The organism is Sphingorhabdus sp. (genome assembly GCF_050921905.1).
GTDB lineage: Bacteria > Pseudomonadota > Alphaproteobacteria > Sphingomonadales > Sphingomonadaceae > Sphingorhabdus_B.
Window position 1 is genome coordinate 1,325,105 of the sequence record NZ_CP050888.1, and the last position, 57,671, is coordinate 1,382,775.

General features: G+C 55.3%; 46 protein-coding genes and 1 tRNA gene (2 of these 47 running past the window's edge). 22 read left to right on the top strand and 25 right to left on the bottom strand.

The window, feature by feature from the left end; genetic code table 11:
• The 3 genes from HEQ18_RS06275 to HEQ18_RS06285 all read right to left on the bottom strand — a co-directional run.
• Window positions 1-168, bottom strand: partial view of a M56 family metallopeptidase gene (locus tag HEQ18_RS06275; protein WP_432815937.1) — the beginning only. The gene continues 1,461 nt to the left of window position 1, outside the view; 168 of the gene's 1,629 nt are visible here — the first part of the coding sequence; it begins with the start codon at window positions 166-168; its stop codon lies off the left edge, out of view.
• A complete protein-coding gene (locus HEQ18_RS06280) occupies window positions 165-536 on the bottom strand; it encodes a BlaI/MecI/CopY family transcriptional regulator (RefSeq protein ID WP_432815938.1) in 372 nt (123 codons plus the stop codon). Before HEQ18_RS06280 ends, HEQ18_RS06275 begins: the two co-directional genes overlap by 4 nt.
• A 242-nt stretch (window positions 537-778) precedes the next feature.
• Window positions 779-3,172 (bottom strand): TonB-dependent receptor, encoded by a 2,394-nt coding sequence (locus tag HEQ18_RS06285; RefSeq protein WP_432815939.1) that lies wholly within the window; start codon window positions 3,170-3,172, stop codon window positions 779-781.
• Between the two features lie 212 nt (window positions 3,173-3,384).
• Between HEQ18_RS06285 and HEQ18_RS06290 the strand changes: the two genes are divergently transcribed.
• The 4 genes from HEQ18_RS06290 to HEQ18_RS06305 are packed head-to-tail and all read left to right on the top strand — an operon-like array spanning window position 3,385 to window position 8,388.
• Window positions 3,385-5,397: an alpha-glucosidase gene (locus HEQ18_RS06290; protein WP_432815940.1), complete on the top strand. Its 2,013-nt coding sequence runs from the start codon at window positions 3,385-3,387 to the stop codon at window positions 5,395-5,397.
• Window positions 5,394-6,425, top strand: coding sequence for a LacI family DNA-binding transcriptional regulator (locus HEQ18_RS06295; protein ID WP_296199940.1), 1,032 nt, complete (start codon window positions 5,394-5,396; stop codon window positions 6,423-6,425). Before HEQ18_RS06290 ends, HEQ18_RS06295 begins: the two co-directional genes overlap by 4 nt.
• Complete coding sequence (locus HEQ18_RS06300; RefSeq protein WP_432815967.1) at window positions 6,419-7,324, top strand: aldo/keto reductase; 906 nt, start codon at window positions 6,419-6,421, stop codon at window positions 7,322-7,324. Before HEQ18_RS06295 ends, HEQ18_RS06300 begins: the two co-directional genes overlap by 7 nt.
• A complete protein-coding gene (locus HEQ18_RS06305; protein WP_432814066.1) occupies window positions 7,321-8,388 on the top strand; it encodes an LLM class flavin-dependent oxidoreductase in 1,068 nt (355 codons plus the stop codon). Before HEQ18_RS06300 ends, HEQ18_RS06305 begins: the two co-directional genes overlap by 4 nt.
• A 235-nt stretch (window positions 8,389-8,623) precedes the next feature.
• Here the strand turns inward: HEQ18_RS06305 and prfA are convergent, their stop codons facing one another.
• Window positions 8,624-9,700, bottom strand: a complete 1,077-nt coding sequence (prfA, locus tag HEQ18_RS06310; protein WP_432814067.1) for a peptide chain release factor 1 — start codon at window positions 9,698-9,700, stop codon at window positions 8,624-8,626.
• Between the two features lie 357 nt (window positions 9,701-10,057).
• Window positions 10,058-11,371: a histidine--tRNA ligase gene (gene hisS / locus HEQ18_RS06315; RefSeq protein ID WP_432814068.1), complete on the bottom strand. Its 1,314-nt coding sequence runs from the start codon at window positions 11,369-11,371 to the stop codon at window positions 10,058-10,060.
• Between the two features lie 79 nt (window positions 11,372-11,450).
• Between hisS and HEQ18_RS06320 the strand changes: the two genes are divergently transcribed.
• Genes HEQ18_RS06320 through HEQ18_RS06330 form a run of 3 tightly spaced genes read left to right on the top strand, consistent with a single transcriptional unit; the run spans window position 11,451 to window position 14,253 of the window.
• Complete coding sequence (locus HEQ18_RS06320) at window positions 11,451-13,385, top strand: M61 family metallopeptidase (protein WP_432814069.1); 1,935 nt, start codon at window positions 11,451-11,453, stop codon at window positions 13,383-13,385.
• 23 nt (window positions 13,386-13,408) lie between these two features.
• Window positions 13,409-13,945 carry an inorganic diphosphatase gene (gene ppa, locus HEQ18_RS06325; RefSeq protein ID WP_397605583.1) on the top strand — a complete coding sequence of 179 codons (537 nt, stop codon included), beginning with the start codon at window positions 13,409-13,411 and terminating at the stop codon, window positions 13,943-13,945.
• Window positions 13,942-14,253 (top strand): hypothetical protein, encoded by a 312-nt coding sequence (locus tag HEQ18_RS06330; protein ID WP_432814070.1) that lies wholly within the window; start codon window positions 13,942-13,944, stop codon window positions 14,251-14,253. Before ppa ends, HEQ18_RS06330 begins: the two co-directional genes overlap by 4 nt.
• A gap of 27 nt (window positions 14,254-14,280) precedes the next feature.
• Here HEQ18_RS06330 and sppA read toward each other — a convergent pair whose 3' ends face one another.
• Together sppA and HEQ18_RS06340 are read right to left on the bottom strand one after the other, a co-directional pair.
• A complete protein-coding gene (sppA, locus tag HEQ18_RS06335) occupies window positions 14,281-16,155 on the bottom strand; it encodes a signal peptide peptidase SppA (RefSeq protein WP_432814071.1) in 1,875 nt (624 codons plus the stop codon).
• A gap of 478 nt (window positions 16,156-16,633) precedes the next feature.
• Complete coding sequence (locus HEQ18_RS06340) at window positions 16,634-17,164, bottom strand: hypothetical protein (protein ID WP_432814072.1); 531 nt, start codon at window positions 17,162-17,164, stop codon at window positions 16,634-16,636.
• A 46-nt stretch (window positions 17,165-17,210) separates the two neighbouring features.
• Between HEQ18_RS06340 and HEQ18_RS06345 the strand changes: the two genes are divergently transcribed.
• Window positions 17,211-17,951: a TlyA family RNA methyltransferase gene (locus HEQ18_RS06345; RefSeq protein WP_397605587.1), complete on the top strand. Its 741-nt coding sequence runs from the start codon at window positions 17,211-17,213 to the stop codon at window positions 17,949-17,951.
• A gap of 235 nt (window positions 17,952-18,186) precedes the next feature.
• On the opposite strand, the gene HEQ18_RS06350 is transcribed toward HEQ18_RS06345, so the two are convergent.
• The 4 genes from HEQ18_RS06350 to HEQ18_RS06365 form a co-directional block, all read right to left on the bottom strand.
• On the bottom strand, window positions 18,187-19,947 hold the full coding sequence (locus tag HEQ18_RS06350) for an AMP-dependent synthetase/ligase (protein WP_432815968.1): 1,761 nt from the start codon (window positions 19,945-19,947) through the stop codon (window positions 18,187-18,189).
• Between the two features lie 144 nt (window positions 19,948-20,091).
• Window positions 20,092-21,837, bottom strand: a complete 1,746-nt coding sequence (gene ggt, locus HEQ18_RS06355; RefSeq protein WP_432814073.1) for a gamma-glutamyltransferase — start codon at window positions 21,835-21,837, stop codon at window positions 20,092-20,094.
• Between the two features lie 44 nt (window positions 21,838-21,881).
• Complete coding sequence (locus tag HEQ18_RS06360) at window positions 21,882-22,919, bottom strand: quinone-dependent dihydroorotate dehydrogenase (RefSeq protein ID WP_432814074.1); 1,038 nt, start codon at window positions 22,917-22,919, stop codon at window positions 21,882-21,884.
• Window positions 22,920-23,194: 275 nt separating this feature from the next.
• Complete coding sequence (locus HEQ18_RS06365; protein WP_397605590.1) at window positions 23,195-23,350, bottom strand: hypothetical protein; 156 nt, start codon at window positions 23,348-23,350, stop codon at window positions 23,195-23,197.
• 110 nt (window positions 23,351-23,460) lie between these two features.
• Between HEQ18_RS06365 and HEQ18_RS06370 the strand changes: the two genes are divergently transcribed.
• A tRNA-Thr gene (locus HEQ18_RS06370) sits at window positions 23,461-23,535 on the top strand.
• A gap of 399 nt (window positions 23,536-23,934) precedes the next feature.
• On the opposite strand, the gene HEQ18_RS06375 is transcribed toward HEQ18_RS06370, so the two are convergent.
• From HEQ18_RS06375 to HEQ18_RS06385, 3 genes are all read right to left on the bottom strand, one after another.
• Entirely contained in the window at window positions 23,935-26,946 is a 3,012-nt protein-coding gene (locus HEQ18_RS06375; protein ID WP_432814075.1) for a DNA methyltransferase, read from the bottom strand.
• Window positions 26,947-27,115: 169 nt separating this feature from the next.
• The gene (locus HEQ18_RS06380) at window positions 27,116-27,685 is read right to left on the bottom strand and encodes a DUF1826 domain-containing protein (protein ID WP_432814076.1); all 570 of its coding nucleotides are present in this window, start codon (window positions 27,683-27,685) and stop codon (window positions 27,116-27,118) included.
• A complete protein-coding gene (locus HEQ18_RS06385; protein WP_397605593.1) occupies window positions 27,682-28,914 on the bottom strand; it encodes a GTP-binding protein in 1,233 nt (410 codons plus the stop codon). The genes HEQ18_RS06380 and HEQ18_RS06385 overlap by 4 nt, the downstream gene beginning before the upstream one ends.
• Window positions 28,915-29,002: 88 nt before the next feature.
• Between HEQ18_RS06385 and HEQ18_RS06390 the strand changes: the two genes are divergently transcribed.
• Window positions 29,003-29,383, top strand: coding sequence for a MerC domain-containing protein (locus HEQ18_RS06390; RefSeq protein ID WP_397605600.1), 381 nt, complete (start codon window positions 29,003-29,005; stop codon window positions 29,381-29,383).
• Between the two features lie 93 nt (window positions 29,384-29,476).
• On the opposite strand, the gene HEQ18_RS06395 is transcribed toward HEQ18_RS06390, so the two are convergent.
• Both HEQ18_RS06395 and HEQ18_RS06400 read right to left on the bottom strand, forming a co-directional pair.
• Window positions 29,477-30,052 carry a hypothetical protein gene (locus HEQ18_RS06395; protein WP_432814077.1) on the bottom strand — a complete coding sequence of 192 codons (576 nt, stop codon included), beginning with the start codon at window positions 30,050-30,052 and terminating at the stop codon, window positions 29,477-29,479.
• The gene (locus tag HEQ18_RS06400) at window positions 30,052-30,987 is read right to left on the bottom strand and encodes a sterol desaturase family protein (protein WP_432814078.1); all 936 of its coding nucleotides are present in this window, start codon (window positions 30,985-30,987) and stop codon (window positions 30,052-30,054) included. The genes HEQ18_RS06395 and HEQ18_RS06400 overlap by 1 nt, the downstream gene beginning before the upstream one ends.
• A 90-nt stretch (window positions 30,988-31,077) precedes the next feature.
• Here HEQ18_RS06400 and HEQ18_RS06405 point away from each other — a divergent pair, with 90 nt between their 5' ends.
• Together HEQ18_RS06405 and HEQ18_RS06410 are read left to right on the top strand one after the other, a co-directional pair.
• Window positions 31,078-31,980: a LysR family transcriptional regulator gene (locus HEQ18_RS06405; protein WP_432814079.1), complete on the top strand. Its 903-nt coding sequence runs from the start codon at window positions 31,078-31,080 to the stop codon at window positions 31,978-31,980.
• A gap of 116 nt (window positions 31,981-32,096) precedes the next feature.
• A complete protein-coding gene (locus tag HEQ18_RS06410) occupies window positions 32,097-33,548 on the top strand; it encodes a sensor histidine kinase (RefSeq protein ID WP_432814080.1) in 1,452 nt (483 codons plus the stop codon).
• 320 nt (window positions 33,549-33,868) lie between these two features.
• Here HEQ18_RS06410 and crtI read toward each other — a convergent pair whose 3' ends face one another.
• Both crtI and HEQ18_RS06420 read right to left on the bottom strand, forming a co-directional pair.
• Window positions 33,869-35,473, bottom strand: coding sequence for a phytoene desaturase family protein (crtI, locus tag HEQ18_RS06415; RefSeq protein WP_432814081.1), 1,605 nt, complete (start codon window positions 35,471-35,473; stop codon window positions 33,869-33,871).
• A 98-nt stretch (window positions 35,474-35,571) separates the two neighbouring features.
• A complete protein-coding gene (locus HEQ18_RS06420; RefSeq protein WP_432814082.1) occupies window positions 35,572-39,081 on the bottom strand; it encodes a type ISP restriction/modification enzyme in 3,510 nt (1,169 codons plus the stop codon).
• Between the two features lie 702 nt (window positions 39,082-39,783).
• On the opposite strand from HEQ18_RS06420, the gene HEQ18_RS06425 reads away from it, so the two are divergent.
• Window positions 39,784-40,800, top strand: coding sequence for a threonine aldolase family protein (locus tag HEQ18_RS06425; protein WP_432814083.1), 1,017 nt, complete (start codon window positions 39,784-39,786; stop codon window positions 40,798-40,800).
• Complete coding sequence (locus HEQ18_RS06430) at window positions 40,797-41,729, top strand: DMT family transporter (protein ID WP_432814084.1); 933 nt, start codon at window positions 40,797-40,799, stop codon at window positions 41,727-41,729. Before HEQ18_RS06425 ends, HEQ18_RS06430 begins: the two co-directional genes overlap by 4 nt.
• Here the strand turns inward: HEQ18_RS06430 and HEQ18_RS06435 are convergent.
• Window positions 41,639-42,487, bottom strand: coding sequence for an SDR family oxidoreductase (locus tag HEQ18_RS06435; RefSeq protein WP_432814085.1), 849 nt, complete (start codon window positions 42,485-42,487; stop codon window positions 41,639-41,641). The two genes, HEQ18_RS06430 and HEQ18_RS06435, sit on opposite strands and share 91 nt — an antisense overlap.
• An 89-nt stretch (window positions 42,488-42,576) precedes the next feature.
• On the opposite strand from HEQ18_RS06435, the gene pgeF reads away from it, so the two are divergent.
• Both pgeF and HEQ18_RS06445 read left to right on the top strand, forming a co-directional pair.
• Entirely contained in the window at window positions 42,577-43,341 is a 765-nt protein-coding gene (gene pgeF, locus HEQ18_RS06440) for a peptidoglycan editing factor PgeF (protein WP_432814086.1), read from the top strand.
• On the top strand, window positions 43,338-44,747 hold the full coding sequence (locus HEQ18_RS06445) for an SLC13 family permease (RefSeq protein ID WP_432814087.1): 1,410 nt from the start codon (window positions 43,338-43,340) through the stop codon (window positions 44,745-44,747). Before pgeF ends, HEQ18_RS06445 begins: the two co-directional genes overlap by 4 nt.
• A gap of 8 nt (window positions 44,748-44,755) precedes the next feature.
• Here HEQ18_RS06445 and HEQ18_RS06450 read toward each other — a convergent pair whose 3' ends face one another.
• A complete protein-coding gene (locus HEQ18_RS06450) occupies window positions 44,756-45,457 on the bottom strand; it encodes an HAD family hydrolase (RefSeq protein ID WP_432814088.1) in 702 nt (233 codons plus the stop codon).
• A 75-nt stretch (window positions 45,458-45,532) separates the two neighbouring features.
• Here HEQ18_RS06450 and HEQ18_RS06455 point away from each other — a divergent pair, with 75 nt between their 5' ends.
• Genes HEQ18_RS06455 through HEQ18_RS06470 form a run of 4 tightly spaced genes read left to right on the top strand, consistent with a single transcriptional unit; the run spans window position 45,533 to window position 49,050 of the window.
• Window positions 45,533-46,642, top strand: coding sequence for an MlaE family lipid ABC transporter permease subunit (locus HEQ18_RS06455; protein ID WP_432814089.1), 1,110 nt, complete (start codon window positions 45,533-45,535; stop codon window positions 46,640-46,642).
• Window positions 46,643-46,645: 3 nt separating this feature from the next.
• Complete coding sequence (locus HEQ18_RS06460; protein ID WP_432814090.1) at window positions 46,646-47,467, top strand: ABC transporter ATP-binding protein; 822 nt, start codon at window positions 46,646-46,648, stop codon at window positions 47,465-47,467.
• A gap of 9 nt (window positions 47,468-47,476) precedes the next feature.
• Complete coding sequence (locus tag HEQ18_RS06465; RefSeq protein ID WP_432814091.1) at window positions 47,477-48,457, top strand: MlaD family protein; 981 nt, start codon at window positions 47,477-47,479, stop codon at window positions 48,455-48,457.
• On the top strand, window positions 48,454-49,050 hold the full coding sequence (locus HEQ18_RS06470; protein WP_397605807.1) for an ABC-type transport auxiliary lipoprotein family protein: 597 nt from the start codon (window positions 48,454-48,456) through the stop codon (window positions 49,048-49,050). The genes HEQ18_RS06465 and HEQ18_RS06470 overlap by 4 nt, the downstream gene beginning before the upstream one ends.
• Here the strand turns inward: HEQ18_RS06470 and HEQ18_RS06475 are convergent.
• Both HEQ18_RS06475 and lgt read right to left on the bottom strand, forming a co-directional pair.
• Window positions 49,026-50,105, bottom strand: a complete 1,080-nt coding sequence (locus tag HEQ18_RS06475) for a class I SAM-dependent methyltransferase (RefSeq protein ID WP_432814092.1) — start codon at window positions 50,103-50,105, stop codon at window positions 49,026-49,028. The two genes, HEQ18_RS06470 and HEQ18_RS06475, sit on opposite strands and share 25 nt — an antisense overlap.
• Complete coding sequence (gene lgt, locus HEQ18_RS06480) at window positions 50,095-50,961, bottom strand: prolipoprotein diacylglyceryl transferase (RefSeq protein WP_432814093.1); 867 nt, start codon at window positions 50,959-50,961, stop codon at window positions 50,095-50,097. The genes HEQ18_RS06475 and lgt overlap by 11 nt, the downstream gene beginning before the upstream one ends.
• Before the next feature lie 75 nt (window positions 50,962-51,036).
• Here lgt and HEQ18_RS06485 point away from each other — a divergent pair, with 75 nt between their 5' ends.
• Together HEQ18_RS06485 and HEQ18_RS06490 are read left to right on the top strand one after the other, a co-directional pair.
• Window positions 51,037-52,734 carry a class I adenylate-forming enzyme family protein gene (locus tag HEQ18_RS06485; protein WP_296201197.1) on the top strand — a complete coding sequence of 566 codons (1,698 nt, stop codon included), beginning with the start codon at window positions 51,037-51,039 and terminating at the stop codon, window positions 52,732-52,734.
• 37 nt (window positions 52,735-52,771) lie between these two features.
• Entirely contained in the window at window positions 52,772-55,531 is a 2,760-nt protein-coding gene (locus HEQ18_RS06490) for a [protein-PII] uridylyltransferase (RefSeq protein WP_432814094.1), read from the top strand.
• Window positions 55,532-55,623: 92 nt separating this feature from the next.
• Here the strand turns inward: HEQ18_RS06490 and HEQ18_RS06495 are convergent, their stop codons facing one another.
• From HEQ18_RS06495 to HEQ18_RS06505, 3 genes are all read right to left on the bottom strand, one after another.
• Window positions 55,624-56,745, bottom strand: a complete 1,122-nt coding sequence (locus HEQ18_RS06495; protein WP_432814095.1) for an OmpA family protein — start codon at window positions 56,743-56,745, stop codon at window positions 55,624-55,626.
• A 160-nt stretch (window positions 56,746-56,905) separates the two neighbouring features.
• Window positions 56,906-57,355, bottom strand: coding sequence for a DUF2793 domain-containing protein (locus HEQ18_RS06500; RefSeq protein ID WP_432814096.1), 450 nt, complete (start codon window positions 57,353-57,355; stop codon window positions 56,906-56,908).
• A gap of 39 nt (window positions 57,356-57,394) precedes the next feature.
• A protein-coding gene (locus HEQ18_RS06505; RefSeq protein WP_432814097.1) for a phage tail protein crosses the window boundary here: on the bottom strand, window positions 57,395-57,671 show its 3' portion. It continues 1,904 nt past the right edge of the window; the window shows 277 of its 2,181 coding nt (coding positions 1,905-2,181); its start codon lies off the right edge, out of view — the gene reads right to left on this strand; its stop codon occupies window positions 57,395-57,397.

Genomic DNA, 57,671 nt, shown 5'->3' on the forward strand with positions numbered 1-57,671 from the left:
CAGCGAAGGCATCAAAACGCGGGCAGCCGGAATAAGCCACAGCGCATAGGCGACGCTTGGGCCAAAATGCCGCGCCACAGGCCGCCGCAGGAGCAAAACCAGCAGCATCAGCATACTGGTCACCACAAAGGTGTCGAACAGCCATGTCCCCATGAAGTCCGTGCTCATGATTTCATCTCCTGCAACAATCTCTCCATTTCGGATATGTCGGCAGCGCTGAGATTTTCTTGCTCCGCCAGATGCGCGAACAATGGCATGAACTTGCCGCCAAAAAGTCGGTTCACCAGCCGCTTCGATTCATGCGTCACATAATCCTCACGATCGATGAGCGGCGAATATAGAAAGCGTCGTCCGTCGACATGGTGCTCGACCGCTGCTTTACCGAGCAGTCGAGACAGCAAGGTTTTGACCGTGGGTAAGGACCATTCGCGGTCATCCGGCAGCCGCGCGGCTACGTCGGTCGCAGTCAGCGGTGCACATTCCCACAATATTTCCATGATCGTTAATTCAGCGTCGCTGATACGTTCTGATGACATGCTTCATCCTCCGACTACATCTGTAATTGATTCGATTACAGATGTAAACGTCCTTAGTCAACATGCGTGGGATAATCGCCGAACTGGTTGCGACATGTCGCTTGAAAACCATCGCTGCGAAGATGCGGACTTGTCCGATTATCTCGCGCCCCCACATTTTTTCGTCCGCAAAAAAAATCGCAAAAAAAGGCCGGAACCCGATGTGGATTCCAGCCCTTTCATTTTAATGTGTCGCGTTCAGATTAATTCGCGCCGAAGTTGATCTTCGCAGTTACGCCAAAGTAACGATCGGCCTCGCGGGGGATGATGAAGCGATATGCACCGCCAGGGCCACCCGATACAATCGAGGAGGCAAAGCTTTTATCGAACAGGTTCTTAACCTGAAACGCAAGTCGCCAGCCATCGTTGGGATCTACCAAAGCTGCGGACAAATCGACAATCGCGTAGCCATCAACGGTTGAACCAAGGCGAACCGCCGGGTTCGCACTTGCTTCGTAAATCTGGTCTGACTGCATCGCAATCTGGCTTCCCAATTCGATATTCGCAAAGCCCGAAGTTTCAATGTCATATTGCGCGCCAAGCGACATTTTCCATTTTGGTGCATTCGCCAACGGCGTGCCCTTGGCAACCAATTGTGATGCATCCGCGCCGGGCGGCAAGCGGAAATTCTCAACCTGTGCCTTGTTGTACGCAACGCCCCCCGAAAGGGTGAAGTTACGCGAGGGGGTAGCGACAAAGTCGAGTTCGAAGCCCTTGGTGGAGACCGAACCTGCATTTGTCAGGCGCGTGGTACGCACACCGGCCACGAAATCGGGGCCGTTTGCCTGATAATTGTTATATTTTGCATAATATGCCGCGAGGTTAACAATCAGATCGCCGTCAAGGAACGTATTTTTCAAACCCACTTCATAGGCGTTGACCGTTTCTGGTGCGATAACACCCGCGCCCAGCGTCGTTAGGTTGTAGAAGATGTTATAGGCTGGTCCCTTGTAACCGCGGGTATAGCTTGCATAAGCCATATTATTCTCAGTGAGATCCGCTTGCACGGCTGCCTTACCCGAGAGGTTATTGTTACTAGTGCTGGTGGTAAAGGGAACGCCGTTTGACGTGCCGGCCACAAAGCCTGTCGCTGGCGCTGTTGCCACAAGACCATTATTGTAAACGCCAGCGTCGAAGTTTCCTTGCACACCTGGACCTGCGAGCGAGGTACGGCGGATATGGTTTACGTCCAACTCGTCATGTGTGTAGCGCAAGCCACCAATCAAACGCAGGCTGTCCGATAGGTTGAACGTCGCCTGACCAAATACCGACATATTTTTGAATATCGAACCAAAGTCTGCCGTTCCAGCAGGAGTTGTGATCGTCGATGCACCCGCAGTGGTTGAACAAGGCACGAGACCCGGCACAACCGCAGCGAGCGTTGATGCCGAACAGGTAATCACATTGCGCGTAAATGTACGGTCCGATTCCGCCCTCGAATAATAGGCCCCGACAACATATTCGAGGAATTGGCCGGTCGGCGAGGCAATCCGAATTTCCTGGCTAAAGGTGTTCGATGTTTGCGGACCATTATCGTGCAACTGGTTCAAACCAACATAGGGCCGGTCGAGCCAGTCACCATCGCGGATTTCAGTATTATCCCAACCACGATAGCTGGTGATCGAAGTCAGGCTATGTTCGCCCAATTCAGCGTCTGCTTGCAGCGCAATGCCCCAGCTTTCTTCCTTCGTCGCGGTGACGAGGTTCTGCCGAATGTTGCGTGAATCCGAACCATCAAAGCCAGTTCCAACCAGCGCCAGAGCAGCAGCATTGGTTGGCGTGTTACCAATAATTTCGGCACAGCAATCATCATCGGCTTTGCGGTAATCGGCGCGCAACGTCAGCATGACATTTTCGCCGACATCGGCCTCAATCGCGCCACGAACACTGTAATGTTCATAGCCATTGACCTTTTTGCCGGTGGTCAGATTGTTAATGTTGCCATCATAGCTTCCGTAAAATCCGGTGAAGCGCGAACGCACATTAGCACCAAGTGGCAAGTTCACCGTCGCACGACCGCGATATTCGGATTTGGTGAAGAATGAACCTTCAACCGTCGCGCCATATTCAGCCGTTGGACGCTTCGTCACGATGCTTACAACACCGGCAGATGCGTTCTTTCCGAACAACGTGCCCTGCGGTCCGCGCAACACTTCGATACGCTCAACGTCGAACAAATCTGTAAAGCCTTCGCCCGCGCGGCTCAAAACAACGCCATCGAGAACGGCAGCGACCGAAGGTTCAGCGGCAATCGAGAAGTTGATGGTGCCAACGCCGCGCAGGAACAATGCCTGATTTAGCGAAGTACCCGCCTTACGGAAGTTCAGGCTTGGAACAAGATATTGCGCATTTTCGAGCGTAATGCCGCCATTATTGGCAACAGCCTCTCCGCCAACCACGGATACGGCGAGCGGAATGTCCTGCAAACGCTCTTCACGCTTCTGCGCGGTTACGATGATTTCTGCATTGGCCGTATCATCTTCTGCCGGGGCGGTTTGTGCCATTACGGGCAGGCTGACACCGGCCATAATTGCGGCGCTCGCGAACAACGAAGCGCGGATGAAAGACGTTTTCTTAAATTCAGAACTGAACATCATATAGCTCCCTAAAAATGGCCATCCTTTTCTCAACTAAATCACTTGAGTTTGTTCAAGCAATAAAAGCTATATTGGGATATACCTTATCAATGGCCGGGTTGTTACCAGATTGACTCAATATGTCTAGCGGTGTCATATGGCGACGATTTTTAAGTCGGGACTGTTGCAATGTTGCCATAGCGGTCGCCCTGACAAGATTAAAGGAGCAAACATTGCCATTCACGGTCATGATGCGATCAGAGGGTTTTGACCTACTGCGCGATGACGTCTGCATGATGTCCCATCGCAATAAGGCGCCTGCGGTTGAAGTGGGAATTGGATCACCGGACCTTGAAATGGTTCGTGGCAATTTTCGCATCGACGATATCGTTGAAACACGATTAACGCTGGATTGCTGTGCCGAGGCAGATGGCATCGTCCGCCTTTGGAATGCGGTGCGCCCTGATGTGGTGGTTACTCTCAAGCTGACACAGCGGGCCCAGCAATCGGCACTTGAACTGCGTTGCAGTGATCCCGCGTTCAACCGTCTTTGGATAAATATGCAATCCGAAGCGTCCGAAGCATTTTGGGGCGGCGGGGAGCAAATGTCGTATTTGCGGCTTAACGGACGTCGCTTTCCGTTCTGGACGTCGGAGCCTGGGGTTGGCCGCGATAAGTCGACTGCGCTTACGCAGACCATGGATGCCAATGGCTTGGCGGGCGGTGATTATTGGACGACCAATTATCCGCAGCCGACATGGGTGAGCAGTGCGCTGCATGCGGTGCACCTCGAAACGGCAGCCTATTGCGTCCTCGATCTGACCGAAGCGGGCCGGGTTGGTGTCGAATGCTGGTCGGCCAATATGGATTTGGAGCTATTCGACGCGCCATCACTACCCGATCTGGTGACAAAGTTGTCCAACCGCTTCGGGCGTCAACCGCCCTTGCCCGACTGGGCGATTTCTGGGGCAATTGTCGGCCTTAAGGACGGCGCAGATACATTTGACCGCTTCGAGACTATAGCTACCTCTGGCGCGGCGATTACGGGGCTGTGGTGCGAGGATTGGGTTGGCATCCGCCAAACAAGTTTTGGTAAGCGCTTGTTCTGGGATTGGAAATGGAACGCCGCGCGCTATCCCAACCTGCCCGCCCACATCGCTTCGCTCGCCAAACGGGGCATTCGCTTTTTGGGCTATGTGAACCCCTATCTGGCGGTGGATGGCGCGCTGTATCAAGAGGCGCTGGCCAACAATTATCTCGCATTACGGCAGGACAGCGACACAGCCTATGCCGTCGACTTCGGAGAATTTGACGCAGGCATAGTGGATTTCACCAATCCCGACGCCGCAAACTGGTTTGCCGATCGCATCATTGGCCAAGAAATGCTCGATTTCGGATTGTCAGGATGGATGGCCGATTTTGGCGAATATCTGCCAACCGATGTGCGCTTGTTCGACGGATCCGACCCGATGGAGGCGCATAATCGCTGGCCCGTCTTATGGGCGAAGGTGAACGCCGATGCCATCGCCTCGCGCGGCAAAACGCATGATGCGACCTTCTTCATGCGTGCGGGTTTTTCCGGCGTTCAGGCCTCTTGCCCCTTATTATGGGCGGGCGACCAATGTGTCGATTTCACGCGGCATGACGGCATCAACACGGTCATAACAGCAGCCTTGTCGTCCGGCTTGTTGGGCAATGCCTATCACCATAGCGACTTGGGCGGCTACACCAGCCTGCACGGCGTGGTGCGGACTGCAGAGCTCATGCACCGCTGGATCGACCTTGCCGCATTTGCCCCAGTGATGCGCAGCCATGAAGGCAACCGCCCGGCGGACAATCTGCAACTCGACAGCAGCCCGGAAATCCTCAGCCATTTTGCACGGATGAGCCAAGTCCATGCGCAGCTTGCGCCTTATGTTCGTGCGCTTTGCGACGAAGCGGCGGCAACTGGCCTGCCGCTGCAACGGCCCCTATTCCTGCATTATGACAACCCTGCATATTACGATATTCAGGACCAATATCTTTATGGTGCAGACATGATCGTCGCACCCGTCGTTGCGGAGGGCCAAGACAGCCGCTCGGTGGTGATACCCGATGGCGCATGGGTCCATCTGTGGTCGGGCAAGACCTATGGCAAAGGCACGCACGACATTGCCGCGCCGAACGGCCAACCACCGGTCTTCACCCGCATCGACAGCAATTATGCTGACCTATTTGCGTCTATTCGCACGGCGTTTTCTGCATGAACCCGCGCGCCAACATACGTGATGTCGCAAAGCTCGCTGGCGTGGCGGTAAAAACCGTCAGCCGCGTGCTCAACGACCATCCTTATGTGAGTGCGTCCACCAAGGCCAAAGTGGACGCCGCCATGTCGGAGCTTGGCTTCAGCCCAAGCATCGCCGCGCGCATATTGGCGGGCACCAAATCCGGACAGATCGCCTTGATCTACGACAATCACAGCCCTTATTATATGCATCAGATCATGCAAGGATGCTGGGACCGATGCCATCAAGAGGGCATGCGTTTAATCGCGCAGCCTGTCGATGTTGCAGACCCAGACGTTGGTGAACAGGTGCGCGGCATGGTGCGGCAAACGCATGTGGACGGTGCGATACTCTCCTCCCCCGTTACCGATTGCGTGCCTGTGCTGAACGCGCTTGAAGCGCTCAACATTCCCTTTGTGCGCATCTCGCCAGGCACCAACCATGCGTTGACCAGTTCCGTCTTCATGGATGACATGCAAGCCGCCGACGACATGACGACGAAGCTCATCAACATCGGGCATCGGCGGATCGGCTTTATCAAGGGCCACCCAAACCATAAGGCGAGTACGGAGCGACAAGCGGGTTATGAACGTGCATTGGGACGCGTCGGCATATCGGTTGATTCTGACCTGATTGCCGAGGGACGGTTTGACTTTGAAAGCGGCGTATCTGCCACCGAGCAATTCTTGTCGCTCAAGCACCCGCCAACCGCGATTTTCGCATCGAACGACGACATGGCATCGGGCGTGCTTGCGGTCGCGCATCGGCGCGGCATTCAAATCCCAGAGCAGCTTTCGGTTGTGGGCTTTGACGATACCACGCTGGCGCGTGTTGTCTGGCCACCCTTGACGACCGTGCGCCAGCCGGTTCGCGACCTCGCTTCGACCGCCGCCGACCTGTTGTTTGGCGAAGGCGGGATTGAGCATCGTCGTCTGCCTCACGAACTTATAAGCCGCGAATCCGTGGCCCCGCCCTATTCCCCTTATCCAAAAAAGAGCAAAAAATCATGACGCTTCCCCTCCCTCCGCACACGCGCCCGTTGGGCAAAAGTGGCATAGAAATCTCGTCCCTAGCATGGGGCATGTGGCGCTTTGCCGGGCTTGAATTGTCCGCTGCTAGAGCCGCCATTGACGCCGCGTTTGAAGCTGGCATCACCCTGTTTGACACCGCCGATATCTACGGTTTTGGCGAACAAGGTTTTGGCAAGGCCGAAGAACTGCTTGGCGACATATTTGCCCAAGCCCCTGAATATCGCGACCGCATGATACTGGCGACCAAAGGCGGCATCACCCCGCCAACGCCTTATGACAGCAGCGCGGAATATCTGACCAAAGCGATCAATGACAGCCTGACGCGTTTGCGCACTGACCGCATCGACCTGTGGCAAATTCACCGGCCAGACGTGTTAACGCATCCCCAGGAAATCGCCCGCGCCATTGAGGATGCATATAAAGCAGGCAAGATCCGAGCATTCGGCGTGTCCAACTTTACGCAAGCGCAGATTTCGACACTGGCGCAATTTAGCCCGGTTCCCATCGTTTCGACACAACCCGAATTGTCGCCCTTGCGGATTGACACCGTCGAAAATGGCGAGCTGGATCAATCGATAGCGATGGACCTTGCGGTGATGGCATGGTCGCCATTGGGTGGGGGACGCATTGGCGACCCGCAAAATATACGGGAGCAAAATGTCGCTACGGCCCTTTCGGCGGTTGCGACGGCGCATGGTGTATCGCGCACGGCGGCGGCCTATAGCTGGATTATGGCGCACCCTGCCCGGCCCATCCCGATTGTCGGCTCGCAAAACCCGGCGCGCATAACCGAAGCTGCTGATGCGTTCAAAATTCAATGGACACGCGCGGATTGGTACAGCGTCCTTGTTGCCGCAAGGGGAGTGCCGCTGCCATGAACACGCCTGTCGAAGTAAGCTGGTTCTCCGCGCTTTGCGATGACGACTATGAATTTCTAGGCGTCCCCGACCCCAATTTGGCCTCCAGCTGGGAACATTGCCGCAATATCGTTTTGGCCGCCGAAAAAGGCGGGTTTGACAACATCTTGCTGCCGTCGGGCTATACCCTTGGCCTGGACACCACCGCCTTTGCCAGCGCGATTGCGGCGCTAACCACGCGGATCAAATTGCTGATGGCTGTGCGTATCGGCGAAAGCTGGCCACCCCAGCTTGCGCGGCAGATAGCGACGCTGGATCAGATTTCAGGCGGGCGTTTGAATGTGAATGTCATCTCGTCGGACTTGCCCGGCGACAAGATGGATTCCGAACCGCGCTATCGCCGCACGGTTGAGGCAATGCACATATTGAAGACGCTGCTGAACGGCGACCATCTGTCGATTGACGGCGAGCATTACAAGATCGACATCGACCCGCCGCGCATGAAAACAGTCAGCGGTAAATGCCCGCCGCTCTATTTTGGCGGCCTGTCACCAGCCGCCAAGGACGCTGCTGCCGAAGGTTGCGACGTATATCTCATGTGGCCCGAAACGGTGCAGGGTGCCAAGGACTTGGTCGACGACATGACCGCACGCGCAGCCAAATTCGGTCGCACGCTGAAATATGGTTTCCGCGCGCATGTCATCGTCCGCGAAACCGAGGCAGAGGCGCGCGCTTACGCCAACCGCTTGCTGTCCAAGCTTGATGCCGATCAGGGCGAGGCCATCCGCAACAAATCGCTCGACACCCAAACCTTCGGCGTTGCGCATCAGGCCGAACTGCGCGCACAAGCTGCGGCGAATGATGGTTATCTGGAGGATAATCTGTGGACCGGCATTGGCCGGGCCCGTTCAGGCTGCGGTGCGGCAATCGTTGGCGACCCAGACCAGGTGCTCGCCAAAATCAACGCCTACCGCGCGGTGGGTATCGAGGCATTCATTCTGTCCGGCTACCCACATATCAACGAATGCGACATGTTCGCGCGCTATGTGTTGCCCCGGTTGGAACATGGACGGTTGGCGGTTTAGTCGGACCTTCCCTCTTTTCTCACTTGGTCATGCTGAACTTGTTTCAGCATCCATCGTGCCACATCAACCAAAGGGTGCAGAGGCGAAATGGACCCTGGAGCCGCAGGCGTGCTTGCACAAACAAGTTCAGGGTGACGATAAGGAGGTAAAACCCACTCCCCAAAAACACCGTCGCATCCTCGCCTTCGGCTCGCCCCACCCCCGGCCCCTCCCGCCTGCGGGAGGGGAGAAGTACTTACTCCCCCAATCCCGCCATACGTTCGGCCTGATCCTCGGCAATTAACGCGGCGATCAATTCACTTAATCCACCGCCTTCCAATATTTCGGGCAGCTTATGCAACGTCAGGTTGATCCGGTGGTCCGTCACGCGGCCTTGGGGAAAGTTATAGGTGCGGATGCGCTCGGATCGGTCGCCTGAGCCAACCATCGCCTTGCGTGCCTCTGCTTCGGCCCCCTGCGCCTCCTCACGCTCTTTTTCATACATCCGGGCGCGCAAGACCTGCATCGCCTGTTCCTTGTTCTTGTGCTGGCTGCGTCCATCCTGACAGGTGACGACTATTCCGGTCGGCAGGTGGGTAATGCGTACGGCAGAATCCGTCGTGTTCACATGCTGTCCGCCCGCACCCGACGCACGGTAGACGTCGATTTTCAGGTCGCGGGCCTCGATCTGGATATCCACTTCCGTCGGCTCAGGCAGGACCGCGACGGTCGCCGCGCTGGTGTGAATCCGCCCGCCGCTCTCCGTCACGGGCACGCGCTGCACACGGTGGACGCCGCTTTCATATTTCAGCTTGGCAAACACGCCTGTGCCTTTGATCGCGACGACCACTTCTTTATAGCCACCCACATCGGAGGCGCTGACCGAAATCGGTTCAATCTTCCACCCCTGTCCGGCGGCATAGCGTTCATACATGCGGTACAGGTCGCCAGCGAACAAAGCCGCTTCATCGCCGCCCGTGCCCGCACGAATTTCCAGCATCGCAGGGCGGTCATCGGCAGAATCGCGTGGCAGCAACGAAATAGCGAGCGACGTCTCCGCGTTCGACAACTGCTGCGTTACAACGTCCAGCTCCTCAACCGCCATCGCATGCAAATCAGGGTCGGAATTATCCTGCGCCATAGCGCCAAGCGTTTCGATTTCCGTGCGCAAGCGCCGGACTTCGGCTGCAGCCTTGGCCACAGGCTCCAACTCGGCATATTCGCGCGAGGCGGCGACAAAAGCGTCGCCCTCCAACTGCCCCGAAGCCATCCGCGCCTCAAGTTCGGAAAAACGCGATTCAATCATCGCGATGCGGTGCGGGGAGATTTTCAATTCACGCCCCCCAAACCCCAAAATTGTCATTCCCGCGAAAGCGGGAACCCATGGTCTCATATTGCCGCACGCGATACGTTTTTGGTTCGCACGAAGACACGAAGACAAGGAGCAACTTCTTTATGCCTTCGTGCCTTTGTGCGAACCATTTTGCCGATAGACGTGATAGGCCCCAGCCTGCGCTGGGGCGACGGGAATTTGGATTCACGCAGAGGCGCAGAGGACGCAGAGAAACATTCCCCCCAACGTCATGCTGAACTCGTTTCAGCATCCATCGTGCCACAGAGACCGACGGGGCGAGAGGCGAAATGGACCCTGAAACAAGTTCAGGGTGACGGATTTGAGGGACAGTAATTTTCATTTTTTACCGATCAAAATCCATGAGTATGCGTTGTCAATTTCCGTTTCTTGAAATTCGAATTGCACCCCAAGTGCTTCGCTAATCTTGTTACGCATAGGCCTTTCGCTCGTAACGTTTAGGTCACGTAAGCGTACGACTCCGATTGCATTTTCGTGCCGCTCGACAGACAGTGCTCGCCAAGCCCCAGACGCCTTCGCTTTGAGATAGCGCTTTTTCGGGGAGCCAGTGTAAAGATACTCTGTTCTTAGCGGTCGTGGACCGTGCCGCACCGCCTCAGAGACTTGTAGCGCCAATCTATCCAATTCGGTTTGTTCGGTAAATACGATGACGTCGACACGGTCGGCGGCAATGGACTCCACCAACATCGCCAACCGCTCAATCCCAGCAGCCCAGCCGACCGCTGGAGTCGCCGGCCCACCGAGAGTCTCGATCAACCCGTCATAGCGCCCGCCACCCAGCACGGTCCCCTGCGCGCCAAGACGGTCGGTCACAAATTCAAACGCGGTGTGGCGGTAGTAATCGAGGCCGCGCACCAACGCGGCGTTGCGGGTCCACGCGACACCGGCGGCATCAAGGCCCGCCGTCACCGCGCCGAAGAAATCCTGCGCTTCGCCCGATAGATAATCGTCGATAACAGGCGCCGCATCGGCGACTGGGCGGTCCTTGGGGTCTTTACTGTCCAAGATACGCAGCGGGTTTTTCTCCAGCCGCGCTAGGCTGTCTTCGGACAACACGCCCTTATGGTCGTTGAAATAGCCAACAAGCGCCGTGCGCCATGCGTCACGGCTGGGCGTGTCACCCAGCGTGTTTAACTGCAATGTTACGCCGTCATCTATGCCCAGTTCCTTGAGCAACTGATCCGCCATGACGAGCAACTCAACATCCGCCGCTGGCTCCGCCGCGCCAATGATTTCGGCGTCAATCTGGTGAAACTGGCGATAGCGGCCCTGTTGCGGGCGCTCATAGCGGAACAATGGCCCGTGCACCGACAGCTTCATCGGCGCATATTGCTGCCAGCCATTGGTCAAATAAGCGCGTGCGATGCCCGCCGTAAATTCGGGCCGAAGCGTGATGGAATCGCCGCCGCGGTCTTCGAACGTATACATTTCCTTCGACACAACATCGGTCGCCTCACCCAGGCTGCGCGAAAATACCGCTGTGGGTTCAATGACTGGCAGTTGCAGGCCCTTAAATCCATACAGCCTGCGCACGCGTTCAAAGGTCGCGACAACATGCGCAAAGCGTTCCTCGGTCTCACCGAACATGTCTTGTGTGCCGCGCACGGCTTGGGGTGTCTGTATCTTTGCCATAATGAAGCGCCCTAGCGGCTAATTCTTGTTAGTGGAATAGGGCTGGACGCGGCGCGACGCATTCGCCAAAGTTAGCGTCATGAATCCACGTATATTGTCGCGCGCACTTGCCGCATTCGCCCTTTCCGCCAGCCTCATTTCCGCCGCATCCGCGCAGAATAGCGCGCCGCAGCCAGTCCCGATTGTCTCAACGATTCCCGAACCGCAGGACCGCCCGTTGACTGCGCCGATGATATTGCAGGTGGACGCAACGGACGTTGATCGCGCCATTTTCCAAGTGCGCCAGACAATTCCGGTTGAAGCGGGCAAGCCGCTCATTTTGCTTTATCCGCAATGGCTGCCCGGTAAGCATGGCCCGCGCGGTGCCTTGGCCGAAATGACTGGCCTAATGATCCGCGCCGGCGGCAAGACGCTGCGTTGGACGCGCGATCCGGTGCAGGTATACGCGTTTCACGTCGACCTGCCTGAAGGAGCCACCTCGGTTGATGTGGACTTTCAATTCACGTCACCCGTCCGCGAAAGCGAAGGTCGCATCAACGTCACACGCAATATGATGAATGTGCAATGGGAACAGGTCGCCTTGTATCCCGCAGGACATTTCACCCGCGCCATTCAAGTGAAACCATCGATTATTTTGCCCGAGGGCTGGACTGGCGTTGCCGCGCTTGATGGCGCCAGTATAAAGGGTAACCGCATCGATTATGGCGTCACCAGCTTTGAAACCTTGGTCGACAGCCCGATGTTCGCGGGGCCACATTATAAGAAATGGGACCTGGGGCATAATGTCACGCTGAACGTCTGGGCAGATGACGCGAAGTTTCTTGCGGCAAAACCGGAACAGATTGCGGCGCACCGCGCCTTGGTTGATGAATCTTTGTTGCTGTTCGGCGCAAAGCATTTTGACCGATATGAATTCCTGCTTGGCCTGACCGAGGAGCTGGGCGGCATTGGCCTTGAGCATCACCGCAGTTCCGAAAACACGCGCGAGACTGACTATTTCATCGAATGGGATGACAATATGTCCGAACGCGGCCTTTTGCCGCACGAATTCACGCATAGTTGGAACGGCAAGTTCCGCCGTCCAGAAACGATGTGGACACCCGATTATGCCACGCCGATGCGCGATAACTTGCTGTGGGTATATGAAGGGCAGACGAGTTTTTGGGACTTGGTGCTGGGCGCGCGCTCCGGGCTACAGTCCAAGGAAATGGTGCTTGCCGAATGGGCCAAATATGCCGGATTTTATGCGGAACAGCCCGGCCGTGCTTGGCGTTCGGTTGAAGACACCACGCACGACCCGATCTTTGGTGCACGCAAACCAAAACCCTTTGCCAGCCACGCGCGGGGCGAGGATTATTATAACGAAAGCTCGCTTATCTGGCTCGACGCCGACATGACCATTCGCGAATTGTCCAAAGGGACCAAGTCGCTCGATGACTTTGCCAAAGCCTTTTTCGGGGTGCGCGATGCCGATTGGGGTGTGCTGACCTATGATTTTGACGAGGTCGTCCGCACCTTGAACGCGGTGCAGCCTTATGATTGGGCGAAGTTTCTCGACACAAAATTGCGCCAACCCGGCCAACCAGCGCCGCTGGCAGGCATCGAAAAGGGAGGATATAAGCTCGTTTGGAAAGAAGAGCCCAATATATTCGACAAGGAATTGATGAAAGAAGGCAATGTCCTCAACCTTACCCACTCGCTTGGGATAAACTTGAACAAGGATGCGGTCGTGACGTCCGTATTTTGGAACAGCCCGGCGTTTAAGGCGAATATCGTCAATGGCGCAAAAATCATTGCGGTTAATGGCTATGCCTATTCAAAAGACGGTCTGACCTCCGCAATCAACGCAGCGAAGGACGCAAAAGCACCAGTCCGGCTAATCGTCGAGCGCAACAAACGTTTTGAACAAATAGACATCGCCTATTCGGGTGGTTTGCGCTATCCGCACCTCGAAACCACAGGCCAAGGTAAGACAGCGATTGATCGTCTACTCAGCCCGCGACGGACCAAGTAATAACAACGTGAAAGCATTCTCCCATGCGTATTGACCTCATCCCTGCGGGCGACAATGTACCCGAAAGCCTCAACGTCCTGATCGAGGTGCCTATTGGCGGCGAGCCCGTTAAATATGAATTCGACAAGGCATCGGGCGCGTTATTCGTCGACCGCTTCCTGCACACGCCGATGCGCTATCCAGCCAATTATGGCTTTGTGCCGCACACCTTGGGCGAAGATGGCGATCCCTTGGACGCCTTGGTCGTAGCCCGCTCCCCCATCATCGCGGGCGCGGTTGTAAAATGCCGTCCGATTGGTGTGCTCATGATGGAAGACGACAAGGGCGGCGACGAAAAATTGCTATGCGTTCCGGTGAACGAAACCTTCCCTTATTATTCCGGCGTCGTGACGTACAGAGACATGCCACCTATCGTCCTTCAACAGATCGAGCATTTTTTCACCCATTACAAAGACCTGGAACCGGGAAAATGGGCCAAGCTGAATGGTTGGGGTGATGAAACGGACGCAAAACGCATTATTATCGAATGCGTTGAACGTGCGAAGGAACAAGGTGTATGAAACGGATTGCGATGATTGGGGCAGCTTCACTGGCGCTTTCGGCTTGTGCCACCCCGGAAACCCGCGTCCGCACGGCATTGATGGATGCGGGGCTTTCGCAACCGATTGCCGCGTGCATGGCCGACCGGATGGTTGACCGCCTTTCGCTGATCCAACTGAACAAGCTGAACGGCCTGAAAAAACTGCGCGGGCAAGATATGCGCAAGGTGACCGTCGAGCAATTTCTTCGGCGCACCCGTGCGTTACAAGACCCTGAAATCTTGGGTGTTGCAACGTCCTCCGGATTAATCTGCGCGGTGAAGGCTTAGGGTCAGGACTTAGCCCGCACCGCCCGTTTAGCTGAATGCCTTCAGTAGAACCGACAGCCAGGTTTTTTCCGCTGCGGCAGGCGCAGGCGGCGCGAAGTCACCGCATTCAAGACATCTTGCCTGCACGCCCTTTACGCCCGTCAGCATGTCGAGATCAGCCGCGACGCGTTGCATGAACAGGCTTTGCTGCCATGCGGCATGGGCAAATATATCCATCGGTGCGTTCGATTGCGCCTGCTTCGGCATCAACCCCTGAAGCAGCGTGTCGGTAAAGCTGGTAGGCGGTTCGATATACACCGCATGCCAACCATCTGGTTTTAACCCCGCCCGCTTTGCCGCCTCCGCCAGAGCATCGTTCATATTACCTGACCGGTCTACCAACCCAAGCTGACGCGCTGTGCCACCCGCCCACACGCGCCCTTGTGCCACGGCGTCCACTTGCTCTGCTGTCTTTTTGCGCGCTGTGGCAACACGGGTCAGAAACTGGCGATAGCCATTTTCAATCGCGCTTTGTGCCACGCGGTCAAATTCGGGGCTGAAGCCGTTCAGCACATCGGGCTCACCAGACAAGGGCGTCGTCTTGACCCCGTCGGCATTCACACCGATTTTCGCAAGGCCCGCCTCGGCGCTGGGGAGCACCCCGAAGATACCGATAGAGCCCGTGATCGTTGAAGGGTCGGCAAATATCACATCGGCGGGCAACGAAATCCAGTACCCGCCGCTTGCCGCCAGATTGGCCATGGACACGATAACCGGAATATCCTTGGCCTTAGCCGCGGCAATCGCGAGGCGGATTTTTTCCGACGCCGTCACTGATCCACCGGGCGAATCCACGCGCACAACAAGTGCCTTCAAATCCTTGGTATCAAGTGCCTCATAAATTAGCGCGCTGATGGTATCGCCAGCCGCTGAGCCGGGGCCGCCCTCACCATCAACGATGGTTCCCGCGACTGTCACAACACCAATCTGCTCTCCAGCCGATGGCGGGCCATAACTGGCCAACAACGCATCCATAGGCGTATGCGCAAAGCCGCCGGTCGTCTTTTTTTCATCGGCGCCAACCTTGCTGGCGATGAATTTTCCAAAGGCGATTTTGTCGCCCAATGTATCGACCAATTTTGTCGACAGCGCCAACTGGCCAAGGTCGCCCTTTGCCCCCTCAACCGCATTAGCGGGATTGGTCAGCAATTGATCCAATTGCGCTTGCGGGCGGGCTTTGGCGACGTCAGCTTTCCATTGGCCCCACACCTCATCATACACGCCCTTGATCGCCATTTTCGATTCAGGCGACTGGTCAGACCGCATAAAGGGTTCGACGGCGCTTTTGAACGTGCCCACGCGATAGATATTGGCCTTTACCCCCAATTGGTCGAGCAATCCCTTATAATAAGGCTGCGATCCCCCTGGGCCTGCCAATAATGCACCGCCAAGCGGGTCCATCCAGATCTGCGTTGCGTGGGCAGCCAATTGATAGCTGTCATCGGTATATGCGGTTGCAAAGGCATAAACGGGCTTGCCCGCCTTTTTGACCGCATCGATGCTATCACCAATTGCGGTAAGGCTCGCTTGTCCGCCGCCCATGAAGCGTTCCATGTCCAATACGACCACTTTTATGCGCTCGTCGCTTTGGGCAAGCTTCAACGCGCGAATGATGTCGCGTTGACGGATTTCACCTACAGGGGACGCCGATGAGGTCAGTGCCATCAGCGGGTCGATTTCGGCCGGCTGTTCGGCAACCACGCCATCAAGCTTGAGCAGCAATGCACCATCGCGAACCATCGCTGGGTTCGGGTTTGCATTCAACAGCGCGAAAATGGCAGCAAAGAAAAGCGCCAGAAACACCAGCACAAGCAGGTCTTTCACACCGACCAAAATTTTCCAGCTAACGCGCATAAACTGCATTTTTTGATATCCTTCAGAATCTTACGTCGAATGTAAGCATTTCAGCAGCAATTTCCACCAATGTTCGACAAAAAGTTTTCCCATGGAAAAATCATGCGGACCGGAAACGCCTGAAATTGGGTCGGCAAAGGGCGCAGAAGCGACGCGGACAACAGAAAAGGGCCACTGAAATGATCCAGCGGCCCTTAAACATGGGTCAGCGGTCGGACGCCCGCTGCCGGAAGTTACTTTCATGCCGTGACCGGCATAGCCGACTTATTCAGCGGCCGATCTCCCGAACGGAATTGCCCGACCTCTTAACTGAACCATGAGACATCGGATCACCTCCTTTCGTTGAATGAAATTGCTTGCATCAAACATTTACCTGCCCTCCGCAGGTTCGAAAGTGAATCAAACTGCACTTACAAACAAGTCTTGTAATAGATTTTATTCTGGCTAAACTTATAGGTCTGCGCTGCGACAAATCGCGCCGCGATTATCATCGGCAATCTTCAACTATTCGTGCGATTTCCGCCCATGTCGGCAGAATGACGGGCTGCTGCCCCTCCATTTCAACCAACACGCGGCCACGGCTAAAGGCCATGGCATCCAAGATGGGATCGGTGGTCGCGATGTCGGCAGACAAATAGGCCGGGTTTGCATCGCTTGTTGTCACTGCCATCGTTTTTGTCATTGACGAGGTGCGAATGACCATGCGCGCACCCGGAACAGATGCTTCACGCGATAATGTGACGCGGCGGTTCTGTGCATCGCAGCGAAAGTTGATGGTCGCGTTGCGTCCCGGCGCGCCGAACTGCGCAACCGAATATCGGCCATCGCGGCGGTAGGTCCAAATGCCGGGCGTGAAGGGCCAGTCATTCCAATCACCAGTCAATCGCGGCGGCGGCGGCGGTGCAGCAGCAACCATTGGCGGTGCCGACACCGTCTTTGGGGGAATTGGAGGGGGTGGCGCAACGCAAGCGGCGAGGCCGAGAACGGCGAAGAGAGTGAGGAGACGAGTTTGCATCATTTTGTCTTATGGCCAAATCGTCCATGCTGCGCTAGCGCGTTGCGGCATGTCGACCAAAAAAATGCGATTAGATCAAATCATCCTTGATCGCGGCCTTGCCGAAAGCAAGACTCGCGCACAGGCGCTCGTCATGGCGGGCGTTGTCTATATTGGCGATGCCAAGGCGCAAAAGCCTGGACAGCAAGTCGCCGAGGATGCCGACATCAGCGTGCGGGGCAGCGACCATCCATGGGTGTCGCGCGGCGGCATTAAACTTGCACATGCGCTTGAGGCGTTCGCCATTGATGTCACCCACAACATTGCCATGGATGTGGGGTCATCGACGGGGGGCTTTACCGATGTGCTGCTCACGCATGGCGCAGCACGCGTCTACGCCGTCGACAGCGGCACAAACCAGCTCGCTTGGAAACTACGCCAGGACCCGCGCGTCATTGTCCATGAACAAACCAGCGCGCGCATCTTGACCGACGCACACATAACCGAACCCGTCGACCTCATCGTCTGCGACGCCAGCTTTATTGGCTTAGCCAAGGTGCTTGAGCGGCCATTATCCTTCGCCAAAAGCAAGGCGCAGCTTATCGCGCTCATTAAACCACAATTTGAAGCAGGCCGCGAAGAAGTGGGCAAAGGCGGCGTTGTGCGGGACGCAGGCGTGCACACACGCGTTTGCAACGAGATTAAAATGTGGTTGGTCGAAAAAAACTGGACAGTGCACGGCCTGACAACCAGCCCTATCACCGGGCCGCAAGGCAATGTCGAATTTCTAATATGGGCGCAAAATGCTTAGGGTCAGGACCACTTAAATCCACCTTCGCGGTTTGAGGCCATTTTGTTCAGTGCAAGGCGGCAAAGCGCAGGCTTAGTGGTTCTAAGTCAAGCTTTGCCAACGCAGCAATGGACAGTATGGGTCAAATCCGAAGGACGTCAAAATGGCTTCGATATCTTTGCCATTTTGACGCCGCGAAGGTGGATTTAAGTGGTCCTGACCCTAGCGACGATATGCACAAGACGGCGCCCACGGCCTAAGTCTTGTACATGCCGTTGACTCGCGGCGCGTACCGTTCACGAATGACATGGCGGCGGATTTTCATGCTGGGTGTCATCTCGCCATTTTCGATAGAAAAGGACTCATCCGCAAATTCGAACTGGCGCACTTTTTCGGTGACCGAAACATCCGCATTCACGCGGTCCACCGCAGCGCGCACAGCGGCCCGGAATTGGGGGTTGGCTTGCAGGTCGGCAAAGTCGTATTTCATGTCCTGCGCCTGCGCCCATTCCAACGCCCATTCGGGATCTGGTACGATCAGCCCGACAATATAGGGCCTTTTGTCGCCTGACACCATCGCCTGCAATATCTCGGGCTGAAGCGTGAGCATGCCTTCGATCTTTTGCGGCGCGATATTGTCGCCCTTGTCGTTGACGATCAGGTCCTTCTTGCGGTCCGTAATGGCAATCCGGCCACCGTCATCAATATGGCCGATATCGCCCGTGTGCAGCCAGCCATTAACGAGAACGCGGTCGGTTTCGGCCTTGTTGCGCCAATATCCCTTCATCACCAAAGGTCCACGAACCAATATTTCGCCATCCTCGGCGATTTTGACCTCCGTGTTTTTCAACGGCGGACCAACGGTGTCCATTTTGACACCTGCGCTTGGCCGGTTGCAGCTGATGACTGGACCGGACTCGGTCTGGCCATAGCCTTGCAACAGCGTAATCCCCAAGGATTGGAAGAACACCCCAATGTCGGGGTTCAGCGGTGCGCCCCCGGACACCATGGCCTTCATCCGGCCGCCAAAGCGCGCCTGAATCTTTGGCTTGATCGTGCGCGATAAAATCAATCGCATCGGCGCATCGACGAGGCGCTTGCGCCCTGAATAGTCACGTTCTCCGATGGTGAGTGCCTTGTCGAGCAGATAATTGGGCAGCTTGCCCTGCTTTTCGACGGCCTTGATCATCCGTTGGCGCAGGACTTCAAAAAGACGCGGTACCACCACCATGACCGTCGGCCGCGTTTCTTCGATGTTGGCGGCCAGCTTCTCCAGACCTTCTGCATAATAAATTTGCGCGCCAACGCCGATCGGCAGGAATTGCCCACCACTATGTTCATACGCATGCGACAAAGGCAGGAAGGACAAGAAAACCTCTTCTTCGTCCAAGCCAAAATCTTCCCGCAGGATTGCCGCCGCGCCGTCGGCGTTGTGCAAAATTGCGCCATGATGCTGCATCACGCCGCGTGGTGCCCCGCCTGTACCGCTGGTGTAAATGATGCATGCCAAATCGTCGCGGGTAACGGCGGCCATCGCCACTTCGCTGGCGCGCACGTCAGCATCCGTGCCTTTGACCATATCGGACCAGTGATGCATCGACAATTGACCCTGCTGCATCGCTGGCTGAGGGTCCATATAAATGATGAATTCCGCCTGCGACGATCGCATTGCCGCTGGCGTCAATGTCTTGGCAAGCTTGGCCGTCGATACGATGACGGCGCGCGCGTCGCTATTGTCCAAGATATGCTGATGGTCGCGTTCGGTGTTGGTGACATAGGTCGGCACGGTAACGCAACCTGCCGCCATGATACCCAAGTCGGCAATGCACCATTCGGGCCGGTTTTCCGAAACCAGCATCACCCGATCGCCCTTTTGAAGCCCCATCCGACGAAGCGATTTTGCAAAGCCGGCAACTTGCCGCGCAGCGTCCGACCAGCTGATCGAACGCCAAGTGTCATCATGTTTTGCCCATAAAAATGGCGCATCGCCGCGGAGGCGCGCACGCGCGAAAAACATGGTGACAAGATTAGGAAAGCTATCAAAATCGTCGAATTGCTCGGCAGCCACTATTCTCTCCTAAGGAACATTTTGCGGACCAATATAGGACTCTCAAAAATCACGCTAGCGCGCCAACGGGTTGGGCGCAACGTGCCGTTGGCGTTAACCGACATCTTCGGTCGGTGCTTCATCAACTGATCTCGGCACAGTTGTTTTCACCCTGCCCTTGGCGTCGATGGTGGACGAAGTGCCCTCGCTACGTGGGTCAGAGGCACCCGTCCAGCTATTGCCGACAAGCTGCGCACCGTTAACCTTTGAACCCAGATCGACCGGGCGGACCTTTTGCCCATATTTACCAAGCCCATCGGCCATCGCCGACAGCATTGTATTTTGCTCGACCTCAAGACCGCCATCGCCAAAATAGATATTCGGCAACGCAATAGCCTGATCCAATGGCAAGCCAAAATCGATTACGCCAATCAATGTTTTTGTGACATGCATGATGATCCGTTTGCCACCCGCCGAACCCAGCGCCAGAACCGCACGGCCTTCACGATCAAAAACAATTGTGGGCGACATGGATGACAATGGCCGCTTGCCCGGCGCAACGCGGTTGGCCACGGGCGCACCATTTTTTTCAGGCGCAAAGGTGAAGTCCGTCAGTTCATTGTTCAAAAAGAACCCGCCTGCGACGAGCTGGCTTCCGAAGGGGCCTTCAATAGTTGACGTCATATTGGCGATATTGCCATTGGCGTCGATTGCCGTAAAATGCGTCGTACCAGCCACTTCGCTGGAAATCGCGGCTGTCCGCGGCGCGGCACCGGGTGGATTGCCAGCAGGATAGTCGCTCCGCGCCTTTTCCGGATCAATCAGCGCCGAGCGCTGTTGAATATATTCGGGGTTCAAAAGCCCGGCTACCGGCACATCGACAAATGCATCATCGGCGAGATATTTTTCGCGGTCTGCATAGGCCAACTGCATCGCTTGGCCGATCAGATACCAGCTTTTGGGGCTATCCTTGCCCATGGCAGTCAAATCAAATCGTTGCAACGTGCCCAAAATTTGAAGCACGGTGGTTGCGCCCGACGAAGGCGGCGCCATGCCGCACACGACATACACCCGATAGGGCGCGCACACGGCCTGCTGCTCCTTGGCACGATATTGCGCGAGATCGCTCATCGTCATGTCACCGGGGTTCAGCTTGCTGGTAGTGACAGCATTCACAATCTGGCTTGCGACCGTCCCTGTATAAAAAGCGTCAGGCCCTTTTTTTGCCAGCAGCTTCAACGTCGCCGCAAGCTTTGGATTTTTAAGCCTCGTGCCCGCTTGCACGGGCTTGCCATTACGCCAATATATCGCCCGCGCTTCATCGAAATTGGACCAAAGCCGCTGAATGCCCTGCAACCGTGACTCTAGCGTTTTGTTGACGATGAAACCTTTGTCCGAAAGGCGGATCGCAGGCTTAAACACGGTCGCCCACGGCAGCTTGCCCCATTTGCGGTGCGTTTGCGCCATCAGTTGTATGTTGCCCGGCACGCCAACCGAATGGCCCCCCTGAAACGCCGCAAGAAAGCCAAGTGGTTTGCCATCTGGTCCAACAAAACGGTCGGCTTTCGCCGCCGCTGGCGCGGTTTCTCGTCCGTTTATTGTCGTCAGCACATTTTTCGCGCTGTCCTGATACAGCAAGAACCCGCCGCCGCCGATACCGCTCGATTGCGGTTCAACCACCGTCAGCGCAAGCATCATCGCCATCGCCGCATCAGCGGCAGAACCGCCTTGGCGCAGCATTTCAATCCCCGCTTCTGTAACACGGGGGTCAGCGGATGATGTTACCCCGACATTTTCGGCGGCTGCCGCTTGGGTAAAAAGGATGGCGGATGCGGTGAACGCGAACAGTGATTTTTTCATGTCCGCAACTTAGCCGCCTTCTGCGGATAAAGCCAAGCGCAGATTTATCCCTCGACGCCAATTGCCTCGGCTATGTTGGCAAACCCATCGGCCTGCAAAAGGCCCGCAAGCTGCGTATTGATCTTGCGCGCGAGGCCCGGCCCTTGATACACCAAAGCGCTGTAAATCTGCACCAAAGACGCCCCGGCGCGGATGCGGGCATAGGCGTCTTGTGCTGACGCAATGCCGCCGACGCCAATAAGCGGCATTTGCCCGCCGCTTGCCTTGCGGAAATCGACGATGCGTTGCTGCGCCATATCACGCAAAGGTGCCCCCGATAGGCCGCCTGCCTCGCCTGCATGGCGCGATACCAGCGCGGGGCGCGATATCGTCGTATTGGACACAATCAACGCAGCGATACCCCGCGATAGCGCTACGCCCACAATATCATCGATATCGGCGGGTTGCAGGTCTGGGGCAACCTTCAAGAACACAGGCGTATCCCGCATCCGCGCCGCCATCACCTGCGCCAGCAGGTCATCCAGCGCAGCCTTGTCCTGCAAGGCGCGGAGGCCCGGTGTATTGGGCGAGCTGATATTGACGGTCAAATAATCGGCCAACGCCTCCATATTGCGCACGCCAATGACATAATCCGCCACACGGTCGGCGCTGTCCTTATTGGCACCGATGTTGATACCAATCGGCCCCTTACGCGCTTTATCTGGAATATTGCGCAGCCGCGATATTGCCGCCTGCTGGCCTTCATTGTTAAAGCCCATGCGGTTGATGACAGCTTCGTCCTCCAATAAGCGAAACAGCCGCGGCTTTGGGTTGCCCTTTTGTGGTAACGGGGTCAGCGTCCCCACCTCGGTAAATCCAAAACCGAGTCGCAGGATTTCAACCGGAACCTCTGCGTTTTTGTCATAGCCGGGTGCAAGGCCAACGGGGTTAGGAAACAGCAAGCCCGCAAATGTCTGCGCAAGTGCCGGACTATGCGAACCAAGCGACGGAATCGGCAATATTTTTAGCGCGGCCAGCGACAGATTATGCGCCGTCTCGGCGTCAGCTTTGAACAAAAGGGGGCGTGCGAACGGGTACAACATGTCTGCGTCTATTCACGACTATCCCGCTAGGTGCAACGCTCCGTTCGTCGTCGGGCTGGACAATGTCATGGCAATTTGGCCGAAATTGTCAAAATAATCCGCGTAGAATGACGATTCCATGCAATTAAAATTTTACAATTTGTTACATTTTGCATGGGCGACCCGAGGACTTTGCTGTCGAAAGACAAAAGTTCTTTTCCTTTAAAGACCCGCTTTGTGCGGGTCTTTTTTTGGCTTTTGCCCTGCGCATGTTCAAACGAAGCTACGCATAGACGCTATTGGGTTTTCTCCGTCAAAAGCGGTGCTGCTACATCCTGGGCTACAGCGGCGGGCGGCTTTGCCTTGCGCCTACGCAAATTGGCACGCAACGCTTCGCGCAACCGCTCTGCCTTGATCCGCTCTTTGTCCTCTGCATCTTTTGCCAATGCCATTCTCCTCACTGCGCGCTGTCGCTGTGCCGCGCGATGCCAAATGGCAAGCCGCCACGCAAGCCGCTTGACATTAAGCCCCAGCCTTCGCATAGCGCGCCACCTTCGGTATTGCTGCTGTAGCTCAGTGGTAGAGCGCGTCATTGGTAATGACGAGGTCGGGAGTTCAATCCTCCCCAGCAGCACCATGGCTTTCAGGCCGCGCATAACAATAGCGCGCTTATTACACTTCGCAAAAACACACCGTCGCAATAGCATAGGCTGGGGCGACAGGTGGGGTATTTGTCCTCCCCATCGACTTGCGATGGGGAGGGGGACCGCCCGAAGGGTGGTGGAGGGGCCTCTTAACGTCGCAAGCCCCTCCGTCAGGCCTACGGCCTGCCACCTCCCCATCGCAAGTCGATGGGGAGGAATTAATACAGGCAGACTCCCCCCGCTCCCCGTCCGGCTGCGCCGTCCGACCCTCTCCCCCTAAAGGGGGGGAGGGTTGCAACCTTTCTCCCCTCACCCCCTTCAGGGGAAGAGGGGTTGGGGGAGAGGGGGCTGGGGCGATGGGGAAGATGCTGCGTGATTTGGTGGGCGGGCTGTTAAGGCGGAGTTGGTTTTACTGCCTTGCGGTTTATCCGTTTGTTCTGCTTGGCGGCTTCACGCTCCAGCGGATTGACCAAGGCTTCGTAGCGGCCAAACAGATGTTCGACGCGGTCACGGTCGCTGGCAAAGGGTGCAGGGCGGTAAAGCCGGTCCACCGCCAGATCGAGCGCGGCATGGGCCTTGCGCAGATTGCCGGGCATGGTGTCGGGATCGTAAAGATCGGCAAGGCTTGAGGTTGGATGCGCGGCGCGGGCATCCAGCACCGCTTGCGCCAGCGCTTCAATTTTGGCGCGTTGTGCGGGCGTGGCCTCGGGCCACGGGAAGGTGTTGTAGACGAGGCCGCTGGAAAAACGAAAACGGCTTTCCAATCTGCCCCCGATTTGTGCTAGCCACGCCATAAGCGAGCGGCTTGTAATAATTGCGAACTCCCAGAGAGTCGCATCGACCAAAAGATAAACAAGGTCACTTGGAATCGTTGGTGGTTCAACCCAGCCAATCGGGACATAGTCCCGCCGTTCAGAGCTCACCTTGGGAAACACCAGATAAGGCTTTTCTGGAATTACTGTCATTCCGAATTCGTTGGGGTGTCGTGCGGCTGCCAATGTCGATTTCCGTAAACTTTTTAGCCGTTGTTCCTTAACAATTTTGACGCGTGCAAGAGTGAGAGGCATGGATCGAAGGGTCGATGGGTCAATATCCTTCAAATTCAGGACCCATCGCAAGCCGCCATTTATGAAGTCGTCACCCGCCACATATGGATAAACGAAAGGTGCTGCAGCAGGCTCGGAAGCAAGCAGCGCGTCTCGACTGGGCCGGTCTAATACAAATTGACCATAATCAATTGGCTGGCTTCCCGTCCCCATGCGATTTGCACCGTTGATTGGACTGGAAGTTGACGCGACTGTTAAATGCCGATTCGCCACACCTTGTGCATCAAACAAATAAGCGGTCAGCGCCGCGTGCTGGCTTTCCACGGGATCGCCTTTGATATCGGGGTAGCTGAACAATCGTTTGTCATCGGGTTCATTGTCGCGGTGGGTCAGGCCGATGATGACGACATGGACATGCGCCTTGCCCCTTGCTTCGCTGCCCCAGCTAAAGGTCCGGTGCGCGAAGAAAATTTCCAGATGCAGGCGGTCGAAAAGGATAGGCCATAATTGCGCAACCTGTTCGCCTTGTGTGATCGAATTGGTGGAAACGAAGGCGATGCGGATGCGTTTGTTAAATTCCCTCTCCCCTTGCGGGCGTGGAGGGACCAGTCCCCCGGACTGGTCCGAGAGGCTCCACGGGTGGCCCGAAGGGTCGGGTGAGGGGGGGCGTCGCGTCTGCGGCGCATTGTTTTCTGCTCCGGCAGAGGCCCCCTCACCCGCTGCGACTAAGCTCGGCTGCGCCTCGCTAAGTCTCGCTCCCTCTCCCGCAAGGGGAGAGGGGGTGTTTGCCATATATTGCCCGGCCTTGATAAACCACGCCGCCACATAATCGAGTGTTCCGCCGCTGCCGCCTAGCCCCGCGATTCGGCGCACTTGCGCGCGTTGAAACGGGCTTTGAAATTTTGCCCCAATAAACGGCGGGTTGCCCATGATGTAATGACATTTTTCGGGTGGCAGCAAAGCCGCCCAATTAACCTCCAACGCGTCCCCGTGGATGATCTTGGCCGATTGTTTCAACGGAATGCGGGCAAAGCTTTGCCCAAAGGCAAGGCTCAATTCATTATTCGCGATATGGTCGGTCATCCACATCGCAACTTCGGCAATGCGGGCCGGGAATTCTTCAAATTCAATGCCATAAAATTGATCGACATTGACGCGGCTAAACGCCGATATGTCCATCACCCGTTGGCCGTCCCATAGTTCATGCAGGACGCACAATTCCAAGTTGCGCAATTCGCGATACGCAATCACCAAGAAATTGCCACAGCCGCAGGCAGGGTCCATAAATGTCAGGCGGGATAATTTGTTTTGGAATTCCTGCAACGCCGCCGCGCGCCCGGTTTTACGCGTCTTAATCTTATCAAATTCGGCCCTTAAGTCGTCAAGGAACAATGGCCCGATAACCTTCAGGATATTTGCCTCAGTCGTGTAATGCGCGCCCTTTGCCCTGCGTTCTTTTGCGTCCATGACCGATTGGAACAATGAACCGAATATGGCGGGCGACACCTTGCCCCAGTCAAAACGCGCGGCATCCAAAAGCATTTCGCGCATTTTCTTGTCGAACACCGGCGTCCGAATATGCCCTGCAAATAACGCGCCGTTGACATAAGGAAAGGCGTTGAGTTCGCCCGAAAGACCCTTTTGCCGGGCATCCTCATGCGTGTTGAGCACATCGAATAATTCGATCAGCATCCGACCGGTGTCGCTACCGTCTTCCTTGGTATCCGCCTCAATCAACTGAAGAAATATGTCCTTCGGTTCAAATATCCCTGTATCGTCGGCGAACAGGCAGAACAGCAATCGCACCAGCAACTGTTCCAGATCATGCCCGGTGTAATTGGCATCCTCCAACGCATCATGCAGCTTGCCCATCAGTTCGGCAGCCTTAATGTTGACCATGGCTTGCGTGCCGAAACTGACACGGCGGCCAAGGATGAAGGCGAAGCTTTCGATATGCTTGTGCAAATCGGCCAAGCGGAAATTGGTGGCGCGTCCGGTTTCGAGGTCGACCAAATTCCATGTCTGAAAATCGCAGGTCAACACATAACGCGGCTGATCCTCCGCACGGATACCGTCGATATAATCCATCGCCTGCACGCCCGCTTTGTTCAGGTCGAGCCGCGCGCTTTTTTGTTCGATCAGCAATGTTTTGGGCCAGAACAGGTCCATAAAGCCGTGTTTGCCGTTAAGCAGTTTTACGCGCTGTTCATAGGTGGCAACTTGTTTGCGTTTAACGCCGAAAATTAGAAAAAATTGTTCGTAAAAGGGCTGCGTTTCACCCTTTTCATAATGCGCGTCGGCCCAATCATCGCTAAACGCCTTGGCGCGTCGTTTTATTTCGTCCCAGCCAAGCCGCATACAGAAAAACTCCCCTTTCGCGGCGTTGTGCCTGTATCGCCGCAGGCAATCAAGCGCCTTTGGGAATCACCGTAACAAATGCGTCCTCCCCGAAATAGCTGTTCTTCGGATCACCGCACGCTGCGCGCGACTGGCATCACACCCCCGCTTTTGCATCGGCTATTCCAGATCAGTCCTTAGGGGTTCCTTGTATTAGCGTATCAATAACCAGAACAAGCCGCTTCTCACCTGTATCGCCAACAGGCGGGGACCGGTGGAAGCAGGGTGGGTGATCGGACGCGTATGTTCGGCCCTTGAATAGCGCGATCGCACCGGTTGGAACTCTCTCCAAATAATATTCCAACCCATCATTGGCCACGCCGTTTGGGGCATAATCCGTGCCCGGTCCGCTATATGTGGTGATCAATCGAACATCTGTGTAGTCGGCGTGCACCTTCTTGCAGGCGTTGGTTGTAATCCCTTCCATTCGGACACGGACGGCATCGGTCTGCATAAGCAACATGAAGCGCTGTACCAAAACCGCAATGTCCGTGCACAACGCATCGGGTAGCTCGGCAAGCTGCGCCAATACAGTTGCAAAGTCACCTTCGGCCCGGATCGCAAACGGTGCTCTTTCAAGCCACGGCGCGATAACTGTGTCCGGCACCGGCGGTGTGCGCTGTTCGACAATTAGTGGGCACTCTCGCGCATGAATGCGAGACCAGTCCTCGACGGCATCGGCATAGGCGCTCATGATCATACGAGTTCCAGCGCCGTCTGCGCTTCGCCCCACGCCGGGAAAGGATCGGACAGGCTGGCCCACCGATCAGGTTCAAAGGAGTCCGACTTTACCAGACAGGCGTCAAGCGCCCCACGGATCTTCGCTTCGTCCATACCGATGCCGATAAACACGAGTTCCTGCCGCCGATCGCCCCAGACAGCATCCCAGTGCCTCAGAACAAACTCTTCAAAGCTGCCGTCCTCGGGCCAGCGGTTTTTAGGCACCGCCGCCCACCAACTGCCCATCCGGCTTACCGATTTCTGCGTTCCGGCAATCGCCAGTTCCCCTAAGAAGTCGCTGCGCGTCGCCAGCCAGAAATGCCCCTTGGCGCGTATCACTTTGTCTAGGCCGGTGCCGGTCAGGAACCGATAAAACATGGCCGGATGAAAGGGGCGCCGTTGACGGTAGACAAAACTTTCGACCCCATATTCCTCGTTTTCCGGGCGGTGGCTGGCGTAATCGTAAAGTTCCTTCATCCACAGCGGGTGCTTTTCGGAATTTTCCTCATCGTAAAGGCCGGTGTTGAGGATCGTGCCGAGCGGCACCTTGCCACGGTTCGCCTCGACGATTCGTGCGTCGGCGTTGAGCGAGGCAACAACTTTTTTGACTATGGTGAGATGCTCAGCGGATACATCTTGCGCCTTGTTGACAACCACCACATCAGCAAACTCGATCTGCTCAACCAGCAGGTTAACAAGACTTCGGTCGTCGCCATCGCCAGCCGTTTCGCCGCGCTGGCTCAGTAAATCGCTGCTGGAATAGTCAGTCAGCAAATTGACCGCATCAACAACCGTTACCATCGTATCAAGGCGCGAAACGTCACCTAAGCTCTCCCCGGCTTCGTCGCGGAACGAGAAAGTTGCAGCGACCGGCAGTGGTTCGGAAATACCGGTGCTTTCGATCACCAAATAATCGAACCGTCCCTCTTCGGCGAGTGTGCGCACTTCTTTGAGCAGATCATCGCGGAGCGTGCAGCAGATGCAGCCATTTGTCATTTCAACCAGTGCTTCTTCCGAACGGGACAAGGCGGCTTCACCGCCACGCACGAGATCGGCGTCGATGTTTACCTCGGACATGTCGTTGACGATAACGGCGACGCGCTTGCCCTCGCGATTAGCGAGGATGTGATTGAGCAGGGTAGTTTTTCCCGCGCCGAGGAAGCCAGACAGGACGGTGACCGGGAGGCGGTTGAAGTTCGAATTGTTCATAGCTGGGTTGACCCGTTAAGTTATGATATACTATTACATGTTAATTAGCATCGTCTAAACCGCTCTGTCCACCCACTAGTTGAAAGATATGATGGATCAACCGCACCCCCCGCAAACACGCTATGATGCTGCGGCGATTTTAGCTTCGGGGCTGTGCCTGGTGCACTGTCTGTTTCTACCAGCACTGCTCTTCATGATGCCGGCCCTGGCGGTTTGGATAACTGTGCCGGAAAGTTTTCACTTCTGGATGCTTATCATCGCTGTGCCAATCAGCCTGATGGCTCTCTATATAGGGCTACGTCGGCACAGAAACTGGATGCCGATCATGATTGCTATGCCTGCCCTGATATCTTTGACTGCTGGTGCGTTGTTATTCCATGGCATGGTTCTGGAAACTTGGCTGACTGCTGCGGGGGCCTTTGTCCTTAGCTTCGCCCATCTCCTCAATCGTCGTCATTCGAACATATGATTTGCTGTGTAGAGCCAGCCGAAAAGGTAGCTTGGCAGAGAATTACGGAATTACCGTAACAGATGCGTTACCCCCGAAATAGCTGTTCTTCGATCACCGCACGCTGCGCGCGACTGGCATCAAACCCTTCGCGAGTGCAGCGAGAGCCAAAGCAATAACCACATGATACACATGCCAGGCTATCGCCTCATCAAGCCACGCCGCACGCCGGATGAACAGCGTATTTGCAAGCATCACGGCGCAGGCAATAGGCACAAGCCATAAAGGCCGCGATGCGCCCGGTCGCATAATGGAAGTAACACAGGCAAGCATGAGGGCCAATAAGAACACGGGGCCTAGCAAGGGTTGCGCGAACCAAAAGATCGCGCAGGCAGCAGATAATATGGCGGCGATTATTCCTATCTCTTTTCGGCCCTCAGAAGGGAAGAGATAATGCGACACCATAGCCAAGGCACCGGCAAGGCCTAATGTTTGCGAAGCACCCGCATGCAAAGCAGCAAGCGCGTCCTGCAAACCACCCCCAAAACGCACTACCCCGACACCGGCCGCTATTCCAAAGCACGCCATGGCAAATGCCGGCAAAGCCTTTCCGTTTCGCCAAAGGATGTTTCCAGCAAAGATCGTGACGAGCAATATTGCCGCGTCGGATAGTGCGTAATGGGCAGGCATTATATTCTCGGCAGTGGTGCTGTGACGTCATTATTGGGCAGCAAACCCGCCTCGCGTTTGATGTCTGCTGATGTCAAACGCGAGCCATCATGGCTCCAGCCGGGCGGCGCAAAAATGTAACAAAACCTCTGCCATAAACTCAGCCCGCGCTGCGTCGCATCTTGCGCAATACCGACATATTCATGCGTTAAGATTGTAACTGGGTTAAATGTCTCCAGGTTTTTGACCAGGCCATAGTCAACCGGCACGGCGCGGTCCTCCTCAACAAATGTGCCAAACATCCTATCCCAGATAATCAACGTACCGGCAAAATTCGCATCCAGATATTCTGGATTTCGACCATGGTGCACGCGGTGATGGCTTGGCGTGTTGAAAATATATTCAAACCACCTTGGCAAACGGTCGATCGTCTCGGTGTGGAGGAAGAATTGGTAGGCTGCATTCAAGACCCCACAAAAAACAACCAATACAGGATCAAAACCGATTAAAATGAGCGGAATCTTAAGCATCATCGTGCCCGTAAAGTGCTTCATCCAACTTTGGCGCAGCGCAATGGGCATGTTAAAGTTGGTGGAAGAATGATGGACCACATGCATGGCCCAACCCCAACGGACGCGGTGGCATATCCGGTGGTGCACGTAGAACCGCAGATCGTCGAGCACGAAGCACAACAGGAACGATCCCCAAGTGATTGGTATTTCGCCAATGGCAAAGGGTGCCGCCGCAAATAAAGCGGCAGTGGTGATAAAGGCAAATATTGCATTTACAGGATCACTTGCGAGCCCCAGAAAAATCGAGAGAGCTGAGTCTTTCAACGGCACATCACCCTTGCGCTTGAGAAAGCGAATAGCACCCAGTTCGAGCAAGATACCCAGTGCAAAAGCAGCAAGTACTATGACGAACCAATTTTGGTTGATGAACTGCCCTATGGTCACACATTTCTCTCCCATGATTGATGACAGAGATAGACGGCCTAAAAAATTAAAAAATTGAATAATAAATGCATATTATGTAATTATTGGAACATGAATATAAATCTGAATAGGCTATCCCGGTTCGTCGCCGTGTATCGCAACAAAAGTTTCAGCCGGGCCGCCAACGAGCTCGGCATGACACATTCGGCACTGACCAAATCGGTTCAAATGCTCGAACAAGAACTGGGCACAGAATTGTTTAACAGGACCACGCGCAGTGTTGTCCCCACCGATGCCGGCAACCGCCTTGCGCAGCGGGCTGAGGAGCTTTTGGCTTTAGCGGACCAAATCGGAGATGAGGCCTTATCCGGTACACGACATTTGCGGCTTATTGCAGGCCCCGCAGTGATGGAAGCATCCTTAGCGCCAGCCCTCACGTCATTTTACAAGGCACATCCCAACATTCGCGTCACGGCGGAAACCCTTCCCCTCGATATAGCCGCAGGCCGTTTACGCCAACGGGAGGCGGACATGTTACTTTTTCATTCCACCAGCGTTAGCGCCATTCCCGAACAGCGGTTGTTTCACATAAATAAGATAATCGACGAGGCCTATGTTGCCGTGATGCGCAAAGACCATCCGGTGTTGCAACGCGCCTTTGGCCCGGATGAGATGCTTCAGTATAAATGGGCCATTCCTGGCTATGATAGAAACTACCGATCTGCAATTCCGTCAGACATAGAAGAAAAATATCGCCGCTCCGGTTTCCCACATTACCGCGTTCTCAGTCTCGTGTCTTGCCTTGCTCTGGTGGCTGAAAGCGACATGATTACCTTATTGCCCGCCTCCTTCGCAAACAGGGAAGCACGTGCGCTCGACCTTGCGGTCATGCCCATGCCCTTAAGCGATGGTGCCCGGTATGACGTCAGCGCCATCACGCTCAAAAATGATAATCCGGACCCTGTGTTGCATGCGCTGAAGAACGCTTTTGCGATACAAAGGGACGCTTGCTAGGGCCATGACCACTTAAATAGTTCGTTTCAAGAATTGTTGTGTTACCAACAGCTATACAGTTACACATAAGGCGGATGATGGCAAAAACCACTCTCGAGCGCGGAAAGCCCAGCCGAATGACCGCTTGGATCATGCGCCTCCCTTTGGCAGATCAGAACCCAGTTTTGCAGTTGGCTTGCACATTAGCTATGTTCGCTGCGGCTTGGTTTTTGCGCGTTGAGACCGCTCCCATGCTCCCGCCGGGATTTCCCTACGTCACATTTTTTCCGGCGGTCATTATCACTTCATTCCTGTTTGGCATTCGGTTTGGATTGATATCGGCGGTGCTGTGTGGCGCGGTTGCGTATTATTACTTCCTCACCCCCGCTTATTCGTTCAGCATCGCTGGAAAGCAAGTTGCGCTTGGTTTTTACGTTTTTGTGGTGGCGACCGATTTGTTGCTTGTTCACGGTATGCAGGCGGCCAACCAGCAATTGATTAAAGAGCGCGAGTTAAACCTTAATTTGGCGAATGCAAAAGCAGAGCTGGTCCTCGAACTGCAGCAGCGGGTTATCGAACGAAAAAACGCCATCGATGACTTGCGTGAAAGTGAAGTTAAAACACATCTGGCAACTGAAACCGCCGGTATTGGCCTTTGGCAATGGCATATTCCAACTGGGCACGTCACGTGGGACAAAGCAATGTTCGACCTATATGGGATGCCTCCAACCACAGATGGTCTGGTGAAATATGAAGACTATATGGCGAGCGTCCATCCTGAAGACGCGGCCAACCAAAATGCTGTTTTACTAGACACTGTAAGCAGGTGCGGCGCAAGCAAACGTGAATTTCGGATCCTTCCACGCGACGGTGGTGACGTTCGATACATTCGCGCTGTAGAAACAGCACGTGCGGGTCCCGATGGACAGACCGAGTGGGTAGTTGGCACTAATCTCGACATCACGGAGGAAAAAAATCGGGAACGCCACATTCAACTTCTCATGGGTGAGATAAACCATCGCGCCAAAAACCTCCTAGCCGTCGTTTTATCCGTCGCAAGCCAGACACGCGGGGTGGATCATGCCGATTTTCTGAAAAAATTCTCTGCCCGAATCCGATCCTTGGCCGCTGGTCAGGACGTTCTTGTCGAAAATCAGTGGAAGCGGGTATCGCTCGATGCCCTGATCCGTGCCCAGCTCAACCATTTCAAAGATCTTATCGGGTCGCGCATTACGATCTCAGGAGATAGTGTGCAATTGTCGCCAGCGGCAGTCCAGACAATTGGAATGGCAGTGCACGAACTCGCCACAAACGCTGCCAAACACGGCGCGTTATCAAATACAAAAGGTCGCATTGACATAAGTTGGCAAAAGATAGCGGGTAAGACCTCTGATCGCCTTGTCATGCGCTGGATCGAGTCTGAAGGCCCTCCCGTTTTTCCGCCAAAGGAACACGGATTTGGTTCAATGGTCACAGGTAAAGTTGTTGAGATGGGCCTCGGCGGAGAAGTCACGGCCAATTTTGCACCAACAGGCTTTTCCTGGCAGCTCGATTGTCCTTTTGACCAAATCAGCGAACGCGCCGCATGAAGGGTTCCAAGACGCCGCTGAACTAGGGCCGTCCTTATAATGCGGCTTCCCGATGACTTGGCACGCCGTTTACGACGGATGCATCGACGCCTCGGGTCAGGACCACTTAAATCCACCTTCGCGGCGTCAAAATGGCAAAGATATCGAAGTAAAATGTCCGCCGTAGGCAGTCATTCTGCCTGCAAGGGCATTTTGTTTCGAGATCGAAGCCATTTTGGCGTCCTTCGGATTTGTCCCATATTGTCCATTGCCGCGTTGGCAAGCTTGGACTTAGAACCACTAAGCCCTGCGCTTGCCGCCTTGCACTGAACAGTATGGCCTCAAACCGAGAAGGTGGATTTGAGTAGTCCTGACCCTAGGTCGCGGGCAATTTCGCGTGCGGTCATTTTGGCCGACATCATCACCGACGGCGTGCCGCCACCTGGCTGCGTCCCTTGGCCTACCAGATAGAGATTGTGCACATCTTCAGACTTATTATGTGGGCGGAAAAAGGCGGTCTGCGTCAAAACAGGTTCCACGCCAAACCCATTGCCAAGATAGGAACCCAGCGTTTCTGAAAAATAATCCGGCGTGATGAAGCTCATATGCTTCAACCGCGCGGCAAGATTGGGGATATAGCCGCGCTCTTCCAAGAAGGTCAGCACCCGCGCGCTCAGCTTTGGCCCTTCGACATCCCAGTCGATGCCGCTGGCGTTATTAGGCACAGGGATAAGCGTATAAGCGGCATGATGGCCCGCAGGCGCCATGGCCGGATCGGTCAGGGTCGGAATGTGCAGATATTGCGAGAAGTCCGGGCTCATCACCTTCTTCTCGAAAATCTCATCGAGCAAAGCTTCGTATCGGGGGCCCAATATGATGTTATGATGACGCAAATCAGGGTCATTGTCGCGGCATTCATAGCCGAAATAAATTACCATCAACGACATGGATTGCTTACGGAATTTCACCAATGCATCGCGGTTAATGCGCCGATGCGCCTTATCGACCAGCTTGAGATAGGTCGTTGCGTAATCGGCGTTCGACACCACAACATCCGCAAATATCGTTTCACCGCTTGCAAGCTCGACGCCCTTGGCAACGCCGTCTTCCACCAGTATGCGTTTCACCGGTGCATTGAGCCGCAACCGGCCGCCCATTTCTTCAAACTTTTTGACTAAAGCTGCCACCAGAGCGCCTGTGCCGCCCTTGGCGTAATGAATACCCCAAGTCTTTTCGACGAAATGGATCATCGCATAAATCGCCGGCACCTTCATCGGGTTGCCGCCAACCAGCAACGGTTCAAAGCTGAATACCTGCCGCATTTTGTCTGACTTGAAATATTTGCTCACCATCCCGAACAGCGACCGCACCGCGCCAAGCTTAAGCAAATCAGGTACAACGCGCAGCATCGATCCAAGGCTTCCGAAATAGGTATATCCCAGCGTCAAAAATCCACGTTGGAATATGGCTCTGGCTTGATCGTGAAAGGCTTCATATCCCGCAAGATCCTCGGGCGCCAACCGCTTGATCTGCGCCCGCGTGCTGACGGGATCGCCATCATAATCAAAAAACGTGCCGTCATCGAAATAGATACGGTAAAATGGAAGAATCGGGACTATTTCGACATATTTGCTGGTATTGGGTCCGCCCGAGATGCCTTCACGCACGCGGTTATTTTCATCCAAGACGTGCGGCGGAAAGTCCGGTTCGCCAAGCATGGCATGGTCTTGTTGCAGGCTAAACAATTCCTCAATGAAATGCGGCACGGTCAGAACCGTCGGCCCCATATCAAAGACAAAGCCATCGGCCTTGCGGACATAGGCACGGCCGCCGGGGGCATCCAATGCCTCGACGATTTCGGTGTCAAAGCCAAGGCTTTGTAACCGCATGGCGCATGCTATGCCGCCAATACCTGCACCAATGACAACTGCTTTACGTCGCAACATTCTGGATAACCCCTAATGGCCTCGCTGCTACTGCCTAAAGCGCCGCGCAACAACCTAGATGTTATCCTAGGTTATGTTGGGGGCTATTGTCAGCGGCGTTACAGCGGCAGGATGATCTCGCGCATGATGCGGTCGGTTTCGGTCAGGATTTTGATGATCTTTTGATAATGGACGACATCGTCGAACGACAACGCCCTGCCCTTGCGGTCCTTCAACCATTTCTGCGCGGGCTGATAGCCGCCGATGTGAAATTCCCATGCAAGCGCAGGCACATTTTCAAAATATTGGTCGGGGTTGATATGGACACGGCCATACTCCCCTCCCGCCTGCGGGAGGGGAACGTAGGCAGGCTTCTCCACCACATTGTCGTCGCCGTCTTCTCTGGCCCCACTGAATGGATAAGGCGTCGCACCAATGGCAGCATCCTCCATCAGGTGCAGGCGGCGCAATTGGCCGCCCTTTTCGGCAACATGCGCAAAGATCTCTGGCGAGGGCGGATAAGGAATGCGCGGGAAATCGATTTTCAAAAACTGCGCATAAGTCGCGCGGTAATCGGGCGCGTGCAGCACGCCATAGATATAATCAAACACCCGCAATTCGTCGGGATAATCCTCCCCATCGACTTGCCCTTCGACTGCGCTCAGGATGGAGGGGGACCGCGCCGAAGGCGTGGTGGAGGGGCCATCACCATTAGAGGCCCCTCCGTCAGTCGCCGCTATCGCGCCAACTGCCACCTCCCCATCGCAAGTCGATGGGGAGGGTTGCAAACCCGCCTTTGCCTTAATCTCGGCGTCACTCCCCTCACCCCCTTCAGGGGGAGAGGGGCTGGGGGAGAGGGGGCCAGAGCCATGCGCTATGCCCGAAGGATGCGCATACGCCCCGCCATCGGCGGACTCCCCCCGCTCCCCGTCCGGCTGCGCCGTCCGACCCTCTCCCCCTAAAGGGGGGGAGGGTTGTAACCCCGCACGTTCCCTAATCTCGGCATAGATTTTGGGATCAAAATTCACCCGCCGACTTCCATCGACGTTATCGATTTGGAACAAAGGAAAGTTTACATTTCCTTCTTTCGTTTTCGTTGAAATTGCGCAGCTCTCAGCGACTAAATCGGAAACAAAGATGTGATAGTATTCGCCAAATGCAACTTGCCTAGGGGTCAGTATCGTGAGGTTTTCTTGATCAACAATATGCGAGTTAAATTCAGGTCGCGGATAGTCCATCGCAACAGGATGTAGAATGCTCGGCCTTGCATCAAATGGCCGATAAAGGCATTTCTTGATTGTAGCATAGGGGTCATCGAGATTTTTTGCAGCCTCTCGCGCAGTTTTTATCTGCCAGTCGCGATTGTCCTTTAGCCCATGCTTAGCAGCGACGTCTGCGTCCGGTGCATCTGAGCGAAAATCATCTAGTCGCTTGCGTAAACTGTCGTCATCAAAGGCAATCGCAAAATCATCGCGATGAGTTTGAAAACCTAATGCTCGATTTGCAAATAGTTCGGATATTTTGAAACCGTTCAAATACAGAGCTTCGACGTCATAATCTCTAGGAACGAAAGCAAATTGGTTTGCTTTGTTCTCGATTTTAACAAAACCCGCATCACGAGTTTCAAGCTGCCATAAAGCTTCATTTTTTGCTGTGCGACCGCCCCACAAATCTCCATGCCAGACTTCCGCTAGATCGTTTTGCTGCCCAGCAGTTTTCGACCGCTTTACGCCGATAATTATTGCAACCCCTTGCATAATATCGAACACGTTCTTGTCGGCACCGCCGTCGGGACTAACTTCCTTCTTTTTTGAATTACCATGCAAATCAAGAACGTAAATCTTGTCAAATGTCTTGAGTAAGTGCCAGCGCATCCCCCGAAATGTCGGGTTGTCAAGGTAGCCGTGGTTCGTGATGAACCCTAAAATACCTTCGCCAGTTTTAGCTATCATCTGCTCGGCAAAACGAATGAACTTTACATAGTCATCATTGATCCATTTCGGGTTGCGCTCGTTCAGCTTAACTTGGCCACCCGGCTCTTTCTTGTAAGCTTCCATCAAGCCCATGATCCAATCACCCTTATTGGCGCTTTCGCCCGAATAAGGCGGGTTCCCAATCACGCACATGATCGGCGTATCGCGCTTGATGGTGTTTGCGCCCTTGGCTTCCTCGCTTAACCACCGCGCAAAGGGCAGGGTCTGCTCGACCCGCTCGCCTTCTTCCAAGCTGTTGGTTAGGTATACGCCCAATCGCGGCGGGGTGCTGCTGGGTTTATAACCCATGTCGGTCAACATCATGTCCAGCTTCAAATGGCACATGGCGTAACTCGCCATCAGCAGTTCGAAACCATGCAATCGCGGGATCAAATTTTCCTCGACATAGCCGGACCACATGCCCGGCGCGATATCCTTTACCTGCGCGGCAATCTGCTTAATCGCCTCGGCCAAAAACGTGCCTGTGCCGGTGGCGGGGTCGAGAATTTGGACGCGGTGGACGTCTTTTTTGATGGTGAGCGGCTTGCCGGTTTTCGGGTCATTTTGGCCTGTGTCCCAATCAATCTGAATCTTGCTGGTGTCGGCAATACCGCGTGGCAAGTTGAATTCGGTTTTCAGGACATCATCCACCGCACGGACAATGAAATTGACCACAGGTTCGGGCGTATACCAAACGCCGCGCGCCTTGCGCTTGGCGGGATTATATTCGGCCAAGAAGGTTTCGTAAAAATGCAGGAACGGGTCATTGCGCGCGGTGAATTTGCCAAAATCCTGCATCAACGCACCCACGTCGCAGGCGCGAAACACATCGCATAAATCGTCAATCATCCGGCGCAGGCGGTCATCCAGATTATTACCAGCAATATACACAAACAGGTTGCGCAAAAACGGGTTGGATTTGGGCAACAACTCCAACGCCTCGGCCCGGTTGAACGTGCCAAGCGAATTGTCATGCAACCGCGCCGCGAACAGGCCGTATGCAATGGTCTCGGCATAGACATCCGCGAAATCGGCAATGGTAATGTCGTGAATCAGGCTTTTCTTGAAACCTTCATATTGGTCGGTCAGCTCTGTTTCGATATTGTTGTTTTTGTCGGCCATCAGGGCGTTGCCCATGATATCTTTGATAATCACCGCCTTCCCCGCCATCATTTCGGCAAGCTGTTTGGCGGTATTGATGCTGATTGGGGTTTGGCTGGCAAAATCCTTCAGCAACATTTCGAGGCGTGGGAACTCGTCCGGCCGCGCGGGCAGCGTAGGGACCAAGTCGGCGATGCTAACAAAGCCGGTGACTTCGCCCTTCACAATAAATTCGAAATCGGTTCCGTTGGTGTAAATCAGGTTTGGCAGACCTTTTTTATACCGTTCCTTTTGTTCGCGGCTGTAATCGCCAGCGCCAAAGCGGCTAATGTCCTTGCGCAAATCCTTTGCCTCGCACCAGCCGATGGACACGCCATTGCGGGCAAACACAAAATCCGGCGCACCGACCGCGCTTTGCTTGGGTTCATTGATGACGGTCAGGTTTTCATCGATAGATTTGAACAACCCCGCAAGCGCGGGGCGGTAGCTATGCTCGGTGGCTTGGCCACTTTGCGCAAGCGACCTAATATTGTTCAGATAGCTTTGAATATCCATCGCGCTCGCAGTTCATTTTTATGTAAACACTTGTAAACTGGACCGTTTACGACATTTTGTGACAGTTTGTTCTTGTCTTGTCCATGGGAAATTGGGGGCATCCGCCCTTTCCTCCCCATCGACTTGCCCTTCGACTGCGCTCAGGATGGAGGGGGACCGCCCGAAGGGTGGTGGAGGGGCACGCTCTGGTTATCCTGACCTTCTGGTGTGGTGATACCCTGAACGTGCCCCTCCACCAGCTTCGCTGGTCCCCCTCCCCGTCCCGGGGAGGAATTAATACAGGCGGGTGCTAATTCTATCCTCCCCATCGACTTGCCCTTCGACTGCGCTCAGGATGGAGGGGGACCGCCCGAAGGGTGGTGGAGGGGCCAGCACCGTCAGATGCCCCTCCGTCAGTCGCCGCTATCGCGCCAACTGCCACCTCCCCATCGCAAGTCGATGGGGAGGGTTGCAAACCCGCCTTTGCCTTAATCTCGGCAAGCTCCCCTCACCCCCTTCAGGGGGAGAGGGGCTGGGGGAGAGGGGGCCAGAGCCATGCGCTATAAGCGAAGAATAAGCATACGCCCCGCCATCGGCGGACTCCCCCCGCTCCCCGTCCGGCTGCGCCGTCCGACCCTCACCCCCTAAAGGGGGGGAGGGTTACAACCCCCTCCCCCCTTACCCCCCTTGACGCCGCACGCGTTTTCCCGTCATGCGCTGCTTATGCGTTTCTTTTCCGACAATGCCGCCCCGGTGCATCCTGCCGTCATGCACGCCATGGCCGATGCCAACCATATCGACACCGCTTATGACGGTGACCAATATAGCGCACGGTTGGATGCGGCGTTTTCCGAAGTCTTTGGCTGCGATGCCGCCGTCTTGTGGGTGGCGACGGGCACCAGCGCGAATTGCCTTGCGCTTGCATCCATAGTGCAGCCGCATCAGGGCGTCATTTGCCACCGTGAGGCGCATATTGAGGTCGATGAATGCGGCGCGCCGGGTTTCTACACCGCTGGCGCGAAATTGATGTTGATTGACGGCGAAGGTGCAAAATTAGCGCCCGCGACCGTCGCCATTACGCTCGACGCCATTCGCAATGATGTGCATCAGGTGCAGGCCGCCGCTGTGTCGATCACCAACGCCACCGAATATGGCATGGTCTATACGCCTGCCGAAGTCGCCGCCTTGGGGGCCTTATGCCGCGAACGCGCGCTTGGCCTGCATATGGACGGCGCGCGTTTTGCCAATGCGGTGGCGCAACTGGGATGCGCGCCAGCCGATGTCACGGTGAACGCAGGGGTCGATATCTTAAGCTTCGGCTTTGTCAAAAATGGCGGCATGGGGGCAGAAGCCTTGGTCTATTTTGACCCAGCGCTCGCCGATGCCGCGCGCTATCGCCGCAAACGTGCCGGGCATTTGCAGTCCAAGGGCCGGTTCCTTGCGGTGCAATTGCTCGCCATGCTGAAGAACGATTTATGGCTGCACAATGCGCGCGCCGCCAATGCCGCAGCGATGGTCATTGCGCAGGCGGCGGGCGAACGCTTGCTATACCCTGTGCAAGCCAATGAAGTGTTCCTGCGGCTGACACCGTCCGAAGCGGCGGCATTGCGGGCGCAGGGCTTTGATTTTTACGATTGGGGCGTGGTCGACGAAATATGGGGCGCGGCGCGGCTGGTGACCAGTTGGCAGCATACCGAATCCGACGTCGCCCCGCTGGCCCGCGCGATCACTGCCTTGTGAGCGTCGCCGGAGGGGGGCGCGCCGAAGAACCCGGATTTCTTGCGCCGCGGGTGTGGATACCCTTCATGGTGACGTCGCTGATCTGGGGGTCGACCTGGTTGGTGATCCGCGATCAATTGGGTATGGTGCCCACGACCTGGTCAGTGACCTATCGTTTCACCGTTGCCGCGATCGGCATGTTCATCCTCGCGCTGGTGATGCGGCAATCGCTGAAAATCGACCGGTCGACGGTCGGTTGGACGATGTTGCTTGGCCTGTTGCAATTCGGGGTGAACTTTAACTTTGTCTATACGGCCGAACATTATGTGACATCCGGGCTGGTTGCGGTGGTGTTCGCCTTGTTGATTGTGCCCAATGCATTGTTGGCCAAATATTGGTTGGGGCGGCCCATAAGCGGGGCGTTCAAATTGGGCTCCGTCATTGCCAGCGTCGGCGTGGGGTTATTGATGTTGCAGGAATATCGCGCCGCACCTGTTGGCGGGGCGGATGTTCTGCTTGGGCTATCTTTGGTGTTATGCGCGGTGGCGACGGCGTCTGTGTCCAACGTGCTTCAGGTCACACCACGGATCGCGCGTTTTCCAACGATCACGATACTGGTATGGTCGATGTTGTGGGGCAGCATTGGCAATAGCATATTTGCCTTCATCATGGATGGTCCGCCCGTTATCGACCTGCGTCCCGGCTATATCGGCGGCGTCCTGTATTTGGGCATCATTGGCACGGTCGTAACCTTCCCGCTCTATTTCCGCCTGATCCGCGACATTGGCCCCGGCAAGGCGGCCTATACCGGCGTCGTCATTCCCGTGGTCGCGATGATCCTGTCGACGATATTCGAAGGCTATGTCTGGTCAACGCTGGCGCTGGCGGGCGGCGGGTTGGCCATGCTCGGCTTGGTCGTTGCGATGCAGGCGCCTAAGCCCATTCGGTAGTTGGCATATCGTGGTAGCCAGGTAAGCAGCCTTTTCGCTTTGCCATTCGCTATGCGGCGGTTTTCGGCATAAAATCCACGCGCCATAGGCGACAGGCCAGCGGCCTCGATGGACAATAAAGGTGGCCAATCGCATTGCAGCAGGTCGCACGCATATTCGATGACATCATTTTGCGGCGCGGGCATGTCATCGGCGATATTGTAAACGCCCGCAGGACCATCAAAGGCGGCAATGACCGCAGCGACGATGTCGTCGACATGCACGCGGCTGAAAATCTGATCCGGCATGTCGATACGATGTGCCTTGCCCTCTTTAACCCGCTCCAGCGCCGATCTGCCGGGGCCATAAATGCCGGGCAGGCGAAATACACGGACGTCATTGCGCAAGGCCTGCCACGCAAGGTCGGCTTCGGCCCGCGCGGTGCGGCGGCCCTCGCCCATCGGTGCGCTTTCATCGACCCATGCGCCGCCGGTATCGCCATAGACTCCGGTGGAGGACAGATAGCCGATCCATGTGCGCGCGCGCGCAGCAATCGCCGCGCCATATTTCAAAAGCACCGGATCGCCCCCCTCGGCCATTGGCGGCACGCTCGACAATATATGCGTTGCGGTCTCCAGCGCGGTCAGCACCGCGACTTCATCATCGAAGGCAATGGCATCGCCACCGCTCATTCGCTTTGTGCCCGTCACCAGCCAACCGGCGGCGCGCAAACTGTCGGCAAGACGGTTGGCGGTGTAGCCCATTCCAAATATAAGCATGTTTCGCTGCATATATGCTGGTTCGCAATCTAATGGCTTGCCGTCAAGCGCGGCAGTTGCGAATAGGAGTGGCGGGAGGAGGCGCAGGCATGACAGTTGAAGTAATCCAATCAGGCGTGTTGCGCAAAGTTGCCCATGGTTTTCTTGGACGAAAGGGCGGGGTGTCGACGGGAATCTATGCGGGGCTAAACGTAGGGTTGGGTTCTGAAGATGCGCGGGAATCCGTCATTGCGAATCGCCTACTTGGCGGGCAATCGGTTCTGCCCGGCGCGACGCTTGCCCGCGTTCATCAATTCCATTCTGCCGATGTTGTGCAGGTAGACAATGCCATGTCGCAAGATGACCCGCCGCGCGGCGACGCGATGGTGACCGACCAGCCCAACATCCTTTTGGGCATAGTAACCGCCGATTGCGTCCCTGTTTTATTTGCAGACACACAGGCAGGAGTCATTGGCGCAGCGCACGCAGGCTGGAAAGGCGCCATAAGTGGCGTGCTTGAAAACACCATCACCGCGATGGAGAAACTTGGCGCGCAGGCAGGCCGCATAAGCTGCGCCATTGGCCCGTGCATTGCGCAGAAAAGCTATGAAGTGGACGAAGGTTTTTTCCGCAACTTCGCAGAGCAAGCGGCGGCAAACGAACGCTTCTTCGCTGATGGCAAAGCGGGCCATTATCAATTCGATATTGAAGGTTATGTCGCGGCGCGACTGGCGGCGGCTGGCATCAAAACGGTCGAGTGTCTGGGCGAAGACACCTATAGCCAGCCCGACCGCTTCTTCAGTTACCGGCGCAGTTGCCATTTGGGTGAACCCGGATATGGCCGTCAACTCTCGCTGATCGGCCTGCGCTCATGAAAGTAGAGAGGGTCGGCTTTTGGGGCGGGTTGATTGTCTTCGTCCTTATGCTGGCGCTGCCGGCCCCTGCGGGGATGGAACCATCTGCGTGGCACGTTGCCGCTCTCACCATCTTGATGGCGACCTATTGGATGACGCAAGCCTTGCCGTTGACAGTGACCGCATTTCTGCCGTTTCTGGCGTTGCCGCTGAAGGATATCATGACCGCGCAGGACGTGGCGAAGGAATATTACTCGCCTATCCTGTTCCTCATTTTGGGCGGCGCATTTCTGGCGCTCACCATTGAACGAACGGGCATGCACCGCCGCGTCGCCCTCGCCATATTGGGGAAATCGGGGCATAGCGTCACTGGCCTCATGATCGCGTTCATGGGTTCAACCGCATTGCTCAGCATGGTGATGTCCAACACGTCCATAGCGCTTATCATGGTGCCCATTGCCGTTGCCGTACTTGCCGCTGGCGGAACGAAACCCGGGGAAACAGACGGCCTTGCAGGCGCCCTCATCATGGGCGTGGCCTTTGCCGCGTCGATTGGCGGGCTTGGGACGCTTGTCGGGTCGCCGACCAACGCGATTGCCGCTGGCTTGGTGGAACAGCAATTGGGTATCCAGATCAGCTTTCTGACATGGATGCTTTATGGCGTGCCCGTCGTGATTGTCGGCGTGCCCTTATGCGCGTTCATCCTGATGCGGGTGCAAAATGTTACTGCGGGCAGTTTTGACGTGGATGCCGCGCGCGCGTCAATCGGCAAGGCACAGCCGATGTCTTTGGCGGAAAAGCGGCTCGTTCCAATATTTATGTTGGTCATCGGCCTGTGGATTGGGCAACCTTTGTTGGAACCGCTAATGCCAAAGGGCGGCATTACCGACGGCAGCATCGCGATTGCGGGGTCGCTGCTGCTGTTCCTTATACCCGACGGCACCGGTCGTCCCTTGCTCACATGGCAGGAGGCGGACAGAGCCCCTTGGGGCGTCATTATGATGTTTGGGGGTGGTCTGGCGCTCGCGGCTGGCATCACGCAGTCAGGGCTCGCTGCGTGGCTGGGTGAGGCATTAGAACCACTGTCCGAGGTGCATCCCGTCATCATTGCGATTGCGCTGACCGCTTTGGTCATTTTGATCACCGAATTTGCCAGCAATGTCGCGACCGCCAGTGGCGTGCTGCCTGTGGTGGCTGGCCTAGTCGCCGCAACGGGCGCTGACCCATGGTTGATGGCGATGGCGGCATCGATGGCCGCAAGCTGGGGTTTCATGATGCCGTCAGGCACGGGGCCAAATGCCATTGCATGGGCCAGTGGGCATATTGCCTTGCCCAAAATGGTGAAGGCCGGATTTTTTCTCGACCTTGCGGGCATTCCCCTGATTGTCGGGGCGGTCTGGCTGGTTGGTGCGCTGCGGGTGCTATAAGTTTAGGCTTAGGTCTCTACCACGCGCCAGTCGAGGACTGGCCAGCCCTTCTTCTTGGCCAACCGCGCCAGCGGGCCATGCGGGTTGGTGGCGAAGGGTTCGTCAGCATAGTTAAGCAATGGCGCGTCGGAGACATGGTCGGAATACGCGCGAATATGACAAGTGGCGCGCGCAAGGCCGTGTCTTTCCATCCACCGCTTCACCAGTTCCAGCTTTGCCACGTCGTGGCAATTATGCCCGTCAATCTGCGCCAGCACATGGCCGCTGCTGTCGGTCGATAGGTCTGTCGCAATGACATCATCAAAACCAAGCCTTTTGGCAATCGCCTCCACATATAAACGGTAAGAAGCCGTCGCCATGACATGACGATAGCCAGCCGCCTTCTCCTGCGCCACGCGCGCCAGCAATTGCGGATAGACGTTTTTGCCAACGACCAGATCCGCATGGCTTTCCAGATACTTGGCAAACTGCGTCTTTGGCACGCGTCTACCAATCAGCAGAATTTGTGAAAACTGCTTAAGCTGCGCACGGTCCCAAATCTTCAGCGCATATAGCACCAAACCAACCGGCAAAAATGGTGCAAGCAACAATCTCCACGGTGACTTGTTAAACGCCATATGCAGGAGGAACCCATTATAGGTGGCACGCCGCGTGACGGTCTTGTCCATATCATATATGGCCAGCAGGGTCGTTTGGGGTTTAGTCATCATGACCTTAAAGGCATAACTTTACCTAAAAAGTCTACAGGCTTGTGATAGTTCCCATAATAGGCCAGTTATAGCATCATGGCTAACTCTGCCGAATTCACTGTTGAAGTGCTGCCCAGCGGGCAAGTTCTCCGGCTCTCCGGTACCTTCGCCATTGCGTCAATTGGTGATGTAGACCGCGGTTTGCGTGACATTAGCGGCCCCGTTTCTGAAATCGACATTTCCGGCGTGACCCATATGGACACCGTCGGTGCTTGGCTGGTCCATCGGACCGCTAAGGAACATAATGCGCAGATTACCGGCTGCGCAAATGACGCGGGCCGCTTGATTGATGCTGTGCGCGGTGTCGATCAAGCCGAAGTCGTCGCCAAACCACCTATTTCGTCGCTGTATCGCTTTTTGGCCGAAGTTGGTGGCGGCGTTGTCGTCGGCATAACGACGCTTTTGCAATTCCTTGGCTTTGTCGGGCAAGTGGTCAAAGCGTTCTTCAGTCTGCTGATGAACCCGCGCCGCTTTCGCTGGCACGCGGTGGTTCAGCATTTCGACATGGTCGGCGTCCGGGCGCTTGGCATTGTCGGCCTGATGAGCTTTCTCATCGGCATTGTCATTGCACAACAAGGCGCAGTGCAGCTTCGCCAATTTGGTGCAGAGGTATTTACTATCAACCTGATCGGGCGGCTTACGCTGCGTGAACTTGGCATATTGATGACCGCGATCATGGTTGCGGGCCGGTCCGGATCTGCCTTTGCAGCTCAGATAGGAACGATGAAGATCACAGAAGAAATTGACGCCATGCGCACGATCGGCGTTGTCCCCGTAGAAGCATTGGTCGTGCCGCGCGTGATCGCCGCAGTGGTCATGATGCCCTTGCTGGGTATTTTTGCCTCGTTAATGTCCATCATCGGCGGCGGGTTGTTATGCTGGATTGTCCTCGATATCCCGCCGGCGACCTTTGTTCAGCGATTGCGCGAAGTAACGCCGATAACCGATTTCTGGGTTGGCATGGTCAAGGCCCCGGTCTTCGGCGCAATCATCGCGATGGCTGGTTGTTTTCAGGGGATGCAAGTCAAAGGAAATGCCGAGCAGGTCGGGTTAAGAACAACCGCTGCCGTCGTACAAGCCATTTTCCTTGTTATCGTCCTCGACGCATTTTTTGCAGTATTCTTTAGCGAAATTGGTTGGGATTAAGCGATGAACCCACCCAACATCATTTCCGTAACTGGCCTGTGCAATAGCTTTGGTGACCAAGTCATCCATCAGGATCTCGACATCGAAGTCCGCCGTGGCGAGATACTGGGCGTCGTTGGTGGTTCGGGAACGGGCAAATCGGTGCTTATGCGCTCGATCATCGGCCTGCAAAAACCAGATTCAGGCGAAATCCGCGTCTTTGACGAAGGCATGATTGGTAAGGAAGAAGACCAGGCAACCGACGTCCGGCGACGCTGGGGCGTCTTGTTTCAGGGCGGCGCATTATTTTCGACCTTAACTGTCGCGGAAAATGTGCAGGTGCCCTTGCGCGAGTTTTACCCGGATTTTAGCAAAGAGCTGCTCGACGAAATCGCGCGCTACAAAATCTTCTTAAGCGGCCTTCCACCAGAAGCTGCGCATAAATATCCATCCGAGCTATCGGGCGGAATGCGCAAGCGTGCCGGTGTGGCGCGGGCATTGGCGATGGATCCCGAATTGTTGTTTCTGGATGAGCCGACCGCAGGGCTTGACCCCATCGGCGCTGCCAAATTCGACAGTTTAACCCGCGATCTGAAAGAGACGCTTGGACTGACGGTCTTTTTGATTACGCATGATCTTGATACGCTATATTCCATTTGTGACAGAGTGGCCGTTTTGGCCGATCGGAAAGTTATAGCCATAGGTGCGATTGAAGAATTACTGGCCATCGATCACCCTTGGATCAACGAATATTTCAGCGGCACACGCGGTCGCGCGGCGCGGCGCGGTCACAGCGACCAAAGCAACACCCCACGTGCAAAGACGCAGCAGCTAGGAAGGTCATAAGGCAGTACGATGGAAACCAAATCCAACTATGTGATGGTGGGCGCTGTCACGCTTTTACTTCTGGCGCTGCTGGCGGCCTTTACCGTTTGGCTTTCGCGGACAAGCGATGGCGACAAGAAAGAATATGACATATTCTTTCAGCAATCGGTCAATGGTTTGGCCAAGGGCTCGGGCGTGTCCTTTTCCGGTGTTCCGGTGGGCCAAATTGAGAGCATCGAGTTATGGGAGCCCGATCCGGAATTCGTTCGGGTGCGCATCAGTATCAAGAACACCGTACCCGTGCTTCAAGGAACGACAGCGACGATCAACGGCATCGGTTTCACCGGCGTCTCGGAGGTCCAGCTGGATGGTGCAGTTAAAGGCGCGCCTGCACTGGATTGCCCTAAGGCAAATCCAAAGACCGCTTGTCCCACAGGCGTGCCAGTCATTCCGACAAAGCCAGGCGCTTTGGGCGAACTGCTCAACAACGCGCCTTTGCTTTTAGAACGGCTGTCGACGTTGACCGAGCGGCTTACCAACATATTGTCCGACAAGAATGAACAGTCCGTCGAACAAATTTTGGACAATGTGGAGAGCATTTCGGGAACATTAGCAGACCAAGGACCCGACTTGCGTGCAGCGATCCAGGAATCGCGCATTGCCCTGCAAAAGGCAGGCCTCGCCGCGGATGAGATCACCAAAATGGCAGGCTCAACCAATAAGCTGCTCGACAGCGAAGGTCGCCCGATGCTGGATGAATTACGCAAAACACTGCGGTCCGCAAATGGCAGCCTGGCAGCGTTGGAAACGACCTTGAACAAAGCGAACCCTGCGATTGAAACTTTAAATACCCAGACTTTGCCCGAAGTGACGCAACTGGCGCGCGACTTAAGAGACTTGTCGGGATCGTTAAAGTCCGTGACCGAGAAAGTGGACCAAGGCGGCATAGGTAGCGTCGTCGGCGCGCCCGCCTTACCCGATTATAAACCCGGCAGCAGGAACCCAAAATGATGTTCAGCAAAATCTCCGGCCCACGCTTATATGCGTTACCTCTCATCATGGCCCTTGGTGCGTGCGTCAGCTTCGGCGGCAAGGCACCAGTCTCGATGCTGGTCCTGACAGCCGACAATGTCGTGGCTGCCGGAACTGCGCGTTCAGCGACTGTCGCCGAAGCCTTGGTTATCCAGATCCCGCAAGTTCCGCGCAAGCTGGATAATAATCGTGTACCGGTTCAGATTGACGCCAGCAGCATTGCCTATCTCAAAGACGCATTTTGGGCCGATAAACCCGCCCGTTTGATGCAGATGTTACTCGCCGAAACCGTGTCGGCGAAGAGCGGCAATCTTGTGCTCAATGAAGTGGACGCAGGCGGCAAGGCAGTCCGGATTTTATCGGGAAGCCTGCTGGAATTTGGCATTGATGCCGCAACCAATGAAGCCGTTATTGTCTATGACGTGGTCAAAATCATACGCGGCAGCGCAACCGAAAAGCGCCGGTTTGAAGCACGGCGGCCCGTCACCGCCATTGCACCCGCTCCGGCAGGCGCGGCTTTAAATGCCGCCGCGAACGATGTGGCGGGTCAGATAGCTGACTGGGCGGGGTAAAGACCGAACCCCTCCGGTTGCGGCCAACCTTGGGTATAAGTTGCCAATATCTTGAATAATGCCCCCATGGCGTCTGGTTCGACCAACCGGTTACGTGCGGCGGTGATGTCTGCGGCCCTGTCGGGATTGGATGCGGCCAAATGTTGCGCGCGCTGGTCAATTCCAAGACCCAAAAGCCATGCGCCTTGGTCGCTTGGTCCGGCCAACATAAGACCACAGTTTTTCGCGCAGTTCGACAATTCAAAAAAGTCGACATGCGCTGTCAAATCAACCTGGCCTGGATTATTGAAAGGATCGGCATATTTGTGGCTCTGAACCGCTTGCAAAGTGTCGCCCAACGCGGGCTGGGTATAGCCATAGTCGATGATCAACATCACCCCGCCTTGCTTTGCCAGCCGGTCCGAAAGCTGATGCATGATCGAAGATGCATCGGGACAGATTTCGTAAATACTGCCCACCGCGGCAGCGCGAAATTGTTCGGGGATGAGGTCATCGGTCGCGCAAGCGTCGGCCATTGCGGCAAAGCCCGCCTCAATATCGTGCACAACGACCCGCTCCCGCCAACCGGCTTGCGTTGAAACCATCTGCCGGACGGGCAAAGCGTCAAAAAACTCGTTTGCCACCACGAACAAAGGCGCATCGGTCGGGAGGCTTTCCAGATTGTCATGGAAAATGGCGTCCGGCACTGCCTGCAACTGCTTGGCGCGCATGGCCGGGCTGTTTTCTACAAAATGGACCGCTGGTTCCCAACCAAAACGCTGCATTGTTCTCAGCGCGTCTGCCGCCAAAGTCCCACGGCCAGGGCCAAGCTCTACATAGTGGCAGGTGGCCGGACGATGGCGTAACCACATGTCGCTGAGCCAAATGCCCACCATCTCGCCAAACATCTGGCTGATTTCTGGCGCCGTGATGAAATCACCGTCTTTGCCCAGCGGGTCAGCGCGACCATAATATGCGGTGTTGGCAACACGCATATATTCGGCAACACTGATGGGTCCTGATGCCTCTATCTGTTGCGTAAGGCGGACTGCAATTTGCTTTGTATCAGGCGACACTGTTACTGTCGGCCATTGCCTGAGCGCGCTGCCTGCGGGCACCTGCTGTGAACAAGAGGAACAGTCCCATTAATATCATCGGAATGGTTAGCCACTGCCCCATGCTCAGGCCGCTTGTTTCCACCAGCCATTGAAGCTGCTGGTCCGGCTCCCTGAAAAACTCGATGGAAAACCGGGCTGTGCCATAAATGATTGCGGCCATACCCGTCAGGAAACCAGGCCTATACCGCGCATTGGTTTTCCAGAATAATGGCCATAAAATTGCGGCCATCAACAACCCTTCAAACACAGCTTCATAAAGCTGGCTCGGGTGCCGGGGTAAATCACCGCCATTGGGAAAGACGACGGCCCATGGCACGTCAGTTACGCGGCCCCAAAGTTCATCATTCACGAAGTTCGCAAGGCGCACGAGAAATATCCCAAAGGGTACGACGCAGGCGACATAATCACAGACACGCAAGAAAGAGAGATCATGCTTGCGCGCCAAAAGCCAGAGAGAAAATATGATGCCAATCGCGCCGCCATGAAACGACATCCCGCCTTCCCAGAGTTTGAGGACATCAATGGGGTTCTGTAAAATGGACGGTTGGTAGAATAAGATATAACCAATACGCCCACCCAAAATGATACCCAATGTGGTGTACAGGATTATGTCATCGGCTTGCTCACGTGACATTGGCGCACCGGGACGTGCGAGCAATTTCAGCAACATCCAATAGCCAAGCACTATGCCAACGAGATAGCCAAGCGAATACCAACGGATCTGAAAGAAGCCCAAATCGAGCGCAACCGGACCTACGCCAAGGTCTGTAAACTGAATAAAACCAGCAGCCGTTGTAATAATCTCGAATGACACAATATTTCCTCAGGATATTTTGACATTTCTATAGAGCCAAATAGAATACGCACAAAGAGTTTAGGAGAGAATCACATGCCGTCGCAGTTAGACCTTGCAATCGATGCCACCATTAACCGGCTCATGGCCGATGATGGCCCCTTGGCCGTTACCTATGCCCAGAAAAACGGTGTCCAAATGCCCGTTTTCGCCAAAGCGCCGGGTAACATGGCCGACTATTTCGCATTTTTCTGCGCAACCCACGCCAACAAGGAATTTTTGGTCGATGGTGATATCCGGTTAAGTTTCGCAGAGACTTATGGAGCGGCGCGCGCCTTGGCAGGTGGCCTTGTTGAAGGCCACAGACTGCAAAAGGGGGAGCGCGTTGGCATTGCGGCGCGCAATTCGGCCAATTGGATCATTGCCTATATGGCGATTGTGATGGCCGGCGGCGTTGCCACTTTGCTCAATGGATGGTGGCAAGGCGGGGAGCTGGCCGAGGGCATTCGCATGGTCGGCTGCCGCTTTGTTCTGGCCGATGAACAGCGCGCCGCGCGGATGGCCGGACAAGATCTTGGCAGTTGCGAAATCCTCATCATCAACCATGATTCCCGGCCCTTGGATGGCTTATCGGTTATGACCGCGCAAGGTGGCGGCGCGGCAACAGCGCTGCCAACGCTAGATCCGCTCGATAATGCCACGATATTATACACCTCTGGCTCAACCGGGCAGTCAAAGGGGGCTGTGTCAGACCACCGCGCTGTCGTCCAAGGCGCAATGAGCTATGTGGGGCAAACACTTGTCGTCTTCGAGCTTATGTCCGCCAGCGGCCAATCTATGCCAGCGCAGCCCTCCGCTCTGGTCAATGTCCCATTGTTCCACGTCACCGCGTCGATACCCTTGGTACTGCAAAGCTTCGCCATTGGCCGCAAGCTCGTGTTGATGCCCAAATGGGACGCCGAAGAGGCGATGAGGATCATTGAAAAAGAACGTATCACCTATTTCGTTGGCGTTCCGTTGATGAGCATTGAGCTGGCGACGCACCCGGCCCGGCACAAATATGATTTAACAAGCTGCACCGCATTTGCCGCTGGCGGCGCGCCGCGCCCTGTCGAGCATGTTAAGAAAATCCGCAAGGAAATGAGCTGGGGTTATCCATTATTGGGCTACGGACTCACTGAAACCAACGGCGTTGGCTGCGGCAACTTCAACGACAATTATCTGGCAAAGCCAACCAGCACGGGCCCTGCGACCAAGCCACTCGTCGAGGTCCAAATGCTGGGCGAGGACGGCAATGTCTTGCCGCAAGGTGAACGTGGTGAAGTCGGCATTCGGACGATTGCCAATTTCAATGGTTATTGGAATAACGAAGATGCCACACGCGACGCCTTCACCGCCGATGGATTTTTCCGGACCGGCGACATCGGCTATCTCGACGAAGACGGCTATTTATTCATCGTCGACCGCAAGAAAGATATCATCATCCGGGGCGGCGAGAATATCAGTTGCCCCGAGGTTGAAGCGGCGGCCTATGAGCATGACTCGATTGTCGAATTGTCGGTATTTGGTATCGCTGATGACAAATATGGTGAAGTTCCCGGCATCGTCTATCAGACAAAGGACGGCGTCACGCTGACAGAGGATGAGTTGAAGGCGTTTTTGGCGCCTCGTCTTGCACCCTTCAAGATTCCTGCGCATTTCTGGCAAGTTGCCGACCCCCTCCCCCGTCTCGGGACGCAGAAAATCGACCGGGTGACGCTGCGACGCGAATATAATGCCAAAATATCTGCTTGATGCTGACATGATGCCTGATCGCGACTAAGGTCACGTGATGGCATCAGCAGCAGAACGGATATTTAAGCAGCGCGACATTATCGACCGGAACGCGCTTGCCGAACAAATTGAAGGCATCGTTCGCGAATGCGAGGCCCAGGCGCGCCGTCCACGCGTTGTGGAGATATTGCAAACGGCCCTGGCCAGCGGTCGGGCCGAAATTCAAAAACGCCTAAATGCGGCGCCTTCTCAAGGATATCGCGCGTCGGCTGAGCAAGCATTTCTTGTCGATCAAATCGTGCGGCTGATCTACGACTATGTCACTGTTCATGCATATCCCGCTGCTAACCGCTCCGCATCCGAAAGGATCGCAGTTTTGGCAGTCGGTGGATATGGCCGCGGAGAAATGGCCCCGCACAGCGACGTCGATATCGGCTTTGTAACACCTTTCAAGCGCAGTTCGTGGACCGAGCAGGTCGTAGAAGCGATCCTCTATTTGCTCTGGGACCTTGGGTTGAAGGTTGGCCAATCGAGCAGGTCCCTCGATGAAACCGTAAAGATGGCGCAAGAGGATTTGACCATTCGCACTGCTTTGCTTGAAAGCAGGTTTGTTTGGGGCGACCGCGGCGTTTACGAAGAGGCTTCGTTGCGTTTCTGGAACGAGGTCGTTGCAAATACAGCATCTGATTTTGTCCGTCTAAAAATGATCGAACGCGATGATCGGCACCGACGCATGGGTGACAGCCGATATGTGGTCGAACCGAATATCAAGGATGGCAAAGGCGGGCTGCGCGACCTCCACACCCTCTACTGGATTGGAAAATATATTCACAAAGTGTCAGCCGCGTCCGAACTTGTCGACGTTGGCCTGCTGACAATTGATGAATATAACAGGTTTAGAAAAGCCGAGAATTTCTTATGGGCGGTGCGTTGCCATATGCACAATATCACCGGACGCGCGGAAGAGCGCCTGACATTTGATCTGCAACGCGAAGTTGCAGAGCTTATGCAATTTGCTGACCGCCCCGGACGCTCGGCCGTTGAACGGTTTATGCATTATTATTTTTTGAATGCAAAAACGGTTGGTGACGTGACGGGGCTTTTCCTGGCGCATTTGGATGAAGCCATGGCCAAAAAAGGCAGGCGGTACTTGCCCAGTTTTATCCGGAAACCGCGAAAGCTAAACGGCTTTCAACTGGATCGTGGTCGCTTAGCGCTACCCGATGAAGGGTTTTTTGCGCAAGACCCCGTGCGCTTGCTCGAAATATTTCATTTGGCAGATGTGCATGAATTGGAAATCCACCCGCTGGCCATGCGCGCCGCACAGAGGGATGCCCGGCTGATCGACAAAGTATTGCGACGGGACCCTAGGGCGAACGCGCTTTTTCTCGAAATTCTGACGTCTCCGCGCGACCCGGAAACGGTGTTGCGCTGGATGAATGAATCTACCGTCTTTGGTAGGTTTATGCCCGATTTCCGCCGTGTCGTCGCGCAAATGCAGTTCGACATGTACCACCATTACACAGTCGATGAACATTCGATCCGCGCCATCGGTTTGCTGGCCGATATCAACAGGGGTAAGTTAAAACAGGATCACCCTCTGTCTACAGCAATGGTGCAACAGATTGTCAGCAAGCGCGTATTGTTTGTTGCAACGTTGCTCCACGACATTGCGAAGGGGCGTGGCGGTGACCATAGTGTGTTAGGCGCTGAGGTTGCCGAAACCTTATGCCCACGGCTTGGTCTTTCACCAGCCGAAACGGAAACCGTTGCTTGGCTCGTCCGTTATCATCTGTTGATGTCGGCCACCGCGTTCAAGCGGGACTTGGCAGATTTTAAGACTATCCTGGATTTTGCCCAGGCCGTCCAGTCACCCGAGCGGTTGAAGCTATTATTGGTCTTGACCGTCGTTGACATCCGCGCCGTTGGACCGGGCGTTTGGAATAGTTGGAAGCGACAGCTTTTGTCAGACCTGTTTGAAGCTACCGAAGAAGTGCTGCGTTTGGGACACAAGCAACGCGGCCGGGACGAACGGATTGCCGCGAAAAAAGCGAAGCTGGGGCCCGCGTTGCGGCTGCCTGCCGACACATTCGCTGCTTTTGCCAAAACGCTTCCCGACGCTTATTGGATCGCGGAGCCAGATGACATCATTGAACGCAACGCCCGGCATCTTCTCTCCAATGCGGGCACGGGCCTTGCCATTGATGCGTGTTTCTATCCCGATCGAGGCGCGACGCTCGTGACGGTTTTTGCCGCCGACCATCCAGGATTATTTTACCGCATAGCGGGCGCCATTCATCTGGCGGGCGGCAACATTATCGATGCGCGAATCCACACCAGCAGCGACGGCATGGCGGTTGACAATTTCCTTATACAGGACCCGCTGGGTCGTCCGTTTCAGGAGCAAAGCCAGTTAAACCGGCTCAAGCGCAACATTGAAGATGCGCTCACCAACCGCGCGCGCTTAATGACTCAACTGGATGCGAAGCCAAAAGCGCTCCGCCGGGCCGACGCCTTTAAAATCGCGCCATCGGTGCTGATTGATAATCAAGCTTCCAACCGGTTAACAGTGATCGAAGTGAATGCGCTGGATCGGCCCGCCTTGCTCAACAATTTGGCGCTGGCGCTGTTTGAATCCAAAGTGACATTGCACAGCGCGCATATCGCCACGTACGGAGAACGCGCCGTTGACACTTTTTATGTGACGGATTTGTTCGGCAGCAAAATCGAAAACAAAAACAAGTTAAAAGCACTTGAATCTCGGCTTTTGGAAGCCGCAACAGTGAAGCCGCGCGTAAAGGCAAAGGCTGCGGCTTAAAATCTGCACTGCCATACGCTGTGTCATGCAGGCCACGCAAAAAAGGCCGGTCTTTCGACCAGCCTTTTTTTAACCTGAAATCAGATTGGGAATTACATTCCCGAACCTGGACCGTAGGATACTTCCACGCGACGGTTTTGCGGTTCACGCTCACCATCTGCAGTTTTGACCAATGGTGCAGTTTCACCGAATGCTTCAGTGGTGATTGCGCCAGATGATACACCCTTGGACTCAAGATACGTACGAACGGTGTCGTTACGACGCTCTGAGAGACCAACGTTATACTTTGCAGTACCCGACTTATCGGCGTGACCTGCAAGCATAACCTTCGCGCTGCCACAGTTCGAATATTGCGCAACGGCATTATCGAGAACCGAGGCTGCGTCTGGACGCAGGTTCGATTTATCCCAATCGAAGAATACGATATAAGGACCTGTGTTGCACACCGGCGCAGGTGGCGGCGGTGGTGGCGGTGGTGGCGGTGGAGCCACATAAGGTGGCGGCGGTGGTGGTGGTGCCACTTCAACCGGCGCAGGTGCGCCGCCGAAGTTGTAAATCAGGCTGCCCATCAAGCTGTGCGAACGAAAGCGTGTGTCCACTGCACGGCCAAGACGATCAACCAGATTGACCTTGTCCGCGTTAAAGAAACGATACTTCAGTCCCACATCCCAGTTGTCGCTCAATGGCGCGCGAACGCCAGCGAGCGCTTGCCATGCAAAACCCGTATCTGAGTCATCAAGGAATGATGGTGCTGCGAAAACGGTCTGCACGTCTACTCGTGCAACACCAACGCCGCCACCAACAAAGCCCTGAAGGCCATCGTCGTCACCGAAATCAAACAATCCATTGACCATGAAGCTCAATGCACTCGCGTCACCCGCTACGGCATATGTACCGCTCGATGCCAAAGTCGTACCCGCGCCGCTCGTGATCTGCGGTGACTGGCTGTTAAACCCAGTCACATCAGCCTGACGATACGACACTTCTGATTCAAGACGGAAACCGCCAAAATCATAGCCGACTACGCCGCCGACATCATACCCCTTGTCTGTGTCTAATGTTGCCGCATCATTCAGGGCACCAATATCCAAAGCAAGGTCTTCTACTATCATGGCACCGCCATCAACTCCGACATACCACTGGTTGTCGCGGGCCAAAGCCGGTGACGCCAGAGCAGTAGAAGCGAGCGCCAAACTTATGGCTAACTTACGCATCAACTTTCCCCTTTTCTATCTTAGGAACGGAAATTCGAGAACGCTGGTTTAACAATTCTGTTCCATCGATGCAAGTCGCTATGTCTCTATACTGTTGCCAAAATGTCGCCATTTTCGGCGATTACGCATAATATTTGTAACGTTTTCCGGCATTCTCGGCTTATGTTGCCAATATGCCGATCAGCCTGAAATAATTCAAAATCGCCGCAAGTGCTGCGCGCGCTTCGCTGTCGACGACAGCGCCAGCCGTTGGATTGGGCACCGAAGGTGCGGTTGTCCATTGGCCCGATATGTATAGGCTGTGACGCCGTGTATATCGGTTCCAAAGCCGCATTCCTTCATGGGGAACGACAAAGCGCCAACTGCCGCCAATCCAATAGGCAATCTGACCAGCTTTGTTTGCCCACACACCCGTTGGCACCCCACTTATGATCCAACATTTCCCAATATCATCATCATTGACGGCGGGCGGAGCCGGCAAGGCAGCTTCAACTGCCATATGCAGCAGCGCATCAATCATAACGAGCGCTTCATTGTGCGTGATTTCTTTCTGCGCCTGCGATACTGCCAAAAGCGGCAGGCGATAGCGTCCAGTTTCTAATGCGGGCATATATCCTCCAAGTAAGATGAATTGCGCCAAACTTACCGATCAATTCAAACCCAAGGTCAGCGGGCCGGACTGCGCAAAACGTCCAATTTGCTGCACTTTAAAAATGACCAAGCTGTTTTGCAGCACCCCTAAAGCGTCCATTTCGCTTGCCGAAATGTGCAGGTAATTTTCGGTCACCGTCCATTCACGCAACATTCCGTCATCGATGTAAAGCCCGACGCGGTAGCTTTCCTGATCCTCGGCTTGTGCTTGGTCAACGCCACCCACCCAGCCCAGATCAAGCCGCGAGCGGCGTTTCCAGTAAAGATCAAAATTT

What these genes read in the sequence shown, in the direction of transcription:
- HEQ18_RS06280 (WP_432815938.1), bottom strand. Translation starts at nt 536, where the DNA reads ATGTCATCAGAACGTATCAGCGACGCTGAATTAACGATCATGGAAATA.
- HEQ18_RS06285 (WP_432815939.1), bottom strand. Translation starts at nt 3,172, where the DNA reads ATGATGTTCAGTTCTGAATTTAAGAAAACGTCTTTCATCCGCGCTTCG.
- HEQ18_RS06295 (WP_296199940.1), top strand. Translation starts at nt 5,394, where the DNA reads ATGAACCCGCGCGCCAACATACGTGATGTCGCAAAGCTCGCTGGCGTG.
- HEQ18_RS06305 (WP_432814066.1), top strand. Translation starts at nt 7,321, where the DNA reads ATGAACACGCCTGTCGAAGTAAGCTGGTTCTCCGCGCTTTGCGATGAC.
- hisS (WP_432814068.1), bottom strand. Translation starts at nt 11,371, where the DNA reads ATGGCAAAGATACAGACACCCCAAGCCGTGCGCGGCACACAAGACATG.
- HEQ18_RS06320 (WP_432814069.1), top strand. Translation starts at nt 11,451, where the DNA reads ATGAATCCACGTATATTGTCGCGCGCACTTGCCGCATTCGCCCTTTCC.
- ppa (WP_397605583.1), top strand. Translation starts at nt 13,409, where the DNA reads ATGCGTATTGACCTCATCCCTGCGGGCGACAATGTACCCGAAAGCCTC.
- HEQ18_RS06330 (WP_432814070.1), top strand. Translation starts at nt 13,942, where the DNA reads ATGAAACGGATTGCGATGATTGGGGCAGCTTCACTGGCGCTTTCGGCT.
- sppA (WP_432814071.1), bottom strand. Translation starts at nt 16,155, where the DNA reads ATGCAGTTTATGCGCGTTAGCTGGAAAATTTTGGTCGGTGTGAAAGAC.
- HEQ18_RS06340 (WP_432814072.1), bottom strand. Translation starts at nt 17,164, where the DNA reads ATGATGCAAACTCGTCTCCTCACTCTCTTCGCCGTTCTCGGCCTCGCC.
- HEQ18_RS06345 (WP_397605587.1), top strand. Translation starts at nt 17,211, where the DNA reads ATGTCGACCAAAAAAATGCGATTAGATCAAATCATCCTTGATCGCGGC.
- HEQ18_RS06350 (WP_432815968.1), bottom strand. Translation starts at nt 19,947, where the DNA reads ATGTTTTTCGCGCGTGCGCGCCTCCGCGGCGATGCGCCATTTTTATGG.
- ggt (WP_432814073.1), bottom strand. Translation starts at nt 21,837, where the DNA reads ATGAAAAAATCACTGTTCGCGTTCACCGCATCCGCCATCCTTTTTACC.
- HEQ18_RS06360 (WP_432814074.1), bottom strand. Translation starts at nt 22,919, where the DNA reads ATGTTGTACCCGTTCGCACGCCCCCTTTTGTTCAAAGCTGACGCCGAG.
- HEQ18_RS06365 (WP_397605590.1), bottom strand. Translation starts at nt 23,350, where the DNA reads ATGGCATTGGCAAAAGATGCAGAGGACAAAGAGCGGATCAAGGCAGAG.
- HEQ18_RS06375 (WP_432814075.1), bottom strand. Translation starts at nt 26,946, where the DNA reads ATGCGGCTTGGCTGGGACGAAATAAAACGACGCGCCAAGGCGTTTAGC.
- HEQ18_RS06380 (WP_432814076.1), bottom strand. Translation starts at nt 27,685, where the DNA reads ATGATCATGAGCGCCTATGCCGATGCCGTCGAGGACTGGTCTCGCATT.
- HEQ18_RS06385 (WP_397605593.1), bottom strand. Translation starts at nt 28,914, where the DNA reads ATGAACAATTCGAACTTCAACCGCCTCCCGGTCACCGTCCTGTCTGGC.
- HEQ18_RS06390 (WP_397605600.1), top strand. Translation starts at nt 29,003, where the DNA reads ATGATGGATCAACCGCACCCCCCGCAAACACGCTATGATGCTGCGGCG.
- HEQ18_RS06395 (WP_432814077.1), bottom strand. Translation starts at nt 30,052, where the DNA reads ATGCCTGCCCATTACGCACTATCCGACGCGGCAATATTGCTCGTCACG.
- HEQ18_RS06405 (WP_432814079.1), top strand. Translation starts at nt 31,078, where the DNA reads ATGAATATAAATCTGAATAGGCTATCCCGGTTCGTCGCCGTGTATCGC.
- HEQ18_RS06410 (WP_432814080.1), top strand. Translation starts at nt 32,097, where the DNA reads ATGACCGCTTGGATCATGCGCCTCCCTTTGGCAGATCAGAACCCAGTT.
- crtI (WP_432814081.1), bottom strand. Translation starts at nt 35,473, where the DNA reads ATGTTGCGACGTAAAGCAGTTGTCATTGGTGCAGGTATTGGCGGCATA.
- HEQ18_RS06420 (WP_432814082.1), bottom strand. Translation starts at nt 39,081, where the DNA reads ATGGATATTCAAAGCTATCTGAACAATATTAGGTCGCTTGCGCAAAGT.
- HEQ18_RS06425 (WP_432814083.1), top strand. Translation starts at nt 39,784, where the DNA reads ATGCGTTTCTTTTCCGACAATGCCGCCCCGGTGCATCCTGCCGTCATG.
- HEQ18_RS06435 (WP_432814085.1), bottom strand. Translation starts at nt 42,487, where the DNA reads ATGCTTATATTTGGAATGGGCTACACCGCCAACCGTCTTGCCGACAGT.
- pgeF (WP_432814086.1), top strand. Translation starts at nt 42,577, where the DNA reads ATGACAGTTGAAGTAATCCAATCAGGCGTGTTGCGCAAAGTTGCCCAT.
- HEQ18_RS06445 (WP_432814087.1), top strand. Translation starts at nt 43,338, where the DNA reads ATGAAAGTAGAGAGGGTCGGCTTTTGGGGCGGGTTGATTGTCTTCGTC.
- HEQ18_RS06450 (WP_432814088.1), bottom strand. Translation starts at nt 45,457, where the DNA reads ATGATGACTAAACCCCAAACGACCCTGCTGGCCATATATGATATGGAC.
- HEQ18_RS06455 (WP_432814089.1), top strand. Translation starts at nt 45,533, where the DNA reads ATGGCTAACTCTGCCGAATTCACTGTTGAAGTGCTGCCCAGCGGGCAA.
- HEQ18_RS06460 (WP_432814090.1), top strand. Translation starts at nt 46,646, where the DNA reads ATGAACCCACCCAACATCATTTCCGTAACTGGCCTGTGCAATAGCTTT.
- HEQ18_RS06465 (WP_432814091.1), top strand. Translation starts at nt 47,477, where the DNA reads ATGGAAACCAAATCCAACTATGTGATGGTGGGCGCTGTCACGCTTTTA.
- HEQ18_RS06470 (WP_397605807.1), top strand. Translation starts at nt 48,454, where the DNA reads ATGATGTTCAGCAAAATCTCCGGCCCACGCTTATATGCGTTACCTCTC.
- HEQ18_RS06485 (WP_296201197.1), top strand. Translation starts at nt 51,037, where the DNA reads ATGCCGTCGCAGTTAGACCTTGCAATCGATGCCACCATTAACCGGCTC.
- HEQ18_RS06490 (WP_432814094.1), top strand. Translation starts at nt 52,772, where the DNA reads ATGGCATCAGCAGCAGAACGGATATTTAAGCAGCGCGACATTATCGAC.
- HEQ18_RS06495 (WP_432814095.1), bottom strand. Translation starts at nt 56,745, where the DNA reads ATGCGTAAGTTAGCCATAAGTTTGGCGCTCGCTTCTACTGCTCTGGCG.
- HEQ18_RS06500 (WP_432814096.1), bottom strand. Translation starts at nt 57,355, where the DNA reads ATGCCCGCATTAGAAACTGGACGCTATCGCCTGCCGCTTTTGGCAGTA.